This window comes from TM7 phylum sp. oral taxon 349 (genome assembly GCA_018127705.1).
GTDB lineage: Bacteria > Patescibacteriota > Saccharimonadia > Saccharimonadales > Saccharimonadaceae > Saccharimonas.
Genome location: CP072328.1, coordinates 403,699 through 460,782, shown reverse-complemented (window position 1 = coordinate 460,782; position 57,084 = coordinate 403,699). Strand labels below are relative to the sequence as shown.

General features: G+C 49.5%; 63 protein-coding genes (2 of these 63 cut by a window edge). 10 read left to right on the top strand and 53 right to left on the bottom strand.

Going from position 1 to position 57,084, the window contains the following annotated elements; genetic code table 11:
- From J5A52_02450 to secY, 13 genes are all read right to left on the bottom strand, one after another.
- Positions 1-771, bottom strand: the 5' portion of a protein-coding gene (locus J5A52_02450) for an AAA family ATPase (protein ID QUB37925.1). Its footprint begins 63 nt before the window's first position; 771 of the gene's 834 nt are visible here — the first part of the coding sequence; the start codon lies at positions 769-771; the stop codon falls past the left edge of the window.
- Positions 749-1,927: an RluA family pseudouridine synthase gene (locus J5A52_02445; protein ID QUB37924.1), complete on the bottom strand. Its 1,179-nt coding sequence runs from the start codon at positions 1,925-1,927 to the stop codon at positions 749-751. Before J5A52_02445 ends, J5A52_02450 begins: the two co-directional genes overlap by 23 nt.
- Complete coding sequence (gene trpS, locus J5A52_02440; protein QUB37923.1) at positions 1,927-2,973, bottom strand: tryptophan--tRNA ligase; 1,047 nt, start codon at positions 2,971-2,973, stop codon at positions 1,927-1,929. The genes J5A52_02445 and trpS overlap by 1 nt, the downstream gene beginning before the upstream one ends.
- A 315-nt stretch (positions 2,974-3,288) precedes the next feature.
- A complete protein-coding gene (gene rpsI / locus J5A52_02435; GenBank protein ID QUB37922.1) occupies positions 3,289-3,693 on the bottom strand; it encodes a 30S ribosomal protein S9 in 405 nt (134 codons plus the stop codon).
- Positions 3,693-4,130, bottom strand: coding sequence for a 50S ribosomal protein L13 (gene rplM, locus J5A52_02430; protein QUB37921.1), 438 nt, complete (start codon positions 4,128-4,130; stop codon positions 3,693-3,695). Before rplM ends, rpsI begins: the two co-directional genes overlap by 1 nt.
- Entirely contained in the window at positions 4,130-4,525 is a 396-nt protein-coding gene (rplQ, locus tag J5A52_02425; protein QUB37920.1) for a 50S ribosomal protein L17, read from the bottom strand. Before rplQ ends, rplM begins: the two co-directional genes overlap by 1 nt.
- On the bottom strand, positions 4,526-5,449 hold the full coding sequence (locus J5A52_02420; GenBank protein QUB37919.1) for a DNA-directed RNA polymerase subunit alpha: 924 nt from the start codon (positions 5,447-5,449) through the stop codon (positions 4,526-4,528).
- A 20-nt stretch (positions 5,450-5,469) separates the two neighbouring features.
- Complete coding sequence (gene rpsD, locus J5A52_02415) at positions 5,470-6,087, bottom strand: 30S ribosomal protein S4 (protein ID QUB37918.1); 618 nt, start codon at positions 6,085-6,087, stop codon at positions 5,470-5,472.
- Positions 6,087-6,476, bottom strand: a complete 390-nt coding sequence (gene rpsK, locus J5A52_02410; protein ID QUB37917.1) for a 30S ribosomal protein S11 — start codon at positions 6,474-6,476, stop codon at positions 6,087-6,089. Before rpsK ends, rpsD begins: the two co-directional genes overlap by 1 nt.
- 17 nt (positions 6,477-6,493) lie before the next feature.
- A complete protein-coding gene (rpsM, locus tag J5A52_02405) occupies positions 6,494-6,880 on the bottom strand; it encodes a 30S ribosomal protein S13 (GenBank protein QUB37916.1) in 387 nt (128 codons plus the stop codon).
- A gap of 2 nt (positions 6,881-6,882) precedes the next feature.
- Positions 6,883-6,999: a 50S ribosomal protein L36 gene (gene rpmJ / locus J5A52_02400; protein QUB37915.1), complete on the bottom strand. Its 117-nt coding sequence runs from the start codon at positions 6,997-6,999 to the stop codon at positions 6,883-6,885.
- Positions 7,000-7,070: 71 nt separating this feature from the next.
- Positions 7,071-7,295 (bottom strand): translation initiation factor IF-1, encoded by a 225-nt coding sequence (infA, locus tag J5A52_02395; protein QUB37914.1) that lies wholly within the window; start codon positions 7,293-7,295, stop codon positions 7,071-7,073.
- 111 nt (positions 7,296-7,406) lie between these two features.
- A complete protein-coding gene (gene secY, locus J5A52_02390) occupies positions 7,407-8,894 on the bottom strand; it encodes a preprotein translocase subunit SecY (GenBank protein QUB37913.1) in 1,488 nt (495 codons plus the stop codon).
- 120 nt (positions 8,895-9,014) lie between these two features.
- Here secY and J5A52_02385 point away from each other — a divergent pair, with 120 nt between their 5' ends.
- Positions 9,015-9,536 carry a GrpB family protein gene (locus J5A52_02385; GenBank protein QUB37912.1) on the top strand — a complete coding sequence of 174 codons (522 nt, stop codon included), beginning with the start codon at positions 9,015-9,017 and terminating at the stop codon, positions 9,534-9,536.
- 60 nt (positions 9,537-9,596) lie between these two features.
- On the opposite strand, the gene rplO is transcribed toward J5A52_02385, so the two are convergent.
- The 6 genes from rplO to J5A52_02355 all read right to left on the bottom strand — a co-directional run bounded on the left by rplO (position 9,597) and on the right by J5A52_02355 (position 12,540).
- Positions 9,597-10,082 carry a 50S ribosomal protein L15 gene (gene rplO, locus J5A52_02380; GenBank protein ID QUB37911.1) on the bottom strand — a complete coding sequence of 162 codons (486 nt, stop codon included), beginning with the start codon at positions 10,080-10,082 and terminating at the stop codon, positions 9,597-9,599.
- A 1-nt stretch (position 10,083) separates the two neighbouring features.
- On the bottom strand, positions 10,084-10,689 hold the full coding sequence (gene rpsE / locus J5A52_02375; GenBank protein ID QUB37910.1) for a 30S ribosomal protein S5: 606 nt from the start codon (positions 10,687-10,689) through the stop codon (positions 10,084-10,086).
- Positions 10,690-11,043, bottom strand: a complete 354-nt coding sequence (locus tag J5A52_02370; protein QUB37909.1) for a 50S ribosomal protein L18 — start codon at positions 11,041-11,043, stop codon at positions 10,690-10,692. It abuts the gene before it with no gap.
- Positions 11,043-11,579 carry a 50S ribosomal protein L6 gene (gene rplF, locus J5A52_02365; protein QUB37993.1) on the bottom strand — a complete coding sequence of 179 codons (537 nt, stop codon included), beginning with the start codon at positions 11,577-11,579 and terminating at the stop codon, positions 11,043-11,045. Before rplF ends, J5A52_02370 begins: the two co-directional genes overlap by 1 nt.
- Before the next feature lie 70 nt (positions 11,580-11,649).
- Positions 11,650-11,823, bottom strand: coding sequence for a hypothetical protein (locus J5A52_02360; protein QUB37908.1), 174 nt, complete (start codon positions 11,821-11,823; stop codon positions 11,650-11,652).
- A gap of 345 nt (positions 11,824-12,168) precedes the next feature.
- On the bottom strand, positions 12,169-12,540 hold the full coding sequence (locus tag J5A52_02355; GenBank protein ID QUB37907.1) for a hypothetical protein: 372 nt from the start codon (positions 12,538-12,540) through the stop codon (positions 12,169-12,171).
- Positions 12,541-12,640: 100 nt separating this feature from the next.
- Here J5A52_02355 and tgt point away from each other — a divergent pair, with 100 nt between their 5' ends.
- A complete protein-coding gene (gene tgt, locus J5A52_02350) occupies positions 12,641-13,885 on the top strand; it encodes a tRNA guanosine(34) transglycosylase Tgt (GenBank protein QUB37906.1) in 1,245 nt (414 codons plus the stop codon).
- On the opposite strand, the gene J5A52_02345 is transcribed toward tgt, so the two are convergent.
- A complete protein-coding gene (locus J5A52_02345; protein QUB37905.1) occupies positions 13,886-14,572 on the bottom strand; it encodes a queuosine precursor transporter in 687 nt (228 codons plus the stop codon).
- Between the two features lie 69 nt (positions 14,573-14,641).
- On the opposite strand from J5A52_02345, the gene J5A52_02340 reads away from it, so the two are divergent.
- Positions 14,642-15,190, top strand: coding sequence for an NUDIX hydrolase (locus J5A52_02340; protein ID QUB37904.1), 549 nt, complete (start codon positions 14,642-14,644; stop codon positions 15,188-15,190).
- Between the two features lie 47 nt (positions 15,191-15,237).
- On the opposite strand, the gene J5A52_02335 is transcribed toward J5A52_02340, so the two are convergent.
- Positions 15,238-15,924, bottom strand: coding sequence for an HNH endonuclease (locus J5A52_02335; protein ID QUB37903.1), 687 nt, complete (start codon positions 15,922-15,924; stop codon positions 15,238-15,240).
- Between the two features lie 36 nt (positions 15,925-15,960).
- Between J5A52_02335 and J5A52_02330 the strand changes: the two genes are divergently transcribed.
- On the top strand, positions 15,961-18,459 hold the full coding sequence (locus J5A52_02330; protein ID QUB37902.1) for a M1 family metallopeptidase: 2,499 nt from the start codon (positions 15,961-15,963) through the stop codon (positions 18,457-18,459).
- Positions 18,460-18,679: 220 nt separating this feature from the next.
- Here the strand turns inward: J5A52_02330 and J5A52_02325 are convergent, their stop codons facing one another.
- From J5A52_02325 to J5A52_02310, 4 genes are all read right to left on the bottom strand, one after another.
- Positions 18,680-18,904: a YraN family protein gene (locus J5A52_02325; GenBank protein ID QUB37901.1), complete on the bottom strand. Its 225-nt coding sequence runs from the start codon at positions 18,902-18,904 to the stop codon at positions 18,680-18,682.
- An 11-nt stretch (positions 18,905-18,915) separates the two neighbouring features.
- Entirely contained in the window at positions 18,916-19,503 is a 588-nt protein-coding gene (locus tag J5A52_02320; GenBank protein QUB37900.1) for a ribonuclease HII, read from the bottom strand.
- A gap of 106 nt (positions 19,504-19,609) precedes the next feature.
- Positions 19,610-20,131, bottom strand: coding sequence for a 50S ribosomal protein L19 (gene rplS, locus J5A52_02315; GenBank protein QUB37899.1), 522 nt, complete (start codon positions 20,129-20,131; stop codon positions 19,610-19,612).
- 225 nt (positions 20,132-20,356) lie between these two features.
- A complete protein-coding gene (locus tag J5A52_02310; protein QUB37898.1) occupies positions 20,357-21,979 on the bottom strand; it encodes a type II/IV secretion system protein in 1,623 nt (540 codons plus the stop codon).
- A 53-nt stretch (positions 21,980-22,032) separates the two neighbouring features.
- On the opposite strand from J5A52_02310, the gene J5A52_02305 reads away from it, so the two are divergent.
- Positions 22,033-22,569, top strand: coding sequence for a TrmH family RNA methyltransferase (locus J5A52_02305; protein QUB37897.1), 537 nt, complete (start codon positions 22,033-22,035; stop codon positions 22,567-22,569).
- 64 nt (positions 22,570-22,633) lie between these two features.
- Here J5A52_02305 and dnaE read toward each other — a convergent pair whose 3' ends face one another.
- From dnaE to gatC, 9 genes are all read right to left on the bottom strand, one after another.
- Positions 22,634-26,332, bottom strand: coding sequence for a DNA polymerase III subunit alpha (gene dnaE, locus J5A52_02300; GenBank protein ID QUB37896.1), 3,699 nt, complete (start codon positions 26,330-26,332; stop codon positions 22,634-22,636).
- A gap of 71 nt (positions 26,333-26,403) precedes the next feature.
- Positions 26,404-26,697 carry a hypothetical protein gene (locus J5A52_02295; protein QUB37895.1) on the bottom strand — a complete coding sequence of 98 codons (294 nt, stop codon included), beginning with the start codon at positions 26,695-26,697 and terminating at the stop codon, positions 26,404-26,406.
- 92 nt (positions 26,698-26,789) lie between these two features.
- On the bottom strand, positions 26,790-27,116 hold the full coding sequence (locus tag J5A52_02290; GenBank protein ID QUB37894.1) for a YtxH domain-containing protein: 327 nt from the start codon (positions 27,114-27,116) through the stop codon (positions 26,790-26,792).
- Between the two features lie 10 nt (positions 27,117-27,126).
- Positions 27,127-27,366 carry a hypothetical protein gene (locus tag J5A52_02285; protein QUB37893.1) on the bottom strand — a complete coding sequence of 80 codons (240 nt, stop codon included), beginning with the start codon at positions 27,364-27,366 and terminating at the stop codon, positions 27,127-27,129.
- A gap of 86 nt (positions 27,367-27,452) precedes the next feature.
- Complete coding sequence (locus J5A52_02280) at positions 27,453-28,367, bottom strand: NTP transferase domain-containing protein (protein QUB37892.1); 915 nt, start codon at positions 28,365-28,367, stop codon at positions 27,453-27,455.
- Positions 28,368-29,879 (bottom strand): Asp-tRNA(Asn)/Glu-tRNA(Gln) amidotransferase subunit GatB, encoded by a 1,512-nt coding sequence (gene gatB / locus J5A52_02275; GenBank protein QUB37891.1) that lies wholly within the window; start codon positions 29,877-29,879, stop codon positions 28,368-28,370.
- Positions 29,879-30,298, bottom strand: a complete 420-nt coding sequence (locus J5A52_02270) for a hypothetical protein (GenBank protein QUB37890.1) — start codon at positions 30,296-30,298, stop codon at positions 29,879-29,881. Before J5A52_02270 ends, gatB begins: the two co-directional genes overlap by 1 nt.
- Complete coding sequence (gene gatA / locus J5A52_02265; protein QUB37889.1) at positions 30,295-31,698, bottom strand: Asp-tRNA(Asn)/Glu-tRNA(Gln) amidotransferase subunit GatA; 1,404 nt, start codon at positions 31,696-31,698, stop codon at positions 30,295-30,297. The genes J5A52_02270 and gatA overlap by 4 nt, the downstream gene beginning before the upstream one ends.
- Before the next feature lies 1 nt (position 31,699).
- Positions 31,700-31,990, bottom strand: a complete 291-nt coding sequence (gatC, locus tag J5A52_02260) for an Asp-tRNA(Asn)/Glu-tRNA(Gln) amidotransferase subunit GatC (protein ID QUB37888.1) — start codon at positions 31,988-31,990, stop codon at positions 31,700-31,702.
- 81 nt (positions 31,991-32,071) lie between these two features.
- Here gatC and J5A52_02255 point away from each other — a divergent pair, with 81 nt between their 5' ends.
- Positions 32,072-33,838, top strand: a complete 1,767-nt coding sequence (locus tag J5A52_02255) for an alpha amylase C-terminal domain-containing protein (GenBank protein ID QUB37887.1) — start codon at positions 32,072-32,074, stop codon at positions 33,836-33,838.
- A gap of 78 nt (positions 33,839-33,916) precedes the next feature.
- Here J5A52_02255 and J5A52_02250 read toward each other — a convergent pair whose 3' ends face one another.
- The 12 genes from J5A52_02250 to J5A52_02195 all read right to left on the bottom strand — a co-directional run bounded on the left by J5A52_02250 (position 33,917) and on the right by J5A52_02195 (position 43,667).
- Positions 33,917-34,162, bottom strand: a complete 246-nt coding sequence (locus J5A52_02250) for a hypothetical protein (protein ID QUB37886.1) — start codon at positions 34,160-34,162, stop codon at positions 33,917-33,919.
- Between the two features lie 105 nt (positions 34,163-34,267).
- Positions 34,268-36,235 (bottom strand): excinuclease ABC subunit UvrB, encoded by a 1,968-nt coding sequence (gene uvrB / locus J5A52_02245; GenBank protein ID QUB37885.1) that lies wholly within the window; start codon positions 36,233-36,235, stop codon positions 34,268-34,270.
- 55 nt (positions 36,236-36,290) lie between these two features.
- A complete protein-coding gene (locus J5A52_02240; protein ID QUB37884.1) occupies positions 36,291-36,713 on the bottom strand; it encodes a hypothetical protein in 423 nt (140 codons plus the stop codon).
- Positions 36,710-36,892, bottom strand: coding sequence for a hypothetical protein (locus J5A52_02235; GenBank protein ID QUB37883.1), 183 nt, complete (start codon positions 36,890-36,892; stop codon positions 36,710-36,712). Before J5A52_02235 ends, J5A52_02240 begins: the two co-directional genes overlap by 4 nt.
- Positions 36,893-37,066: 174 nt before the next feature.
- Positions 37,067-37,675, bottom strand: a complete 609-nt coding sequence (locus J5A52_02230; GenBank protein QUB37882.1) for a hypothetical protein — start codon at positions 37,673-37,675, stop codon at positions 37,067-37,069.
- 9 nt (positions 37,676-37,684) lie between these two features.
- Positions 37,685-38,656: a carbohydrate kinase family protein gene (locus tag J5A52_02225; GenBank protein ID QUB37881.1), complete on the bottom strand. Its 972-nt coding sequence runs from the start codon at positions 38,654-38,656 to the stop codon at positions 37,685-37,687.
- Positions 38,657-39,514, bottom strand: a complete 858-nt coding sequence (locus J5A52_02220) for a class II fructose-bisphosphate aldolase (GenBank protein ID QUB37992.1) — start codon at positions 39,512-39,514, stop codon at positions 38,657-38,659.
- Positions 39,515-39,701: 187 nt separating this feature from the next.
- Positions 39,702-40,694: a transketolase family protein gene (locus tag J5A52_02215; protein QUB37880.1), complete on the bottom strand. Its 993-nt coding sequence runs from the start codon at positions 40,692-40,694 to the stop codon at positions 39,702-39,704.
- Positions 40,695-41,492, bottom strand: coding sequence for a transketolase (locus J5A52_02210; protein ID QUB37991.1), 798 nt, complete (start codon positions 41,490-41,492; stop codon positions 40,695-40,697).
- Between the two features lie 41 nt (positions 41,493-41,533).
- On the bottom strand, positions 41,534-42,178 hold the full coding sequence (locus J5A52_02205) for a hypothetical protein (protein QUB37879.1): 645 nt from the start codon (positions 42,176-42,178) through the stop codon (positions 41,534-41,536).
- A complete protein-coding gene (locus tag J5A52_02200) occupies positions 42,178-42,639 on the bottom strand; it encodes an RpiB/LacA/LacB family sugar-phosphate isomerase (protein ID QUB37878.1) in 462 nt (153 codons plus the stop codon). The genes J5A52_02205 and J5A52_02200 overlap by 1 nt, the downstream gene beginning before the upstream one ends.
- 44 nt (positions 42,640-42,683) lie before the next feature.
- Complete coding sequence (locus J5A52_02195) at positions 42,684-43,667, bottom strand: glyceraldehyde-3-phosphate dehydrogenase (GenBank protein ID QUB37877.1); 984 nt, start codon at positions 43,665-43,667, stop codon at positions 42,684-42,686.
- A gap of 86 nt (positions 43,668-43,753) precedes the next feature.
- On the opposite strand from J5A52_02195, the gene J5A52_02190 reads away from it, so the two are divergent.
- Entirely contained in the window at positions 43,754-45,289 is a 1,536-nt protein-coding gene (locus J5A52_02190; GenBank protein QUB37876.1) for a bifunctional (p)ppGpp synthetase/guanosine-3',5'-bis(diphosphate) 3'-pyrophosphohydrolase, read from the top strand.
- A 45-nt stretch (positions 45,290-45,334) separates the two neighbouring features.
- Here J5A52_02190 and J5A52_02185 read toward each other — a convergent pair whose 3' ends face one another.
- Both J5A52_02185 and J5A52_02180 read right to left on the bottom strand, forming a co-directional pair.
- The gene (locus J5A52_02185; GenBank protein QUB37875.1) at positions 45,335-45,868 is read right to left on the bottom strand and encodes a hypothetical protein; all 534 of its coding nucleotides are present in this window, start codon (positions 45,866-45,868) and stop codon (positions 45,335-45,337) included.
- A gap of 32 nt (positions 45,869-45,900) precedes the next feature.
- The gene (locus J5A52_02180; GenBank protein QUB37874.1) at positions 45,901-46,431 is read right to left on the bottom strand and encodes an inorganic diphosphatase; all 531 of its coding nucleotides are present in this window, start codon (positions 46,429-46,431) and stop codon (positions 45,901-45,903) included.
- A gap of 69 nt (positions 46,432-46,500) precedes the next feature.
- Between J5A52_02180 and J5A52_02175 the strand changes: the two genes are divergently transcribed.
- Entirely contained in the window at positions 46,501-47,502 is a 1,002-nt protein-coding gene (locus J5A52_02175) for a phosphatidylserine/phosphatidylglycerophosphate/cardiolipin synthase family protein (GenBank protein ID QUB37873.1), read from the top strand.
- 26 nt (positions 47,503-47,528) lie between these two features.
- The gene (locus tag J5A52_02170; GenBank protein ID QUB37872.1) at positions 47,529-48,236 is read left to right on the top strand and encodes a glycerophosphodiester phosphodiesterase; all 708 of its coding nucleotides are present in this window, start codon (positions 47,529-47,531) and stop codon (positions 48,234-48,236) included.
- A 55-nt stretch (positions 48,237-48,291) separates the two neighbouring features.
- On the opposite strand, the gene J5A52_02165 is transcribed toward J5A52_02170, so the two are convergent.
- Both J5A52_02165 and J5A52_02160 read right to left on the bottom strand, forming a co-directional pair.
- The gene (locus tag J5A52_02165) at positions 48,292-49,194 is read right to left on the bottom strand and encodes an FAD-dependent oxidoreductase (protein ID QUB37990.1); all 903 of its coding nucleotides are present in this window, start codon (positions 49,192-49,194) and stop codon (positions 48,292-48,294) included.
- 36 nt (positions 49,195-49,230) lie between these two features.
- On the bottom strand, positions 49,231-49,827 hold the full coding sequence (locus J5A52_02160; protein QUB37989.1) for an FKBP-type peptidyl-prolyl cis-trans isomerase: 597 nt from the start codon (positions 49,825-49,827) through the stop codon (positions 49,231-49,233).
- A 221-nt stretch (positions 49,828-50,048) separates the two neighbouring features.
- Here J5A52_02160 and J5A52_02155 point away from each other — a divergent pair, with 221 nt between their 5' ends.
- Positions 50,049-51,458 (top strand): threonine/serine exporter family protein, encoded by a 1,410-nt coding sequence (locus J5A52_02155; protein QUB37871.1) that lies wholly within the window; start codon positions 50,049-50,051, stop codon positions 51,456-51,458.
- A gap of 18 nt (positions 51,459-51,476) precedes the next feature.
- Here J5A52_02155 and pheT read toward each other — a convergent pair whose 3' ends face one another.
- The 3 genes from pheT to J5A52_02140 all read right to left on the bottom strand — a co-directional run.
- Entirely contained in the window at positions 51,477-54,017 is a 2,541-nt protein-coding gene (gene pheT / locus J5A52_02150) for a phenylalanine--tRNA ligase subunit beta (GenBank protein ID QUB37870.1), read from the bottom strand.
- A 114-nt stretch (positions 54,018-54,131) separates the two neighbouring features.
- A complete protein-coding gene (locus tag J5A52_02145; GenBank protein ID QUB37869.1) occupies positions 54,132-54,329 on the bottom strand; it encodes a hypothetical protein in 198 nt (65 codons plus the stop codon).
- A gap of 203 nt (positions 54,330-54,532) precedes the next feature.
- On the bottom strand, positions 54,533-57,084 hold the 3' portion of the coding sequence (locus J5A52_02140) for a hypothetical protein (GenBank protein QUB37868.1). The gene runs 142 nt beyond the window's last position; only the last 2,552 of its 2,694 coding nucleotides appear in the window; its start codon lies beyond the right edge, outside the window — the gene reads right to left on this strand; it ends in the stop codon at positions 54,533-54,535.

Genomic DNA, 57,084 nt, shown 5'->3' with positions numbered 1-57,084 from the left:
TTCGTATGCGTCGGCGATATACTCGCTTTTATAAATAAGACTGCGCGACGGATTACGGTGCAACGTATGCGTAATGATTGCGAGACAGTACGATAATAGTTGCTGTGCCGCCCGTCGATCAGTGTAACGCATAGCAATCGCAGCACGTTGATAGTTTGATTCGCGAATGAACTGCTGCGCATCGCGCATGATATCACCAATTTTCTCTAGATTCACTGGGTCGCGTGCGAGCCGTGTAAGCGCAGCGGGCTTTCTAGATGCTAAAAACAAAAGCTGTTGCTCTGTACGCGGGTCATTGACGCCAAGCAGCTTAAGCAGTTGGCGTGTTTGATGTAACGAAATTGGTCTAATACTAAAACGTTCTACGCGCGACAAAATCGTAGCGAGCAGCAAATGCGGTTTGTGCGACGTTAGAATAAAGTGAACGTGCGACGTTGGTTCTTCAAGCAATTTCAAAAATGCATTCTGCGCCCGGTGATTCATACGGTCGGCATCATCAATGATAAAAATCGTTCGCACAGCAGCTCGTCCCCTCGCCTGCTGGCGTAGCTGGTGAATCGCATCAAGCTTAATCAAGCCCGCAGGAGCAACGGTGCCATCTTTATCGGTCGGTTGAATTATTGCGGCAATATTTGCACCAGCGACATACTTTGCAGCAGTGAGCAATCCAGCGCCGTCAGCGCCAGTTAGCAATGTTGATTGCGGCAAGTCAGCGGCGAGCGCGTCAAGCTGCTGTTTCGTTGTGCTTTCAAATAGCAAGGTCGACATCATTCGCCTCTGGAAATAGCTCAATGAACTCGCGCGGAATCGGCGCGGTGAATGTGCGGCGGTCGCCTGGCGCGATAGTGATTTCAAGGGAATACGCATGCAAAAATAGCCGCGCGGCTGGCACGCCGTACACGCGGTCGCCAGTGATCGGCGCGCCGACATGCCGCAAATGCACGCGCAGTTGGTGGGTGCGTCCAGTAAGCGGGCGAAGCAAAACGAGGCTTTTGCCGTCGCGGTGTGCAAGCGCCTTATATACCGTTTGCGCAGGCTTGCCATTTACGCCTGGACGCCAGATGCTCGGAGCAGCAGGATTGCGGCCGAGCGGAACGTCGATTTTTGCATGCGGCTGCTTCAGTATGCCGTCCACGATCGCTAGGTAATATTTTTTCGTTTTACGTTCGGCAAATTGTTTTTTAAGCCGCGCTGCCGATTCCGGCGTTCGCGCACCGATTAGTACGCCGCTCGTGTCGCGGTCAAGCCGGTGGACGATGCCGGGGCGGTTCGTATTCAGTCCAACAGTAGTATAACGCCGAAAAAAGTCAGCGACCGTAAATTCGTCGTTCAGTGCACCCTTACTGTGCGTCAAAATCCCTGCCGGCTTATTAATGACGATAACATTGTCATCTATGTACAAAATCGGAAGTGCCTGGTTGCTGTAATCTGCCGCACTCGGTAGATTAATTTCAATCCGATCTGCTTCGGTAACTTCTTGCTTCGGGCTTTTAGCGGGCGAATTATTAACAAAAATATTACCAGATTTAATATATTTTTGCCATGTACTACGGCTATATTCAGGATGGCGCTCAGCGAGCACGACATCAAGACGGCGTTTACTACTCGTTAACTGAAACAGATATAAATCTTTACCTTTGAACGGTAAGCCGTAAGTTGTCAGATCACTTGTCGGATTTTCATAAAGCACCCCTTCGGCGTCGCTCTTTGCAGTGAATATCTGCCGCATGATATACGACTCACGGTCCTCAGCGGTCTCATCAAATAGGACAAAAAAGCACTTGCGATCAAACCGAAACGAAACAAGCCAATTAATTGGGCTAGGATTCGTGACGTTAATCTGATCAATATGGCGCGGCACATTATCGTCAGTTGCCACGTTAAACCGGCGCAAAATCGCTAATAGGTCGCTTGCGGTGACTTTCATTAGCGCCTCAATCCGACAGCTTTTTGCACGCGCAAAAGTGTTTGGCTGGCGGTTTGGCTAGCGGTGATTTCAGATGATTTGAGTTTGCGCAAAATAACATCGTTGTCGACCTGCGCCAAGCGTGCTTGGAAGTCCGCGAGAAATTCCGCCATCTCATCTGCAACAATTTTTTTGAATTCGCCGTAACGTTCTAATCCGGTGAATTCGTCAACAGTCTGCCTTAATGAGACCACACGGCCGTTTGCCTGGCGTACAAGCGTCAAAATTTCTAACAAATTGCTGATACCAGGCTGCGCATCTTTATCGTAATGCACCCGCCCAAGCGAATCGGTTGCTGCCGACATGATTTTTTTACGCGCAGCATCCGGCGTATCGCTTAAGAAAATCACACCCTTGCCTGTTTCGTCCGATTTACTCATTTTTTTCGTAGGATTTTGCAAGTCTTTGATGCGCAAGCCCTGGTCTTTACCAAAAAATTGATGTTGTTTTGCAACCGGTTCTGGCACGGTAAACAATTCGCCAAACTTATGATTCATACGCTCAGCAATATCACGCGTAATCTCCAAATGCTGCGTTTGGTCATCGCCGACCGGAACATACATGGCATTATAAAGCAAAATATCGCTCGCCATTAACACAGGATAGTCAAACAAGCCGACCGACACGCGATCATTTGACAGCTTTGCTGACTTATCTTTGAACTGTGTCATACGCTCCATCTCGCCGAAACCGACAAAATTATTAAGAATAATCGTCAATTCGCTATGCGCTGGCACGTAGCTTTGGCGGTACAGCTGAATTGCATCGTCATCAAGCGGTAAGCCGGCCGCCGTGTAGACGCGAGCATTGTTCATAATGCTATCAAACAGTTGGCTGTGATCAATCGGCGTCGTAAAACTATGCAAATCGGGAATAAACAAATTAACAGTATACTCAGCCGAGCGGCGCCGCGCCATGTCAATAATCGGCAGTATCGCGCCAAAATAATTGCCGATGTGCAAATCATTGTTGGCGCGAACGCCAGTGAGAATAACGGGTTTAGTCATAAGTAACTCCTATTATAACAGGTATTTTTATTAGAAAAATAATCGGCTCCAGTAGTGCTGCGCGGCAACCTGATTAACCGCTGAACAATAAAACCAAAAAAGCCAAGCCCGCCGATTGTGTGGCGGGCTGATCAGTAATTTTTAGAAATCATCTACAAAGCACAGAGCAAACCGCCACATAACGTGCCGGTGCGCCAAGCGAATGTGATTTGTGATAATACCATGCACCTATTATATCATAGTTACGAAAAAACCACTCCTGCCTGCAGAAGCGGTTTTTTGTAAGTTCGCTGGACGGAGTAGTACGGAAAGCCTTTAGCGCTTTGAGTACTGCTCTCGCTTGCGGGCGCTGCGTAAACCGTATTTTTTGCGCTCCTTTTCGCGCGGGTCGCGCTTCATGAAACCGGCTTTTTTCAGCGGAGAACGCAAGTCTGGCGCGCTGACGGTAATCGCTTTAGCAATTGCCTGCTTGATTGCGTCAACCTGCCCACTTAGGCCACCGCCTTTTACGAGCACGCTGACATCAAATTCCTTTTGCTTGCCAACGAGCGCAAGCGGATCGGTGATCTCAGCAAGCAACGTTTTGTTGCCTGATAAGTAATCACTGGCGAGTTTACCATTAATCGTCACCTTGCCCTTACCGGCTATCAGACGGGCGCGTGCCGTTGCGCTTTTGCGCCGACCTAACCCATAGTCATATGGTACAGTGTTTGTAGCCATTAGTTAACCTCTACTTTCTCTGGTTTTTGCGCGGCGTGCGCATGCTCACTTCCAGCAAAGATCTTCAGTCGAGCTAAACGATCTGCAGCGAGCTTATTTTTCGGCAACATGCCTTTAACCGCAAGTTCAATAATACTCTCTGGACTCTTTTTGCGTAGCTCTTTAAGCTGCGCTTCTTTAAGCCCACCCGGAAATCCGCTGTGACGATAGTACATCTTATCGGTTTCTTTGTCACCCGTGACCGGCACTTCGGCGGCGTTAATAACAATAACATAGTCACCACCGTCAACGTGCGGCGTATAAGTTGGCTTATACTTACCAATCAGATATTTAGCGATTTCGGTTGACAAGCGTCCAAGCGTCGCGTCTTTAGCGTCAATTAAGATCCAACGCCGGCTGACATCAGCTGGTTTTTGACTATAGGTGCGATCTACCATTACCTTGCCTCCTTTTCCGACTTCGGCATATCTTCCAGCTCGTCAACAAACTCAATAACCGCCATCTGAGCGCCATCACCCACACGTAACCGTGTACGCTCAACACGAACATGTCCGCTGGTGCGACTAGTTAGCTGAGGCGCAATTTGATCAACTAGCTTAACAGCAGCAGCTTGTGTGCTAAGCCCAGCAATAACCGCGCGACGATTTGCAAGATCACCTTTTTTGGCCTTTGTAATCAACTTTTCAATGTAGCGCACGAGCTCTTTGGCTTTTGGCAGCGTCGTTTCGATCCGCTCCTCCATCACCAAGCTCGTCGCTAGACCTTTCAGAAGCGCTCTGCGCTGATCGCGTTCGCGACCAAACTTGCGCCCTTTATATCCGTGTCGATGCATTTAGAGCTCCAATTCTGCTAATTTATCTTTAACTTCGTCAAGTGCTTTGCTGCCAAAACCTCTAAGGTCACGCAGGTCTTGCTCGCTAAGCGTAACCAGGTCGCGAACCGTGCGAATACCATTGTTAATAAGCGCGTTTACCGTACGAGCACTCAAGCCTAGATCTTCAATTGACCGATCAAGCTCGTCTACGTCGTCTTTAGCTTTAGTGCCAAGCGCCGGAGCGGCTTCAACTTTCGTACTGCCTGCCAATGCACTATATTGATTTACTAAAATCGCAGCGGCCTCTTCAAACGCTTCGCGTGGCGTGAGTGAACCGTCGGTTTCGATCGTAAGCTCCAACTTGTCAAGGTTTGTCTCTTGACCAACGCGGGTCGGATCAACTTTAAACCGCACACGCGTTACCGGACTAAACATCGCGTCGACAGCGATCATGTCGCTGTGCAAACGCTTTTCGCTTGACTCTTCAATCGTTTGGTAACCACGCCCGGATTCAACCACGAGGTCAAAAACGGTCGTTCGGCTGTCATCGTCAACAGTACAGATGACGTGATCTGGGTTCATTACCTCAACGTCAGCATTCGCTTGAATATCAGCGGCAGTGATTTCACCCGCACCGTGTTTCTCAAGACGCAGCTCAATAGGCTCGTCGGTCGCAATACGAAAATTCACACCTTTGAGGTTTAGCATGATGTCGACGACATCTTCTTTGATGCCCGGAACAGTCGTAAACTCGTGCGTGGCACCCTCAATGCGAAACGCCACAACGGCACCACCGCGGATACTTGAAAGCAGCACGCGGCGCAAGCTATTACCGAGTGTGTTACCGTAGTTGACATGCAGAGGCTCAACGATAAACGTACTCGAAAATTCGCTATTATCAATAATCTGAGCGAGTGCTGGATTGTGAATTACTTTAGACATTTTATATCTCCTTACCCTTTTTAGCGTGAGTAGTACTCAACAATTAGCTGCTCATTAATATCCGCTTCAGCTTCCTCGCGCTTCGGCGTACCAGTGATCTCAATCTTCAGCTTTTTAACATCACCCGTCAACCAGCTAAGCGGTACTTGCGACGTATTGCTGTAGATATCGTTTATATTCGTGAAATAGCCTGATTTGACGCTCTTTGGACGAACGGTAATAATATCGCCAGCTTTAACGCGAATTGACGGAATATCAACACGGCGGCCATTGAGCTCAAAATGCCCGTGGCTCACGAGCTGACGTGCTTGGCGGCGGCTCGTTGCGAAACCAGCGCGATATACGGCGTTATCTAAGCGCAGCTCCAGGAATTTCAGCAGGTTTTCACCAGCAAGTCCCGGCTTGCGAACCGCTTCGTTCATCAACTTTGCAAATTGCTTTTCAAGCAAACCATACATGCGACGCACTTTCTGCTTTTCACGCAGCTGCGTAGCGTACATACTCTGCTTACCTTGGCGACCATGCGCGTGTTCGCCCGGAATACCACTTTTGCGCGCAAGAATCTTATGCGCTTTCGGATGAAGCGCAACGCCCTCGCGGCGACTCTGCTTCACTATTGGGCTTCTATCTCGTGCCATTATGCCCTCCTTGCCTTTCGTGGACGGACACCGCCATGCGGAACACCAGTCACGTCTTTGATACTGTTAACTGTGATATCAAACGTACCGAGCGCACGAATCGCCGCATCGCGACCCAAACCAACGCCTTTGACGAAAACGTCAACCGTGCGCAAGCCGTAGCTACTTTTGGCTGCTTCAGCCGCCTTCTCGGCAGCAATTTGTGCAGCATAAGCGGTACCTTTTTTACTGCCGCGAAAACCACATGCGCCAGCACTCGACGCAGTAAGAGCATTGCCCTTACTGTCCGCAAATGTCACAATTGTATTGTTAAATGTTGCTTGTACATGCAGCTGACCGTTCGGGACAGATCGGCGCTGCTTTTTCTTTGAAGATTTTGCTTCTGCCATAATCTAATCCTTCCTCATCAAGTCTTGCTTGCTGCTTTTGGTTGCGCGCCACCCACGGCGATTGCCTTACCCTTACGAGTCCGTGCATTCGTACGAGTACGCTGACCGCGAGTTGGAAGACCAGCCTTGTGGCGCAAGCCACGGTAGGCATTGATGTCTTTCAGACGCTTAATATTATTTGTCACCAGGCGTTGCAAATCGCCTTCGGTTACATAATCGTTGTCGATAATGTCGCGAAGCTTCTGCTCTTCAGCCTCGGTGAGATCTTTCACCCGAGTGGTCGGCTCAATCTTTGCCGCCGCAAGGATGTCTCGTGCAAACTTCGATCCGATCCCGTAGATATACGTGAGCGACACCTGCACTTGCTTATCGTCGGGGATGACAACCCCAGCAATTCGAGCCATGCTTAACCCTGCCTTTGCTTATTTTTAGGTTTTTTCTTGTTGATGACACGGAGACGGCCTTTGCGCCGAACCAGCTGATCATCAGGGCTGATTTTTTTGACACTCGCACGAACTTTCATGAGCGTACAAACTCCTTCAGGAAAAACCCTGCGTTAATGAAATCCGATGATATCAGGTCGGATTTCGGTTATTAATCACGTGCGCGGAATACGATTCTACCCTTAGTGAGATCATATGGGGTTAACTCGACTTCCACAGTATCGCCTGGGACTAAGCGGATGTAGTGCTTGCGCATTTTGCCGCTAATGTGAGCGATAATACTTAGGCCGTTCTCCAATTCTACCTTGAATTGCGTATTAGGCAGTGCTTCCACTACCTTGCCGCGCAATTTGATAACTTCCTTAGAACTCGCCATAGATATACAGCTTGGTATTATAGCCTAGGTTGTAGCAAAAGTAAATAGGCTACGAGAGAAAACGTCTGCACCACGCAATTCGCGTACATATGCCTATGTATAGCAAGAAATCTACCCTTTGGCACGGCGAAGTTTACTGAATTTCAGCTTCAGTAAGCGGCGCTTTTTTGTATTACTGCCGCCAAGTTCGTCAACATCAAAGTCGTCATACGTCACCATCAACGCCCGCGAGTTGACCTGGCGCAACGTCTCAAGCCCAACCGTCACAACGATAAGTAGTCCTGTACCGCCAATTGATAAATTCGAGATACTCAGCCCAAGCTGCGCAAAAATATAATCCATAATAAACGGCATAATCGCGATAACGCCAAGCGCAATTGAGCCGAACAATACTAAGCGATTGACAGTCGTACTCAAATACTTCTCAGTCGTCGCACCAGGGCGCACGCCCGCGATAAAACCGCCCTGCTTCTGCAAGTTTTCAGCGATTTCATTTGCATTAAACACTATACCGGTATAGAAATAAGTAAACGCAATGACGAGCAAAAAGTATAATACTGGATAAATCATCACCGTCCAGTCGCCATTAGCAAAGTTTTTAGCGGTTGGCGACTGAAACCATTTAACCAAGTTGTTCGCGACGGTTGCATTAGCACCCGGCATCACTTTCATGACCTGCCCGACGAACGCTGGCAGACTGAGAAATGCAACGGCGAAAATAACCGGAATTACGCCCGCAGCAATAAGTTTGACAGGCAAAATACTCTTGACTCCACCATAGCTCGTGTTGCCTGCCACGCGCTTAGCATAATTGATAGTGATAACGCGTTGCGCTTCGTTGATCTTCACGAGCATATACAACAGGAGCAACCCGATAATGCCGATCGCTAAAACGAGCCAAAATGTCGTCGGGTCTACTGGCACATTAAACCAGCCGAACACGCTAAGCTGTCCTTTTGCTGTCGAGAATAACGAGCTGATAAGTGTGCCAAACGTTGTCGGCAACTGACTAATAATACCAGCAAAGATCACAAGTGATATGCCGTTACCAATACCTTGCTCTGTCATTAATTCCCCGATCCACATCAAAAGCACTGAGCCGGCGGTCATTGACGTGACAGCTATCACCCATTGCCACGGTGTAGACTGCGCACTGCCGGTAGTTGATCCAGCGAGTACTGATTGCTGCAGAATGTATACGAACGCAATTGATTGCACAATAGCCAGCGGCACTGTCACGATACGCGTCCATTGCTGGATTTTGCGCCGTCCAGACTCACCGTCTTTATGTAGCTCTTCAAGTTTCGGAATCGCTTTCGTTAGCAACTGCGTAATAATACTTGCAGTAATAAACGGGCTCATGCCGACAAGTACAATTGAAATCTGGCTCAGCGCACCACCGCTCATTAGGTTCAAAAAGCCGCCAAAGTCACTGCTACTCACTACGCCTTCAATGATACTTTTTAATTCCGTTGGATTCGCAAGCGGCACTGGAACATGCGCTAAAAACCGAAACGCAACAATCAAGCCAAACACAATGCCCAGACGTTTTTGCATATCTCGATTCTTGAGCGAGCGGACAACAATTCTCCAATTCATACTACAACCCTCTATCTCTAATAAATAACTTCCCATAGTATACACGATAGCGTGCGGGATTGCTAGATAGCGTGAGCATCATTGACGATATGGTACTTCGATGATTTAATAAAGATAATTATGGTTGTCATAATTAGTTCGCCCGACGAAGTATATGTTAAATTATTTGATAAAATTGCATTTCACTTGCGTGCAATATTGCCCAAACGACAAATTCATCATGTCGGCAGCACGGCCGTTCCAGGACTCGCCGGTAAAAACATTGTTGACGTACTAGTTTCAGCGCGCAACATTCACGATATTGCAGCGATAAAACGTCGCCTACAAAAAGCCGGTTTTTTCCCTGGGTCACATAGCAACCCTGCGGATGGCTACGTATTTATGGCGTCACGGCGCGAAGAAACAGTCGCAGGCGACATTCATATTCACATTGCAGTTGCGGGCACAACGCGCCATGACGATTTTTTGCTACTGCGTGATTATTTGCGCACCCATCCTGAAGAAACTAAAGCATACGCCGCAGCAAAATCTGCAATCGTATGCGATACGAACGGCGACCGAAACCAATATAAATTACGTAAAAGTAAATATGTTACTGAATTGCTTGGGCGAGCGCAGCGCTGGAAATATAATTGTAATTAACAAGAAAAGCGCCCCCGAGAATACCAGGAGCGCTTCCGCGTATCGACAAACGGACTATCGCTATTTCGCTTCGTCTTCCGCCTCAGCTTCTTTGGCTGATTTTTGCAGCGGCGTGGCTACTTTTTCAAACGAGCCACCGACTTTTTCAAGTGCTGCGATTACGCTCTTTGATGCGCCCTGCGTTTTCAGTGTAATTTTTGTGGTTAATTCACCGCGCGAAATTACTTTCACGGTGTAGAACGGCGTCATGATTAAGTCCGCTTCATACAATGCAAAGTTATCTACCTCGCCTTTCAGCTCATTCAGGCGATCTGAGTACACAACCTGCGCCGGTACACGCAAGCTCTTGAATCCGCGCGCTTTTGGCACGGCGCTTACGATACCATTCTGTCCGCCCTGGAACATCGCACGAAGCTTCTTGCCGGTGCGAGCATTTTGACCTTTCGTACCGCGACCAGCAGTTTTACCACCGCCCGCTGAGATACCGCGCCCTACGCGCTTACGGCTCTTATGGCTGCTAACTTGGAGTTCGTTGTATTTCGTCATACTATTCCTCCTCTCCGGCTTTTGCTTTCGCGCTCGCTTTGACACCGAGCCACTGCTCGTGCGGCACCAGGCCATTGAGCGCTTCAATCGTCGCGTAAGCAATATTCACTTTATTTGTACTGCCAAGCGACTTCGAAAGCAAGTTGCGAATACCCGTAACGCCTATGATAGCGCGCACCACACCACCGGCAATGATACCCGTACCAGGCGCTGCTGGTTTAATTAGTACGCGAGCGCCGCTCAATTTGACTTCCATATCGTGCGGAATCGTCTCGTTAGCGACTGGAATCGTAATCAAGTGCTTCTTGGCAACATCCGTTGCTTTTGCAATTGCCGCTTGCACATCTGCACCCTTAGCAACACCGACGCCGACTTTATTTTTGTGATTACCTACGACGACGAGCGCCTTGAATCGGAAACGGCGACCGCCTTTCACGACGCGCGCTACGCGGTCAATATTGATTACCACTTCTTCAAATTCTTTTGGCGCGTCATCGCGCTTGTTGCGCCGGTCATCGCGGCGACCACCTCGTCCTTGCCGGCCGCTGCGCGAAGCGCGTCCGCGATCGGCGCGAGGTGTGGTTCGTTCTGTAGCTTGTTCTGCCATTTAGAACTCCAATCCTTCCTTGCGTGCAGCCTCAGCAAGCGCCTGTAGACGACCAGCATACTGGCGTCCGTTGCGGTCAAAGACAGCTGCGTTAATTTTAGCTTTCTTGGCTTTTTTAGCAATATCCGTTCCAATAGTCGTACATTTTTCAGTCATCGTGCCTGATATTTTTGTACCGACTGTAGTAGCGGAAGCAAGCGTCGTACCAGTCACGTCGTCAATCAGTTGTGCTGATACATGCATGTTACTAATAGTCACGCTCAAGCGCGGGCGTTCCGCTGTGCCATTTACTTTCGCACGCACGCGCGCCTTGCGCAGGCTTCGGTTCAACAGTCTCTTTGCAAGATCACTCATTATTTCTTACCAGCCTTTCCTGCTTTGCGCAAAATTTGCTCACCGAGATACATAATACCTTTGCCCTTGTATGGCTCCGGTTTCTTAAGTGCACGAATCTCTGCTGCTGTTTGTCCAACTTTTTGCTTATCAATACCACTGACGACAATTATCATCTTTTCATTGGATACGTTCACGCCTTCAGGCGCTTTATATTTGACTTCGTGGCTGAAACCAAGGCTCATTGTCAGCTCGTTGTTGCTAGACGATACGCGAAAACCGACGCCCTTTACTTCTAAACGCCGCTCGTAACCCTGGGTTACACCCACGACCATGTTATTGATCAATGCCCGCATCAACCCATGTTGAGCGCGCGCCTGTCTCGACTCATCTCTGGGATGAACCGTGACTTGTCCGTCTTCGACTTTCACATTGACAGCTGGAGTAATGAACTGGACGAGCTTACCCTTTGGGCCTTCGACTGTTACATCACCAGAGTCAACCGTGATTGTCACACCGGCCGGAATAACCACCGGCAGTTTTCCGATTCGACTCAGACTCATGTCTCACCTTTCGTTAGATTTTAAATAACTTGGCTATTGTATCATGTGCAGCAATAAAACGCAATTAAAAAAACCGCCAACTGGCGGATCGTCGCATTCCATCTGCCTGTAATCCAATTCGGCAAACGCCGCGAGTCCAACTATAGTACGCCCGCTCGCCCGTCCAACGCTCTGCAGCGCGCTTTCGGAGCAAACGGAGCGACACTATAGCCGAACCGAGCGTAAGAGAGTTTATCATAAACCACTTTATATAATTGTTCAACTCCCTCATTTCTATTATATCATATCATGCTATATATGAAGAGTGCCCAGGGATTGTACGCCCCCCTGGGCCTTAGCGTTGACCGCTTAGCGCTTGTACTAAACTCTCCGAGCGAGCCCAAGCAACGAGCGGTTCCATGACTTGAGAGTAGAATCAACCGGCGCAAGGATGACGAGCGCTAACTCTCGTCATCCTTGCGCCGGTCATGCCGGCGTGGCAGCATTAGCGCAATGAGCACCAGCATCGCCACCACGCCGGAGACAGCAGCAGTATAGATAGGAAGCATATGCACCTCCTCTCCTTTCACGCTTCAGAAACGTTTTACAGCCAGGTGGCGTACCTGACTGTGACAAAACGACGCAAGCGCGCGCCAAAGAACGCGCGTCGCGCGGCTATGATGTCATCATAGCCGGCACGAACGCCGGCGGCAACAATATGACCTGCTCGCCTGAGCGGGTCATATTGAATATTCCAATACCCGTCCTGGACGGTATACATGCCGTCCAGGCGAGTAGAGCATTTCACGCTATTAAAATTTATCCACGTTGTCCATTGCTCATAAATAATCTCTCTGTCCTCGCTGAGGGTGAGGCGAAGAGAAATCTCTTCGCTGCTATTCGCAGCAAGAGCGAGAGTAAATCGTGAAAGGCTCGGCCCCTCAATGATACGCGCAGAATACAGCGTAGTAGACATAAAGCCCCTTCTCTCAAAGTTCCTTGCTGCCAATTAGCAGCAACACGCCTTACTATATCGTATCCCATCTACCGGCGCAAATACGCTATACTATATGCTCATGGATATTGCGCTTACTTTTAATATTACTCACCGTCTGCCCAGCACGCTGGCGCGGGCGGGTGTCATTCATACGCCACATGGCGAAATTCGCACACCAGCGTTTATTGTAGGCGGTACCAAAGCAACAGTGAAAGCGATTACGCCTGAGCAAGTTCGCAACTACGGCGGACAGGCGGTACTAGCAAATACATATCATTTAATGCTGCGACCGGGCGCAGACATTGTACGAGCTGGCGGCGGGCTGGGTGCATTCATGAACTGGAGCGAACCAACATTTACTGATAGTGGCGGGTTTCAAGTATTTAGCTTGGGGATCGCATACAAAAAAGGTATCGACGCGGTAGCACACACGCAGAAAGGTAGCGCCAAGTTGGCAGTAGCATCACACAACCAGCTGGTAAGAGTAACAGACGAGGGCGCAGAATTTCGCTCGCATATCGACGGCGCGAAACTGCTAATGACACCAGAGTCTTCGATGGAGCTGCAACATGCAATCGGCGCGGACATTCACATGGCGTTCGATGAGTTGACTGCACCGCTCGCCTCACACGAAACGATTGTGACAGCAATGAATCGGACGCACGCCTGGGCGGAGCGCTGTTTGAAACGCCACTCAGATCTTAATGCTGAGCATACAGAGCGCGGCGAAAATTTACAGGCACTTTACGGCGTCGTACAAGGTGCGCGCGACGAAGCCTTGCGACGCAAGTCAGCCGCATTTTTAGGCGCACGCAAGTTCGACGGTTATGGCATCGGCGGCGTATTTGAGCCAGGCGAAATCTCAAGCGTCGTTCGCTGGGTGTGTGAGACGCTGCCAGCAGAGAAACCGCGCCATTTGCTCGGTATGGGGTCGCAGCCAGCGGATTTATTCCTGGGTGTGGAATATGGTATCGATACATTTGATTGCGTAGCGCCAACCCGCCAAGCGCGCAACGGCGCGCTCTACACGCTCAATGGTCGCATCAATATTAGCAACGCGCGCTTCAAAGCAGATTTTTCACCAATTGACGCCGCATGCGATTGCTATACCTGCCAGCATTACACTCGCGCTTATGTCAATCACTTATTCCGCGCCGATGAAATTCTAGGCGCGACGCTCGCAAGCATTCACAATGAGCGTTTCGTCGTGCGAACAGTCGACCAAATTCGCGAATCAATCATTGACGGCACATTTTTTGCGTTCAAACAACAATTCCTGGCACGCTACTACGGTGATAAACTACCGGCAGGCGTACCGTTATAGTTAGTCCAGCAAGTGCTTTGCGGGCAATTCGTACACATCGGTTTTTTCGTGCTGTTTAATGGCGTAGATAAAACGCATCGTCACGGGCGAAATGATAATCTCCACTGCCATTTTGATCGCGAACACCGTCGCAATCAACTGTACAAGCGATACGAATGGCATCGTACCAATAAATGCAATGACACTAAACAAAACTGTGTCGACTGAATCGCCCACCGCCGAGCTACCGATCAGCCGCAGCCACAAGCCACTCCCCTTGGTCTGTACTTTGGCGCGCGCCATCACGTATGCGTTCAAGATTTCACCGAAAAATAGCGCAACAAGCGACGCCGCAACGATACGCCATACCACACCAAGCGTTAAATCATACGCCGCTTGGTTCGTCCAATCAGCGCTCGCCGGCAACACCTGCACTAACCAAAAGGTCGCCGATGTCAGCAGCATCATCGCCACGCTAATGACAATTAGCCGGCGCATCCGCCGAAACCCGTACACTTCGGTGATGATATCACCCGCGATATACGCCAGCGGAAACAGCACTGTACCAGCGTCAAACACTAACGGACCAACGGCAATAATCTTCGTACTAGCAATATTGCTCACGATAAGCGTTGTGAGAAAAAGCGCCGCGAGTACATCATAAGCGGAGAATGATTTTTTGCGTTTGCGTGTAAGAAAATTAAACATGGTAGAAATTATACTGCATAGAGCATGCTTCAAGCAAAGTGTACCCATTCAGCGTGATACACTATTTACATGATCAAACCATGGAAATTCATCGCGCGAAAACATATTTTTCAACATCCGCGCCTACAGCTCGCCGAAGATACAGTCGCCCTGCCAAACGGTAAAGAAATATCCTATTTACGCGAAGCACCAGCAAAAACGCATAGTGTCGCCATCATCGCAATAAACGCCGACGGACACATTTTATTGCAAAAAGAGTATAGTTATCCGCCGAATACAGTACTCTGGCAACTTCCCGGCGGCGCGATAGAATCAGGCGAAAGTATTATTGACGCTGCCCGCCGTGAATTAGCGGAAGAATCAGGGTTTACTGCAAATAGCTGTACGGTAATCGGTAGCTACTATTTGAACAATCGCCGCTCCGACCGCAAACAGTTTGTTATAGTGTGCAGAGATCTGCGAGAGGAAACACTTCCATCAGACGATGAGGAATTTATCGAAAGCGTATGGACAGACCGCGCAGAAATCACACGCATGGTTGCGGCAGGTGAAATTGAGAATATCACACTGCTTGCAGCGCTGCAGTTATATGATTCGTTCAATAATTCCGCTTTATAATTTATCTATTAGTCAATTTACTTAACTGCATACCTAACCTCACAGCCTTACGCCGGCACAATCTGCTCTGGACACGACGATAATACGCGCGCCATGGCGGCTTTTTCCGGCTCGGTGACCCAGAGCGCGTACTTTCGCTTGACGGCAATTTGGCGCGCAATATATTGGCAGCGAAACGGCTTGTTGCTTGGCAACCACGTTGCAGCATCGCCATCGCCTTTTTGCTGATTCGCTGGACCGTCTACCGCCAGCAGCTCCAGCGGATCGTTTGCTAACTGCACGCGGCGCTCAGCAGAAAGCTGCTGCGCGCCCGTTTGCCACGCATTGCTTAGTGCTACCACATGGTCAATCTGCACCGCCGCGCTCGTCGATGCGCCGCGCGCAAACGCGATATCTTTGCCAGTATATGGATCGTTCAATGCGCCCGTACGAACCTTGCACTTATCATCTTCTAATATAACGTCTTTCAAATCACGCTGCAAAATCAAATTTCGCGTATCGCAATCACCAAGCTTCGCCCATCCATCGCCGAATTGCGCCCGCTTATAGCCGGTCTTTGGCGCGCGACCCTTCACCGGCAATGTCTCCAGTACCACACTCGCTAACTCGCCACCGCCGCTTCGTTGCTGTGGCGTCGCGATTAGCTGCGACTGCGGTATCGTTTGCACAATCCATGCCGCTAGTGCCGCCAAGAGTGCTATCACTGTTATTACTCGTCGCCGTCGTTGCCGCATATGCTTAGTATAACGCATCTCTGTTATACTAAGCATATGAACCGATTATTTTCTCAATTTATTCCCGAACATTATACAATTCAATGGAATCTGTCGCACGCACGCGACAAACGACGCATCACTGGTACAACGATTATCGTTGGGCAACAAGTTGTCGACGGTACGATTCGCCTGCATGCGAAAGATTTGAACATATCGCGCGTGCTTGTGAATCAGCAGGAAGTATCGGAGTTTTTTGCCAAAAACGACGAGTTGATTATTCCCCATCCAGGCGCAAATCAGGTGACGATTGCAATTGAATTTTCGCTGCGCCTGACAGATGCCATGCATGGTATTTATCCTTGTTATTTCAAAGTTGACGGCAAACAGCGCGAGCTTTATGCTACACAGTTCGAAAGTCATCACGCCCGTGAGGCCTTTCCATGCATCGACGAGCCGGAAGCCAAAGCAACATTTGATATTTCACTCGTATCAGATCAACCAATATTGCTCAGCAACATGCCAATCGTTTCGCAGCAATCAGACGTCACAACTTTTGCAACTACGCCTCGTATGAGCACATATCTTGTCGCATTCGTTGCAGGCGATTTACAGCGCGCTACCACGCGTACCGCAAGCGGCGTCGAAGTAAATGTATACGCCACGATGGCACAGCCCACCGCTAGTCTCTCATGGGCGCTTGATCACGCAGCGCGGACGATTGACTTTTTTAATGAATACTTCGGCGTACCATACCCATTGCCAAAATCCGACCATATCGCTCTGCCTGATTTTTCGAGCGGTGCGATGGAGAACTGGGGGCTTATCACATATCGCGAGATCGCACTGCTTGCCGACCCCGCCACTGCTAGCGTATCAAGCAAACAGTACATTGCTACAGTCATCGCGCACGAGCTCAGCCATCAGTGGTTCGGCAACCTCGTCACGATGAAGTGGTGGAATAATTTATGGCTCAACGAGAGCTTTGCCACGCTGATGGAATACTTAGCAACCGACGCACTCCACCCCGAATGGCGGCAGTGGGATGAATTTGCTAGTAACGAAGGCGTTGCTGCGCTACGCCGCGATTGCATTGACGGCGTGCAACCCGTACAAGTTGATGTGTCAAGTCCAGCAGAAATCAGCGCGCTGTTTGACGGCGCAATCGTTTACGCCAAAGGAGGGCGCTTGCTACGCATGGTACAAACTTGGATCGGAGACGACGCGTTCCGCCGCGGCTTAACTGATTATTTCACCAAATTCCAATACGACAATACAACTGGCGATGACTTGTGGCAATGCTTCAGTGCTGCCAGCGGCAAAGATGTTGGCGCGCTTATGAATACGTGGATTTCGCAGCCGGGCTACCCCGTCGTGCGGGCAACGCTTGCCGACGGCAAACTCACACTCTCGCAAGAGCAATTTTTCGTCGGACCGCACCAGCCGAACAACCGCCTGTGGCCGATTCCACTCGGCGCAAACGACTCGCGCATACCAGATATACTCGCCGACGCGTCCGTCGCCGTATCATACGCCGGCAGCGACATGCTACTACTAAACGCCGCGAACACCGGACACTTCATCACGCTGTACGACGATGAATTGCGTGGACGAATTATGCGCGAAATTTTGGCGGGCACACTTGAGTCATCGGTGCGTGCACAATATCTAAACGAGCAACTACTTCTGATGCGCGGCGGGCTGTTGCCAAGCAGTACGCTCGTCGATTTATTATCCGTCTACAAAAATGAGTCCGACCAAAAAGTTTGGGAAATCATATCGCTCGCATTGAGCGAACTTAAAAAATTCGTTGATCGTGATACGGCTGCCGAGCATATGCTGCGCACTTTTGCCGCAGACTTAGCACGAATGCAATATACGCGCCTAGGCTGGAGTATGGCGCAAGGCGAGCCTGAACAGGACACTAAGCTTCGCGCTATCGCCATCGGTTGCATGCTGTACGGTGAAGATGTCGACGCAATCCGCCAGGCGCGCGAGTTGTACCACGCTAACACGCTAGAGCAGCTTGATGCTGAGTTGCGACCGCTTATCATCGGCGCTGTTGTCCGCAATGACCAACAACCGCACAATATCGTCCGCACACTGCTTCAAGCATACGAAGACTCCACATCCGCCGAGCTACGCAGCGACATCGCATCGGGTGTCACCGCCACACGCGACTATAGCGAGTTAAAACATCTGACCCGTCTGCTCACCAACACGCGCGTTATTCGCAGCCAAGATACTATACATTGGTTTGTCGATTTATTGCGCAACCGCGAAGGGCGCGAACTCGCTTGGAAATGGCTGCGTGACAACTGGAAATGGATCGAGAAGACTTTCGCCAGCGACAAAAGCCACGATTACTTCCCGCGCTACGCCGCTAGCTTGTTAATGACGCGCCAACAGCTCGCCGAGTACCGCGAGTTTTTCACGCCGCTGCGCAACGACCAATCGCTCGTACGCGCCATTGACATGGGGCTATTAGATCTTGAAGGAAAACTTGATCTCATCGACCGCGACGCGCCAGGGGTGATTGCTGCGTTGTCACGGTGATTTTGCGAAAAACTAACACGGAATTTCTTTCTACCTCGCCACAACTTATCATATTCACTTCACAGGTGCGCGCCTATGCCAACAAACCCAAAAACTGATCCATCTCAACGATTTGCTGCACACATGGCGGCTCGCCAGATATATCCGCCGCGAGCAAATGAACTTCGCACTTGCCAAAATGTGGATTCTGCGCCGAGAACAGCTCCGCCGCAAACCGAATCTACCATTGCTTGCGTAAAGTAGTTGCCGCCAGACCATCACCATGAACAGTGTTTTTGCAGTACTTTACCTCAGTAAAATATAATTTACCGCCATCACGGCGCGATACGACGTCAACCTCACGCCACTTCATGCGCCAATTACACATCACATCACATCTCATGCCTATCAGCAGCGAGCTTTTCTGCGACGGTCGCTTCACCTGTATTGCCAATAATTGCGACACACGAGGTTCATTTAGAACGGCGTTCGCGCTTGATATTTCGCTAGCGGCGCGAAGCTCAACCGATGCAATGGCGTTACACCAAATTGCTCAATCGCAACCCGATGTTTTGCTACGCCGTAACCCGCATTACTGCCAAAACCATACGCAGGATAACGCGCACCTTGCTCAGCCATGTAGTTATCCCTTGCAACTTTCGCGATAATTGATGCCGCCGAGACACTCGGGACCAGCAAATCTGCCTTCTTTATCGTCGTCACGAACCGCCCTTTGCTCGTATCTCGCAGAAAGTTCACCGTCCCGTCAATGATAATTTCGTGATAACTCGCACCAGTTTTATCAACCGCTTCAACTGCCCGACGTGTTGCCAGACATAGTGCCATACTCAAACCAACATCGTCAATTTCCACCGCACTCACCCAGCCCAAACCATAGCCAGCCGCTCGTTTGCGAATCTCAATATATAATGCCTCACGCTGTTTTTTCGTCAGCTTTTTACTATCCGTTAAACCATCAATTTGCGCGCCACCAAGCGCCACCGCACCAACCACCAGTGGTCCCGCCCACGACCCGCGTCCGACTTCGTCGATGCCAAGAATCATAATATTATTGTAACAGGTCATCGTGACACACCACTGTTTATAATTGCGAAAAATCCCCATAGCTAACGCTCAGGGGATTTTTCGCTAAGAAAATCGTACGAAGAAACTATACTTCTTTATGCCGCGCTGCGACCTCCGCCGCCTTAGCATCAAGTTCGGCTTGCTTCGCATCTTCCGCGGCTTTCTTCTCGGCAGCCGCTTTAGCCTTCTCTTCTTTCAGACGCTCCGCCTCGGCTTCGGCATGCTCATCGCGAATTGCATTAACAGCCTCGCGATCAAACTGTACAGCAGTCAAGCGAGCCGATTTACCGCTACGCTGGCGCAAGTAGCTAAGGAAGTTACGGCGAACCTTTGCGCGACGCACAACCTCAACTTTTTCAACTAGTGGACTATGTAACAAAAACGATTTCTCCACACCAATACCGCTCGCGACCTTGCGTACGGTAATGCGACTCGTGTGTTGCCCCTTGTTATCAGTACGAATCACTACACCTTCAAACATTTGAATGCGCTCTTTGCTACCCTCTTTAATTTTTTGATGCACGCGCACCGTATCACCGCTACGCACATCAACGACTTGGGCTTTTTTCTGCTCGTCGTTCACCTTTTGAATCAGTGCAAAACTCATGTCTCTCTCGCTTATATCATTATTAGTACAATCAGTTATTAATTTTAGCACGAAATGTCGAGGAGAGCAAGCATTACACACCCTGGGTACATTAAACTAAAACGAAACACCCTAGTAAAATTAGATAGTAGTAACAACTAATCAAAGAAGGAGATGTCCCGTATGTCTACCATACCAAACTTTGCTAGCAATAAGAAATGTTAGGTTAATGTACCTAGGGTTTGATTATATAACTCGTCCAATCTCTTCTAATGTCGTGTCGCCGCGGAGCGCAGCCAGCACGCCGACTTGTTCCAATGTCAACATACCTTCAGCTTTGGCAGTTTGTTCAATTGATTCTGGATGGATATCTTCAACATCGCCGCGAATATATTTCTGGATTTCCTCGGTCACGATTAGCTGCTCCATAATCACAATACGCCCCCTATAACCAAACGGCGCGTCATTACTGGGCTTCGGCCGCCACAACTTAAACGTATCTAAATCCGGACACTCAACATTAGCTGGTATACCTGCCAACACGCGCTTCACATAATTACGCGTCGCCTCGTCCGGCTCGTATTCTTCTTTCGTCGTATCGACCAACCGACGCACTAAGCGCTGCGCGATCACCAAGCGAATCGCACTTGAGAAAATCGGATTCACGCCAATCATATCAATCATACGACTAAACGCCGCACTCGTTGAATTTGCGTGAAAGCTTGACAGCACCAAATGCCCCGTAATCGACGCCTGAATCGCGGTGCGCGCTGTGTCGGTGTCGCGAATCTCGCCAACCATCACGACGTCCGGGTCAAGACGAAGCACGCTGCGCAGCCCGTCCGCGAAACTCTGCCCATGCGTCGTGTCGATCGGAATCTGCGAAATGCCACTCAAACTGTACTCAACCGGATCTTCAAGCGTAATCAGCTTGCGGTCAGAAGTATTCAACGCATTCAACACACTATAGAGCGTTGTCGATTTACCGCTGCCTGTCGGTCCAACCATCAGCATAAGTCCGCGCGGATGACTCACCACTTCGTCGATTTCACGGCGCTGGCGCGGCGGTATGCCTAGCAAGTCTAAGTTCAGCAAACTCTCATCAAAGTTGAACAAACGCAACACCGCGTCTTGTCCATACACCGTCGGCACAGTCTCAACGCGGATGTTAAGCAAGTGCGTGCCCTGTTCGGTCGTAATTTCACGCTGCATGTGCCCCGACTGCGATTGATATGCCGCCGTACTAATACCGGCACGACTCGCAAGTTCGCCCATAATCACACGGTAACGATCGCGCTCCAAATGTGCTACCGGATGCAACGCACCATCCACACGCAGACGTACACGAATGTTATCGCGCTCATTTTCAATATGAATATCACTCGCACCTAATCGATCTGCCTGTTGAATAATAAAATCAAACAGGTCACTACTCGTCACTGTATTAAGCGTTTGGCTAACTTGCGCAATCGTATCGCTATCGCCCTCTTTGGCGATTTTAATATCCTGATACTCAGTAGGGCGCGGCGGGTCATAGCGCAACATAAGCGCGCGGTAGCCACTCAAACTGATCAGCGAAAATTGAATCTGATCACCGCGTTCTTCGTACTGGCGACGCATGACTTGCAGCACTGACTGCGGTGTCTGCGACGTCACGCCAAATTGATACATCACTTCGTTGCCGCCTCGCACCAGCGGTACAATTCGGTCCTGATGCATTTGCTGCACTGGAAGTATATCTTTGACGAGCGGAATTGCATGCTCTAACTCGCGCGTATCTAAGTATGGCAGCCCTAAAATCGCCGCACGGCGCTGCGTGGCGCGCTCGTCTTGTTCACGACGTCTACGCTGGATTTCTTCTTCGTTCACTAGTGCTAGTATAGCAAAAAACTTATGGTTTTGGCGAGTGCTACAATAAAAGCATGAGAGAGGTTATCGTAATCGCGCACAATATTCGTTCAACATACAACGTAGGAGCAATTTTTCGCACCTGCGAGGGACTAGGTATCCGCCAAATTATCATAAGCGGCTACACGCCATATCCCGACGTATCACTCACCACCGCCGCACCAGCCTGCGCATATAGCGACGGCGAGATTCACCAGACTGATCTGCGCTTACCGCACATCCGCGAAAAAGTTACAAAACAAATTCATAAAACAGCGCTTGGCGCCGAAACAATCGTGCCGTTTGAGCACTGCGATGCACCGGATTTTAGCGAGCTGCGGGCAAACGGCTATCGGATCGCAGCACTTGAGCAAGCAGAAAATTCGATCAATCTCGCAGACTACCAAGCACCCGAAAAACTTGCGCTATTACTCGGTGAAGAGGTCTACGGTGTACCAACAGAACTGCTATGCCAAGTTGACGATATTATTGAAATACCAATGTATGGACAAAAAGAGTCGTTCAATGTGTCGGTAGCAGCAGGAATTGCGCTATACGAATTAACAAAATAACAGTCCTAGTTCTTACTTATAGCTGATATCAGCACAAAAAATACAACGCACTGACCAAGCTCTATTACTTTATCGCCACACACTCGTCACCAAGGATTCGTACCAGACCATCATGCAACTCGTGCTGCGCATCAACGCGAAACGGCAATCGAATCGCGCGCGACTTATCGCCACCTAGCACCATAATAATATCGTTTTGTCCAGGGTATTTGCCACATAGCTGCTTGAGCGCCAACAGTGAATTGTGATCGTTCGGATTCGCTATTTTGACATAAACCGTTTTAAGAGCAGATGGCGTCACAGATGTGACTGCTTTTGGTGTTTTTGCCGCGACAGAACCACTTGTTACGCCCACATTCGCCTTTTTAGGATAACGCTTTTGTTTTACTGTCGCGCGACCTGTCGGTGTAACCATTTTACGACCATGGCTTTGGTATTCATTCAGTTCCTTGTCGGTTACGACACTAATTTCATCAGCAATCATTTTCGCTTCGTCAGTCATATTACCATCGCGATCGCGCGCGCTAATCTTTCCAGACACTTTCAGCACGGCATCTTGCTGCAGTTCATCACCAAATTGCTCGTACAGACGCGGAAACACAATCACTTCGCTCTCACCAGTTTTATCTTCCAGCCCGACAAACGCCATTTTCGTACCCGATTTCGTGACAATCGTGCGCACTGTCGACACCAATCCACCAATTGTCACTTGCTGTCCGTCAATGTTTGGCGTGCAGTTACGCAGCGGAATCGTTTGTTCCTCAAAAAACGAATCATAATTATCGAGTGGATGCGCCGAAATGTACAGCCCGAGTAGTTCGCGCTCCCACATCAGCTGTTCCTTTGGTGTATGCTTCACCGGCGCGGTTTTTAGTTCAATTGACGGCATCAGCTTGTCACCACCAAGCGCTGCAAACATATCAACCTGACCGCTCAAAGCTTCTTTTTGTAATTTACTCGCAAACGCTAAAATCGCGTCAAGATTGAACAGCAAGTCACTTCGGTCTCCCAGATCATCAAACGCGCCCGCCTTAATTAGCGACTCCCACGCTTTACGATTCACCTTACTCGTGTTTACGCGTTTTGCAAAATCCTCTACACTTTTGAATAAACCGCCAGCATCGCGCGCACGAATAATTTCTTCAACCGCACCAATGCCGACGCCCTTCACCGCAGCCATACCAAAGCGCACCTGTTTTGCTGCCGGTACGACCGCGAACTCAACGTATGATTGGTTAATATCCGGACTGAGCACTTCCATACCCATGTGCTTGCACTCGGTAATTTCTATTGCCAAGCGATCAATATCATCGTGGTCACTCGTCATCAATGCCGCCATAAATGCGTCGGGATAATGCGCCTTCAAGTATGCTGTCCAATATGCAATCAAACCATAACACGCCGCATGCGACTTATTGAAACAATAGTTCGCAAACTCCTCTAGCTGGCTCCAAAATGTCTCCGCCATTTCTCGCGTCGCTCCACCGACTTTTACTGCACCCTCCACAAACTCCGGCTTCACTTTCATCATCAAGTCAATTTTCTTTTTACCAACCGCTTTACGCAGCGTGTCCGCCTGTCCACCCGTAAATCCACACCACTCTTTAGAAATCTGCATAAATTGCTCCTGGTACACCAAAATGCCATACGTATTTTCGAGCGAATTGCGCATACCTTCATGCAAGTAGGTGATTTCCTCTTGTCCGTGCTTACGACGAATAAAACTATCAATAAATTGCATCGGCCCTGGACGATACAAAGCCACCATAGCGATAATATCCTCAAAATGTGTCGGCTTAAGTCCACGCAGATAGCGCTTCATACCAGCGGACTCAAGCTGGAACACGCCTGTCGTGTCACCGCGTTGGAACAACTCATACGTCTCTTTATCATCAAGCGGCAGTGATGCTAGGTCAATATTTTCTTTGTACACTTTGCGAATAATACGCATCGCATTGTTAATAATAGTTAAGTTTGATAACCCAAGAAAATCCATTTTTAATAGCCCCAGTTCCTCAACCTCGCCCATCGGAAACTGCGTTGCAACCACGCCTTTTTGCGCCATTTCTAGCGGAATATAATTAACCAGCGTATCCGGCGCAATCACCACGCCGCAAGCGTGCACGCCATGACTACGAATTGTCCCCTCTAGCTGAATCGCATAATCAAGAACTTTCTTAGCAGTCGGATTGTTTTCGTATTCATTTTTCAAATCAGCATCATCAACGATACTCTTACTCAAAGGTATGTGGCGACCCTGCGCCGGCGGTGGCACCAATTTTGCAAGTCGATCGCTTTCGGCATATGGTACTTCTAGTACACGTGCTACATCGCGCACCGCCATACGCCCAAACATCTTACCGAACGTCGCGATATTACTAACGTGATCTTCTCCGTATTTATTTGCACAATATTGAATTACTTCATCGCGACGCGTATCCTGAATGTCAACATCAATATCAGGCATCGAGATACGGTCAGGGTTGAGGAAACGCTCAAATAGCAGTCCGTATTTCAGCGGATCAAGATCAGTAATATTAAGTGCATATGCCACAATTGAGCCCGCTGCGCTTCCTCGCCCTGGACCAAATACAATCCCCTGAGACTTGCCCCAGTTGATAAAGTCTTGCACGATTAAAAAATAGCCCTCATATCCCATGTTCGCCATAACGCCAAGCTCCATCTCAACACGCTCGCGCACCTCAGGCGCGAGGATTGCTGCAATGTCGTCAACTGTCATCGACTCAACTTCGTCGGCAGTTTTGTCATTATAGCGGCGCGCCAAACCTTGATAGACGAGCTTGTGTAAATATGAATGCTCGCTTTCGCCATCGGGCAGCGGATATTTCGGAATTAAAATCCGCCCTAATTCAATTTCAACATTACATCGATCAGCAATTGCCTTAGTGTTTGTAATTACCTCAGGAAACTCATCGCCCCAATGATCAATGATGTCGCGCGGGTCAGTCAAATGCAACTCAAAATCTTTCAAGCTCATACGTTTTTCGTCGCTCAAATATGCGCCCGTGCCGACGCACAGCAGAATCTCATGCGCATCCTGGTAGGCATGCGTTAGATAGTGTCCATCGCAGGTCACGACCATTGGAATAGCAAGTTCTTTTGACAGCTTAATCAATCCTTCGTTAATTTTTGCCTGCACATCCCAATGCGTGTTTGATTTCGGATGACCGTGATCCTGCAACTCTAGGTAATAGCGGTCGCCAAGTACTGATTTATACCACGCAGCAATTTCTTTAGCGCGCGCGTAATCATCTTCCTTCAGCGCCACACCGATTTCACCGCTAGCACAGCCGCTCAGTACGATCAAGCCTTCGTTTAGCTCTTCAAGTAAATCGTGATCTATGCGAGGCTTGTAGTACATGCCCTCAAGGTTAGCACGCGTTGATAGCTTCATCAAATTATGAAAACCAGTGTTATTCATCGCAAGCACAGTCAAGTGAAAGCGCTGCTTATCTTTTGCAGGATCGCGGTCAAAACGCGAGCGCGCCGCCACGTACGTCTCAATCCCGAGAATCGGCTTGATGCCGGCAGCTTTAGCGGCTTTATAATATTCTAAGATTCCGCTCATCGTGCCATGATCAGTCACCGCCGCTGCTTCCATGCCGAACTCTTTCACCTTATCAACCAAATCGCCGATGCGCGTCAGTCCATCCAGCACCGAATGATACGTATGGTTGTGCAGGTGAACAAAATCGCTCGGCTGCAATGATTCCACCGCCTGTTTCGTCTGTGTACTCCCCATAGATTACTTTTCATTATACCGCTTTTGCCTGGCGGTTTCACGAGCTTCTTTGTAGTAAAATCAACGATACTTTAGTGGCGCGCCTGCACGATTCGTACGATTTCATCAACAAACCCTGCGATGCCCGGAATGAATTGTCCTGTTAGATTCAGCAGCCAAATAGCGCCCGCAATCAGCACTGTGCCGCCCAGCACCGATCCAAGCCCGAAAAATATGCCGCGTATAAAATTAAATTTATAAACCTGCGCCCGGTTCGTATTAAAGTCGTTAAACAAATCCTCAAGCACGCCCTTGCGCGCACCGACTTCGTTATCATGCGCGATTTTCTGGACGATCCGTTTCACGATATTTTGTTGTTTTGTCATAGCCCTAGTGTACGCGAAATGGATCGTTTTCACAATAAAATGCGCCGGAATTAACGCCGGCGCCTACAGTCAAAACGGCAAGAGTTCTGCTGCTACTTTTTTTGCGCTTCACGCGCGCTTTTGCTAAATTCTTCTTTTGCACTCGCAGCTGCACGCCCAGCACGCTCGCGGTAATCATCGACAGTTTTGCGCCCCTCTTCGACAGCCGTCTCGACATGTTTTTTCGTGTCTTTATAGACTTTTTCACCTTTTTTCTTGGCTTCGTCGACTGCCTTATCGGTATCTTTTTTCAATTCGTCCGCTTTTGCTTTTAGATTAGCACGCGTCTCTTTGCCTGATTTTGGCGCAGTCAGCACACCAGCGATCACGCCAGCGACCGCTCCAAACAATGCTCCAAGTGCAAACTTACCTTTTGACATAATTCCTCCTTTATTTTTTTACTCGTTTAACAAACCTTGAAATGATTTTTAATAGTGCCATCGGCGACGTAACTGCCGCAACATTTCCAGCGATAGTCTCGAATTTCACCGCCGTACGCTCCGCTACATCGGTGACGCGCTTAATTTGCCGGGTTAACTTAATAAGCTTTATTGCCAGCACAATCGCCAGCAACAAAAATACCGACAAAAATACCGACAAAATAATGACTAGTACTTGCGCCCATACCATGCGCACGCTCCTTTTTATTTTATTAATGACAAACCAAAACGGTTACGCCTATAACTATAGCGCATTTTGCAAAAATATGCAAAAGTCTACTCAGGTGTTTCAGATAATTCTGCCACGCGCCGCAGCAAATGTTCGCGAAGTGCTATGCCGAGTTTGGGATGATCAAGTCCGAAGTCAATCATCGTTTTCAGATATTCAAGCTTATCGCCGGTATCGTAAAATCTGCCGTCGATGATCTCACGCGCATACACACCCCATCCATCGTTAATCATTGCCTGCACCACTGGCTGAATCATAAACTCTCCGTGCCCGTCAAAGCTGGTATGTGCTTTTTCTAGATAATCAAAAATTTCCGGTGTAAACAGAAATTCGCTTACGCTGCCGAGTTCGCTCGGCGCATTCGCTTTACCAGGTTTTTCTATAATGCGATCGACTTTAACCTCACCTGTCTGTTCTGCCGTGCCGCTAACAAAACCGTACTTGTCATACTCATCGTCCTTCTCGGCACGTTTGCACGCAAGTACACTGCCGCCGTAGCGCTCGTACGTCTCAATCAGCTGTTTCGTAACGCCTGGCCGGCTGACAAAAAAATCGTCCGCCCAAGTGTAGATAAACGGTTCGCTGCCCATCAAATGCGCCGCACACTGAATCGGCGTCGCGTTGCCGTATGCGCCTTTCTGTCGCAAATAAACGAAGTTTGCTAGGTTTGCGATCGCCTCAACCTGATCAAGCAATGGTTTTTTCTTATCACCGCCAGCACGCAGATTTGCAAGCAGATCTTCGTTCGGTAAGTCAAAATGATCTTCAATTGCACGCTTGCTCGCGCTCCCCACAATAATGATATCTTTAATACCCGCATCAACCAGCTCCTCAACTACATACTGGATAATCGGCTTATCAATGAGCGGCATCATCTCTTTTGGCATTGCCTTAGTTTGTGGCAAAAAGCGCGTACCGAATCCGGCAGCAGCAATAATAGCTTTAGTTGGTCGTTTCATCATTTATAGCCTCTCTCGAATTAATTTCTGCGCCAAGCTTGGGTTCGCCTGTCCTCTTGATCGCTTCATAACTTGACCGACAAGATAGCCGATGGCTTTATCTTTACCAGCTTTAATATCGGCAATAGAAGCCGCGCTTGCAGGATCACTCATTACCTCGTCAACAATAACAGCAATAGCGCTTTCGTCCGAAACTTGCAATAAATTCTTTTCTTTAGCGATGTCGCGCGGCATCTTGCCGACAGACGATTTGTCAAACAAGAAGAGGAACACCTCTTTGGTATTACTTGAACTAATTTCGTTTTTTTCTGCCAACAGCGCCAACTGGACGAGACGGCGCGACTCAACCAAGCCAGACCGAATACGCGCAAGATCAATCATTTCATCAGGCATTGACGCAAACCAATTGAAGATCCGGCGCATCAGCGCCGCATAGACTTGTTTATCCACGCCCAACTCGCTCAGCACACCGCCTTGATCCGAATCTGCCAGGCGATACGTTTGCTGCAGCAAATCGGCAACTTCCTGGTGGCCTAAAATCGTATCGACTACCGATTTATCAAGAGATAGGTCAGCCCACGACTCGCGGTATTCGCCCGGCAGCATCGGCATGCCGGCTTGAATATCAGCAATTTCTTCATCAGTCAAAACGATCGGCGGAATATCGGGGTCGGGCATATAACGATAATCTTGCGCATCTTCCTTGCTACGCTGGCTCGTCGTTACTCCTCTGTCGTCGTTCCAACCGCGAGTTTCCTGCACAACCGGCTCGCCCGCTTCAACTAATGCAACCTGGCGCTCAAATTCATATTGCGCAGCGTGCTCAACACTCCGAAAACTATTCAGATTCTTCACCTCGGCGCGCTTGCCAAGCGTCGTTGAGCCTTTTGGCGCAATACTAATGTTTACGTCAAACCGCATATTACCATGGTATAAATCACCATATGTCACGCCTGCGTATGTCATTAAACGGTACAACTCTGTCGCATAGGCGCGCGCCTCTGCCGCCGAATGCATATCCGGCTCAGACACAATTTCGATAAGCGGCGTGCCAGCGCGGTTCAAATCAACGAGCGAATAGTTATCGTGGTGTGTTAACTTACCCGCATCTTCTTCCATGTGCGCGTGCTCAATACGCACGCGTTTTACCGCGCCATCCTCAAGCGGCGCATCAACGTAGCCGGCAAGAATAATCGGCTGGTACATTTGGCTTGTCTGATAACCTTTCGGCAGGTCAGGATAAAAATAGTGCTTACGATCAAAGCGCGACACGTTCGCAATCGGCGCGTTAAGAGCTTTTCCGGCGCGAATCGCTAAATCAACAGCACGCCGGTTCAACACCGGTAGCATGCCCGGCAGCCCAAAATCAATCGGATGAACTTTAGTATTCGGTGTTGCATCGCGCGCATCGTTGTCTGCTGGGCTAAATAATTTCGTATCAGTCGCAAGTTGGACGTGACACTCAATGCCGATTGTCATTTCATATTTCTGCAATATTTCTGCGGATGCTGCCATTAAATCGCTCCTAAATCTTTCAATGCTTGTTTATAGGCTGATAATGCGCGCAGGGCGAGATCGTGCGAAAGTTTTACCTCGGTGTCGTGCGCCAGGCGATTACGAATTTTGTGTGCGCCCCAAATATGATTCGGATGCGACCAAGCGTCTTGCGCCGATTTCATACGCTCGCCCATCGTCTCGCCTTTGTATCTGCTTTCGCGCAGAGCTTTGTCAACGAGTTTATCGGCATTGAAAATTGCAACGTGCCAGCTCGCCGGATTACTTTTTGAAAAACTATTCTCGATCGCTAACCACTGCGTGCGAAACCTCGTTACGTTAAGTTTTGGCGTGGCGCGCGCAAACGCCAAATACAAAATCCCAACGACCGCCAAAATCAAAATAGCAATCAGAATAAACCAAATCGCGAAGCTATTCATGCCCGAGCCTCCATACTGCCCGCAAGCGCGATCAGCGCCGCATCCGACTTAGCGCGGCCGACCAACTGTGCGCCAATCGGCAACCCTCGTGCATTCACACCCGCCGGCACACTCAACGCCGGCAAACCCGCCAGACTCGGCGGCACAGTCATGACGTCCGCCAAGTACATCTTCACCGGATCGTCCGCGTTCTCGCCAATACCAAACGCTGGCGTCGGCGCGGTCGGCATCAACAAGAAATCATACTGCTCAAACAATGCATTAAATTCATTGATAAGCACCGTGCGCGCTTTTTGCGCCTGCAAATAATAGGCGTCGAAGAATCCGCTGCTCAGCACGTAGCTGCCGATCATAATACGGCGCTTGTTTTCGGTAACAAAACCTTCGCCGCGCGAACGCCCATACAGTTCTGCTAGCGTTTTCACGCCTTCGGCACGGCGACCGTAGCGCACTCCGTCGTAGCGCGCTAAATTCGACGAAATCTCCGCCGGCACAACGATATAATAAATTGCAAGCGCATGCTTAATGCTCGGCATAGCAACCATTTCAACCGTGTGCCCCGCTGCGCGCAACGCATCAGCGTAGTTATTCACTGCCGCACGCACATCCGTATCGACGTCGTCAGTCATTGTTTCACGAATGATACCGATTTTCAGATTTTTTGGTGCATCATGCTGCACTTCAAAATAATCTGGCAGCGTCGTCATATCACGCGGATCGTGCCCCGCCATCACACTCGTAACTAGTGCAATGTCGTCGGCAGATTTAGCAAAACAGCCCATTGTGTCGGTGCTTGACGCCATCGCCACGACACCGTAGCGGCTACTCAATCCATAGGTTGGCTTAAATCCAAGTACGCCGTTGAAGCTAGCTGGCTGGCGAATTGAACCACCCGTGTCGGTGCCAAGCGCAAACGGCACGACATCAAGTGCCGTCACAACCGCCGATCCACCGCTTGAGCCGCCCGCAACCTTTGTTGTATCGACTGCATTGTGCGTCACACCGAACGCCGAATTCTCGGTACTGCCGCCGTGTGCAAACGCATCCATATTTGATTTACCAATACAAATTGCTCCTGCCGCTTCAAGCTTTTCAACGACCGTCGCCTGCAGCGGTGCGTTAAAGTGTTCAAGCATTTTGCTCGCCGCTGTCGTCGGCGCGCCGAACGCCAAGTAGTTGTCCTTTACCACAAATGGCGCACCCGCCAGCACGCCCGCGTCTTCGCCATTCGCAATTTTTGCATCAATCTCGTCAGCACGCGCCAACGCCCGCTCTTCGGTCAAACTCAACAACGCATGATATTCTTCAACGCTATGTGCTTTAGCAATAGACGCTTCGACTTGCTCGCGCGCCGTTGTTTTACGCGCCGCGATTTGCTGTACTAATTCCGCAATTTTCATACTACAACACCTTTGGTACTTTTACGCAATGACCGCTCTGTTCTGCCGCCAGATCAAGCAGCTGCTCCGGCGTTACGCTGCCAGCGTCAATTTCGTCGCCACGCCACACGTTTTCAAGCCCCGTCACTTGGTATGTCGGTTCGACGCCGCTCGTATCGACTTCGTTCAGCTGCTTGATATAGTTGATAATATTTTCGAGATCTGTGCGTAGATTTTCAACCTCGCTATCAGATAACTGCAGACTGCTTAACTGTGCCAGATGGTGCACATCATCGGTAGTAATTGTACTCATCAACCCTTAGTATAACGCAAAATTGCGCCAGATGGTAATCGTTTTTGCCTGAGATAACCGCTTATGGTATAATTTGAGAAAATGGTACATCAAATCAAAAAGAACCTGGGCGTCATCACGCACAGAGGCGGCGCGGAGTTTCGCGTGTGGGCGCCGTTCGCCAAACAAGTTTACATTGACGGCACATTTACGCCGAACGGCAAGCAGCCGCTTACCAGCGAGGACGACGGCTATTGGTTTGCGCTGATTCACGGCGCAGAACCAGGACACCAATACAAATATATCATTGAGACGCCAGACGGACGCTTGCTCGAAAAGAATGACCCGCGTGCTCGGGCTATTACGTCAAGCGATAAAGGATTTTCAGTAATTGTCGACAATGAATTCGACTGGCATGGCGACAATTTTATAATGCCGCCAAAGTGCGACCACGTTATTTACGAACTGCATGTTGGCACATTCAACCGTCCCGATGCCGCGACCTCAGGTACATTTGATTCTGCGATTGAAAAACTTGATTACTTGCGCGATCTCGGCATCAATATTATTGAACTTATGCCGGTCACGAGCATGGCGTTTAGCAACGGTTGGGGTTATGCGCCAAATCATATTTTTAGCGTCGAAAGTATGCTCGGCGGACGGCATGGACTGATGAAATTCGTGCGCGCCTGCCATCAGCACGGTATCGGCGTCATTCTCGACGTTGTATACAACCATTTTTACGGCGATACTGATTTGTGGCGCTTTGACGGCTGGAGTGAGAATGATCGCGGCGGCATCTATTTTTATAATGACGAGCGCGGCGATACGCCGTGGGGCGGACGACCCGACTACGGGCGGCCGGAAGTACGCCAATTCATCCTTGACAACGTCGCGATGTGGTTCGCTGAATATCATATAGACGGTTTGCGCGTTGATAGTACGATTTACATGCGCAATACCGCCGGGCGCGACAACGACCCCGACTACGACATCGGCGATGCCTGGAGCTTATTACAAGATATCGTATCGTTAGCACACAAAATTAAGCCCGACTCGCTCATCATCGCTGAAGATTCTGCAAGTAACCCGCAGATCGTCGCGCCGCGGCTTGATGGCGGCTGCGGGTTTGATAGCCAGTGGGAGCTAGGCTTTCCGCATGCTTTACGCGCCGCGCTCGGGCTATCAACCGACCAGCCAAATTTAGACGGCATCCAATATGAGTTCAACCATGCTTACGGCAGCGACGCCTTTGCGCGTACAATTTTCAGCGATTCGCACGATACTGCCGCTAACGGCTCAGTTCGGCTAAACGAAGCTGTCGCGCCCGCAGGCGGCGCCACGCTCTTCGCGCGCGAAAAAACATTACTCGCAAACGCTGTTACGCTGACGTCTCCCGGTATTCCAATGCTCCTGCAAGGCAGCGAGTTCTTGCAAGACGGCTCATTCAACGATTGGGCGGCGCTTGAATGGCAAAAAACCGAAAAATACGCCGGTATTGTGACAGCACACCGCCATTTGCTTGATTTGCGACACAACCGCTACGGACATACTGGCGGGCTACAAGGGCAATCAACCGCACTCTTTCACGTTAACACCGACGGGCTTGTCATTGGATACCACCGCTGGGTTAATGGCGGCACAGGCGACGATGTGATTGTTATCGCTAATTTCAGCAGCACCGATTACGACCATTACGCTATGCAATTTCCGCTCGGCGGCAAATGGCATATTCGATTTAACAGCAGCTGGCGCGGGTACAGCAAGGATTTTCGCGGCGGACATCAAAGTATCATTCACACAGACAAGGATTCCACCGCACATTTTTCGCTGCCGGCGTATACGCTGTACATTTTATCGCAGGAATAACTGCAAAATATATGAAAAGGGCGCCCCAAGCATAGAGGTTATTCTACACTTGGGACGCCGGAAAGCGGCTCTTACCGCTTAGTGTAAACCACGGTCGACTGTGGGATAGTCAAATGCATAGAGTACCTCGTCGCGCAAAACCTGCAGTCGTGCCTTAGCATAACCGCTACCGACGCGAGCAATCCAATGGTTAAACATGTCGAGCTGATTCTGTAGATCGCTCATATGCGATTCAATGCTAGCGATGTAGCTTCCGCATATATCAACTCTCTTTTGAACGATCTCATAACGTCGTCCGGTTTTTGCTGGATTAGTAATATCCACCACGACTCCTACCCCTTCTCTCGAACGGACACAACAGTAGTTAACACTATCATACATGCTATCATAGTCAACAAATGATCACTGTACCGACTAAGCTTTAGCGCATCACATCTTCTGTTTAACCTCCGCGATCAAATCGCGCAGTTCAGCGGCACGTTCAAATTCCAGGTTTGCGCTCGCTAGCTTCATTTGCCCTGTTAGGTCTTTAACTAAACTTGCGTATTCATCTTTTGGAATCTTTTTGAGGTCAAGCTTCGGCTTTTCATCCTCTTTTTGTGGAATAATCGCGCGTAATCCCTCGTCGATCGCTTTCGTAATTCCCCGCGGCGTAATGCCATGCTCCTGATTATATGCCTGCTGAATACTACGGCGACGTTTAGTTTCGTCAATTGCCAAACGCATGCTATCGGTAATCGTATCACCGTACATAATAACCGCGCCATCGACATGGCGAGCAGCACGCCCGATCGTCTGGATAAGAGAACGCTCGCTACGCAAAAAGCCTTCCTTATCGGCGTCCATAATTGCAACCAAACTTACTTCTGGCAAGTCAATTCCCTCGCGCAGTAAATTGATACCAACTAAAACATCGTACACGCCCATACGCAAGTCGCGTAAAATATCGCCGCGCTCCAACGTGTCAATTTCACTGTGAATATATGCTGTTTTTACGCCCATATCCGTCAGATAGCTCGACAGATCTTCTGCCATACGCTTTGTCAACGTCGTCACGAGTACGCGCTGCTTTTTATCAATGCGGTCTTTGATTTCGGCAACCAAATCATCAACCTGCCCGTCCGTCGGGCGCACGCTAATTTCAGGGTCAAGCAAACCTGTCGGGCGAATCACCTGCTGCGCCGGTGCAGGCGATCGCTCCAACTCATAGTCACCCGGTGTCGCCGAAACGTAAATCACTTGGTTGATATGGCGATTAAATTCATCAAAACGAAGCGGGCGGTTGTCAAGCGCACTCGGCAGCCGAAATCCGTATTGCACCAGCACCTCTTTGCGCGCACGGTCGCCATTATACATGCCGCGCACCTGCGGTACAGTCACATGGCTTTCGTCAATCATCATCAAAAAATCGTCCGGAAAATAGTCAAGCAGCGTCGCTGGCTGCTCGCCTGGTTCACGATTCGTTAGATAGCGACTATAGTTTTCAATACCTTTCACAAATCCAGTTTGTTCAAGCATTTCTAAATCATATTTTGTACGCTGTGTCAAACGTTGCGCCTCCAGCAACTTATCATTCGCCTCAAACCACGCCACACGCTCATCATATTCGCGGCGGATTCCCTCAATCGCCGCCTGAATCTTCTGCTTCGGCGTAGCATAATGACTGCTCGGAAATAGTGTGAATTGGCTTGGCTCATCAATAATCTCGCCCGTCAGCGGGTCAATATGAGTAATCCGATCAACGTCGTCACCAAAAAACTCCACGCGATATGCCGTCTCGCCGCTCGCCGGAAACACGTCAACTACATCACCGCGCACGCGAAATGTGCCACGCGCAAAATCAATGTCGTTGCGGTGATATTGAATGTCCATTAGCTGGCGCAGAAATTTATCCTGCAGGCGCCGCTCGCCCGTTTTCACTGTAATTGATAAATCGTAATAATCGCTCGGACTACCCAAACCATAAATACAACTGACACTCGCAACAATAATTACATCGCGGCGCGTCAACAACGCGTCAGTCGCAGCATGGCGCAGGCGGTCAATCTCTTCATTAATTGCCGAATCCTTTTCGATATATGTATCGCTCGACGCAATATACGCCTCTGGCTGATAATAATCAAAATAACTGACAAAATAGTGAACTTCGTTTTCGGGAAAGAATTGCTTAAACTCACTAAATAATTGCGCTGCAAGCGTCTTATTATGCGCTAGAATCAGCGTCGGCACATTGCGTTCAGCAATGATATTTGCCATTGTAAATGTCTTACCGCTTCCCGTTACACCAAGTAACGTTTGCTCACGCTCACCAGACCGCAACCCATTAACAAGCTGTTGAATAGCCTGCGGCTGATCGCCGGTCGGCTGATAATCGGAATGAAGAATGAATCGATTCATGCAGCTATTATAACAAGCTTACGCAACTACGCCGCCACAACCTACCAGCCTACCGCTATCGCAGGCGCGCCGTCAGTCCAGGCATGAGCATTGTCATTCTGCCGCCATACTTAGCTTCCGAAAAGTTGTTTGAACTCATCGTAATCGTATTCAGCCTGCCTTCACGATCATACCACGTCAATTGGTCGGTCTCTATCTTGCTGTTTCCGTTTTCTACCCGCGAGTCACACACGTAACGAAGACTCACCACAGGCGTACCGTCGGTAATTTCACCTGTGTTAACGGTAAGATCAGAAAAATCACTCGGCTCGTATTTTTTGCAGATAAGCTGCTCGTGGCGCAGTACATCAGTAAGACCGCTGCCACCGGACTGAGCCCGCTCGAACAACGAATTCATCTCGCTTTTCATCTGCGATTTAGACATGCCAGCCGGGTGCCCATCGTCTTTAATTTGCGTGTAGACGACGAAATAATTCATATCTTTATCGCCAAAAACGCGGCGATCGCTAACCGTCCCTTTGCATCTTTGACTGCGCGGTTCATGCTCCCGCTCAGCGCAATAGCTCCAACGATGATGACAACGATAGCGACAATAGCACCAGCAACCGCAATACTGACGATCTGCCAAGTTTTTATGCCGCGCGGACGAGGCGGCATCGCCGGCGGTTGGTATGGTGATGACGCATATGCAGCCGGCGGATTCTGCGAAGGACTATTATTGCCAGCTTTGTTTGTTTGTTTGTTTGTTTGTTTGTTTGTTGGTTATTCATATCCCCTGCCTCTAGGTTGTCGTCTTGTTATTTTATAATCAAACGCGTCATAGCACAATCGCTAGCCATTTCGTTTAGGAAGTACCTTTACCTGCGAGTCAGTGCCGTCATGCTCAAAATCGGCGTATTTTTTGTCGAGCGCTTCGACGACGCGCGCCACTAGGCGTTTTGGGTCGGAGTCATAAATTACATCTTTTGCGCCTGGCGCTTCAACGTTTTTAAGCAGCTGCGCCGCATAATCCGCCAGCCCGCCGCTGCCCACCAAGATACCGCACACTTTGCGGCTTTCAAGCGCCGTTGAAAACTCGTGCAAGCTGCCCATGCGCCCGCCGATCGTGATCACTGCATCAGCGCTGCGTACCAAATACACGTCGCGCCCGACATATTCCATGCTGGTGAAATTGATATAGTCAAACTCTACGGTCGGCAACCGGTAGGTTGATACATGCTCGCGAAAACTGCTCGCCGGCGAAAACCCCACCGACACGCCTTTAGTATTACTAACGCTCTTGAACCCGCGCGCAGCAGCATGCGGCAATCCGGTTGTCGCGCCCGTTAGCAATGTCTTACCGGCGCGCGCAATCTCCGCACCGAGCATAAACGCTAAATCGTTCGACGCCATCACAGTTTCGCCAGATGCCGCACCCGATACGCAAATTTGATACTTCATCGCCTCCTCCTATCTTGCAATTGGTTTTTCGCTAATTGGCATATCGTGCAAATGCACGCCGCGGCGCAAAATACCAGCCTTAGCACCAATTTTTGTCACGACACTTGTGCTGTTTGCACTTGCGAAAATAATTGAATCTTTCAAACTTTTACCACGCGCCCATTGGCTCAGAAAGCCGCTCGCGAACGCATCGCCCGCACCCGTCCGATCAACTACTGGCACATCCTCATACATACCGGCGCGCACAATCGTTTTACCGTCGGTCGCGACTACGCCGTTCGGACCATCGCTTACAATCGCAACTGGCACATAATTCAGCGCGTGCAGCGCCAGCTCCTCGCAAGTCTTACCGCTCACCAGTTGCTGCATCTCTTCCTTATTCGTAATGAGTACGTCAACCGTTTCAAGTAGCGGAATTAATTTGTCTTTTTCCGCCAACTCCGGACCAGCCGGATTAAGCATCACACTCGCGCCATATTTTTCTGCCGCATCAATAATTTCGCGTAGCAATTTCAAACCGCCATGGCCTAAACTCGTCGGATAAATCCAATCGTAACCCTCAATTGCTGTTAAATTAAAATTATGCCGCCCGCTGCGCCCAAACGCATTGCCGCGGTGGTTGAGAATCGTACGCTCCCCGTTCGTCGCAATCATAATCACCGAGTAACCTGACTGATAATGCGGATCTTGTACAACATGGCGCGTATCAACACCCTCGCGGTCAAGTTCGTGCAAAATCGACTGGCTCGCCGGATCTTCACCCAGCCCCCACATATACGCTGTCTCAATCCCCTGGCGCGCTAGCGTTGTTGCCACGTTCGTCGCATTACCGCCCGTACTAAACGTAACGTCGTCGACTTCCATTTTGAGTCCGAGTGGGATTTCAGTATAGACTTTTTTGCCGCGCGTGTGCGGGTCAAACTCGTCGCTGCGCAAAAATACGTCTTGTGTCCCCTTGCCGATCGCTAAAACTTTTACCACTTACGCCGCCTTACCCACGCTGCCAAACGCCTGAATTTTTTCTTCAACAACCGCCTGCACCGCCGCGCGCACCTGCGGCATCAATTTGTACACCGCGTACTCGTCAGGATTTTCGCGCAGCACTTTCTCAAGCGTCGTACGAAACGCATAGCGCAAATCACTATTGATATTGATCTTGCTGACACCGATTTTTGCCGCATCTTCAAAATAATGGAGCGGAGTGCCGCTGCCGCCATGTAAACTAATCTGACAGTCAATCGCCGCACGAATCTCCCGCAGCAAGTCTAAATCTAAAATTTTCGGCACGGGATACAATCCGTGCAGATTGCCGATTTGCACCGCCATCGTATCAATTCCCGTCGCCGCCACGAAATCGCGCGCTTCATTTGGCTTGGTGTTCCATTTTTTCACCTCTTCATAGTCAATCGCTTCCTTGTGCACATTTGAATCGCCGAAGAAATAGCGCTCTTCCGCCTCGACAAGCGCGCCGGTTGAACGCGCGTACGCTACGACATCTTTCGTCTTCGCGATAATTTCTTCAAGCGCCGCATCATGATTCGCCTGCGAAATATCAATATGAATAAATTCAAACCCAGCGTCAATCGCCTGCTGGCACAGTTCGACGGTCGGCGCATGGTCAAGATTGATATACATCTCTATATTATACGTACTGCGGTAATTACTCACCATATCGCGAATATTTTGGCAGCCGCCCATCGTCTTAACTTCGCCAGCGCTCACTTCAACCATTACCGGCGCTTGCAGCTTTTGCGCTGCTTGCGAAATCGCTTGCAATGTTTCTTGGTTATCAATATTAAACGCCCCGACCGCAAAGCCCTCCTGGCGGCTACGGTGCATTAGTTCGCGCGCGCGCGCGGTATTTTCATAGATCTGTTCGGCAATCAGACTCATAGGTTTCTCCTAAACGCTGTTATGGTTATCTAGCGTCTAGTATATCACTTATGGTTTATCGACGTAACTATATTGACTAATCATTCCACAATAGAAAGGCTATATTTACGCAGCTAATCAAATATTTTACCACTTAAAATCCAGCGCGATATTGCGGACAATGCGCAATAAATTCTTTTGTTTTGACAACAATCGTATCGTCTGCCAATCCAAGCTTTTGATGGACTTCAAGCGGTTTACCCGACTCGCCGTAGCGATCTTGCACGCCAATACGCAATAAAGGTGCCGGCATTTCATCGCACAGCAGTTCAGCGACCGCGCCGCCAAAACCGCCAGCAGCCTGCGCATCTTCGCACGTTACTGCGCGACCAGTTTTCTTAATACTTGCGGTAATCGTTGCACGGTCAAGCGGCTTCACTGTCGGTACGTGTACAACCTCAGCCTGCACACCATCACGCGCCAACACATCTGCTGCCCGCAGTGCGTACGGCGTTTCAATACCCGTACTCAGAATCGTCACATCACTGCCTTCGCGCAGTACATACGCTTTTCCAATATCAAACGGACTAGCGTTTGTACTGAAAATCGGCGTTTTTTCGCGAGCTACGCGCAAATAATTCGGACGGGAATCGCGCGCCATCGCGCGGGTTGCTTTGCCGGCTTCAATACTATCGCCCGGGCAAATCACCACCATGTTCGGCAATACGCGCATAAGCGCAATATCCTCAAACATCTGATGCGTTGCGCCGTCTGGGCCGACCGTACTACCACTATGGCCGCCGATGATTTTCACCGGCATATCATTCAGGCACGCTGTCGTTTTGATTTGTTCCCAGTTGCGCCCGGGGCTAAACGCCGCGTAGCTGGCTGCAAACGGTATTTTACCGGCGCGCGCTAATCCCGCTGCCACCGTCACGAGATTTTGCTCAGCAATACCAACTTCAATATAGCGCTCGGGAAATTCGCGCGCAAACGCATCCATTTTGACGCTTTCTACCAAATCAGCGCACAGCCCAACGATACGTTCGTCCGCTTGTCCAGCAGCCTTTAGTCCGCGTCCAAACCCAGTACGCGTTGGCTCAACATCAGGGTTATTGGTGTAGATATTATCGTTAAGCGGGTACATTTATACGTCCTCCTGATTAGCCGGTAACTCGGCAAGCGCCTGTTCTGCCTGCTCGCTATTCGGCGCGATACCGTGCCACGTGTAATCGTATTCCATGAAATCGACATCCTTGCCGGGAATTGTGTGCGTGATGATGCAGCACGGTTTATTTTCGACCGCTTTTGCAAAATTCACCGCGTCAATCACGGCACGCACGTTGTTGCCGTCAATTTCTTGCACATGCCAACCAAAGCTTTCCCATTTTTCACGAAGATTTTCAAGCGGCATAACATCTTCCGTCGGACCATCAATTTGGATATTATTACGATCAACAAAGACAATCAGCTGCGCTAATTTATACTTGCCGGCAAACATTGCCGACTCCCAAATATTGCCCTCGTCAAGCTCGCCGTCACCCGTAACAACATACACCCAGCGATGACGCTGCTTATCAAGGTACTGCAGCGCATACGCCATGCCCGCGCCTTGCGCAACACCGCAGCCAAGCGGACCGCTGGTCGTCTCAAGTCCTGGCAACATCATGCGCTCGGGATGCCCTTGCAAGCGCGAACCCCACTGGCGCAAGGTCATTAACTCGCTTTCGGGGAAAAATCCCGCTTCCGCCATCGCGGCATACTGCACTGGCACAGTATGCCCGTTGCTAAGCATGAACAAATCGCGCTCCGGATTTTCGGGATTTTTTGGATCAATATTCATAATACCGAAATACAGCGCTGCCACTAAATCCGCCATGCCAAGCGCGCCTGCCGAATGCCCGCTGCCAGCATGTTCAAGCATCCGAATAATATTTCGGCGCATACGTGTTGCTTTCTGCTTAATTTCTGCTTCGCTGTACACTATCAGATAACACTCTCTCTGTTAATTTCAGTCACGAGCTGCTGGTAGGCTTGTGCTGCGTCGGCCGCCTGCGAAATCGCACCGCCGCAATTAATGACGTCAACGCCACCCTGAGCCAAACTAAACGCATTTTCAAGATTCGCGCCGCCGTCCCAGCCGATTTCAACGTCGGGATGAATGTTGCGGATTAACCGCACTTTTTCGAGCTGCATCAGGCTAGCTTTGCCGCCATAGTATCCCAAATTACCGCAGAATACCAAGACATGATCTGCTATCTCAATATATTCCGTGACGGTATTTGGCACTGTCGGTTTGAGCAGTCCAACGCCTGCGTGAACGCCAACCGCTTTCAACTGCTGAATAACCGGCGTAAGATCCTCTTTCACCTCAGCATGGAAAATCACCGTTGCCGGACGCATTTGCATCAGCGCTTGAACGTATTGGCTCGGGTGCGCCACCATAGCGTGAATGTCAACCGTCCATTCCTGCGGCCACCAGATTTTATTAACCGGAATACTTTTAGTCGGCGCAAATTCGCCGTCCATAATGTCAATATGTACGCGCGTTGCAAACGGCGACAAACGCTCAACTGCCGCTTTGTAATCGTCTTCCGACTCTACGGTGATACAAGGAACGATGTGCGCCATTAAAACTTGTCCAGTTCTGCGTTTCGCCGTATATACCGCGCTGCGCCGGCAAACGGCGTATCAAGCCATTCGTCAACGATTTCTTTCCAATTATCATGCGCTTCGCCCGGCGGATCGACGACGCGCGCCGGCAGACACAATACATTCGCGTCGTTATCATGGCGGCATTCATGCGCTTCAAATTTATCCCAAATCACTGCGGCGCGAATACCGCTGAAGCGATTTGCCGCCATCGCCATGCCCTGACCGCCCGTGCAAATCAGAATCGCGCGCGGGTCGTTCGCGTCATCCTCGCCCAGCACTTTGGTTGCTGCCATTTGCGCAAACTGCGGGAAGTCATCGTTCGGATCAAGCTCTTTATCACCGACATCTTCCCATTCAAAACCACGCTTTGTCAAATAAGCCTGCAATTTTTCTTTTAGATAGTATCCGCCATGATCGGCGCCGAGAAATAATTTCATAATAGTAAGTATAAGCGCTATTGCTCTCCCTGTAAAGTTATTGATTATGCACGATTCCGCGCCACGCGCCCAGCGTCGACAGACAACTCAACGAGACGGTTCGCATAACCCCACTCGCTGTCAAACCATACCGCCAACTGCACTAAGTCGCCGCCAATTACGCGCGTCAGCTGCGTATCAACCGTCGCACTATAGCTGCTGCCACGCAAATCGAATGATACGAGCGGCTTATTAGTCGTATTGATAATTCCCTGATAAAACGGCTCTTTAGCAGCACGCTCAAATACTTGATTTACAATCGCTGTTGTTGTCGGTGCAGCAAGCACTGCCGTAATAACCGCCAGCCCGACATTTGCAACTGGCGTATGGATCGACAAGCCGTCAATTGCCTGCTGTCCAAGCGCCTGGCGCGACGGCGTTAACCCCGCGAACGGCGCCGGAATAATATTCTGTTGCTGCGTACGCTTCGTACGGAGCGTATCGTCAACCGGCGAGCCGCCGTCAATCACCGTAAGCGCTGATTTCTTCGGCGCAAACGCTTGCTCAAGTACAGCAAGTACAGGCGCAATTGCTACTGCACCCGGCTCGCCAGCGCTGACGACCGGCGAGATCGAGCCGATCGAGTCGTCGTTCACGCCCATAATAATCGTCTCAATCGTGTCCGCCGTCGACATCGCAACGACCTGCTTTGCGCCGGCTATAATATGCTCTTTCAACCGCACCGAATTGGTATTTGTCGTATCAATCACGACGTCAACCATGCGGTCTTGCCACGACTTTTTAACTGACTGCAAATTTGACACAATATCAACCCGCGATTCGCCGACAGCAATATAATTATCCTCAGGCTTCACGGCGCGTGCATAATTGCCGTACACGGAATCGTGCTTCAACAAATACGCCGTCGTATCAACGTCGTACTCGCTCCGAATTGCGACAACATGAACATCATTGCGCCCCTGCGCGATCTTGAACGCGCTGCGCCCGATTCTATCAAAACCATTGATTGCTATTTTTATCGCTGCCATCCCCACTCCTTGATTTAGCGCTAGCTCTTTAGCTTCTAGTGTAGCGCGAATCTGAATTTTTCGCAACTTTTCGCTATACTAAGAGTATGGATAAGCACGAGCTAATCAAACTTGCCGGAGAGCACTATACCGACGCGCAAGTCGAACTGCTCACGCATGCTATTGATTATGCTACCGAGCAGCACGCCGGGCAAATGCGCCAAAGCGGGGAGCCGTACATCTCGCATCCGCTGCAGGTAGCAGCGACACTCATTGACTGGGGTATGGATATTGATTCAGCCGTTGCAGGAGTCTTACACGACACGGTTGAAGACACCGACGCAACGCTTGAAGAAATTATTGAACTGTTTGGCAAAGATATTGCGTTTCTCGTCGACGGCGTCACAAAAGTTAGCCAAGCGCGCGCTGGCATGCGCGATCTAGCAAGTTACCTGCCGGCAACACGCGATAATCTAACAAAGCTGCTTATCGCCGTCGGGCAAGACGTTCGCGTTATCATTATCAAGTTATCCGACCGCCTGCATAATATGCAAACGCTGCAGTTCAAGAGCGAAGGAAAACAGAAAAAAATTGCCCGCGAAACGCTTAACGTCTTTGCGCCGCTTGCCGACCGCCTGAATATGGGGCGGCTGCGCGTGCAGCTTGAAGAACTCAGCTTCAAATATCTTATGCCCGAAAAGTACAACCAAACCGTCGCGCTCAAAGACAGCCGCATCAAGAAAAGCCAGCGCAAACTTGATACAGTGCGCCGCGCCGTCGACGCGCACCTCACCAAAGAAAATATTGCACACGACATCGACGGGCGCGTGAAAAGCACCTACAGCCTGTACAAAAAAATGCAGCGCGTGCCGAACATCGACGATATTTACGATTTGATAGCTTTGCGCATTATTGTCAACGATATTGACACATGCTATCTCGTACTAAGCGAACTGCATAGCATGTACGAGCCGATGGTCGGGCGCATCAAGGATTATATTTCCAAGCCAAAACCAAACGGCTACCAGAGCCTGCACACAACGGTCACGACAAAAAACGGCCAAGCGGTGGAATTTCAAATTCGCACGCACGAAATGCACGACTACGCCGAGCGCGGCTTGGCGGCAAGCTTTCACTACAACGAGCAAAAACTGACTGACGCCTATAAATCCGGCACGATGGCGTCGCTGCCGACAGATTTACATTGGATCCGACATCTACAATCGGCGGCAGCGCTGATTCGCGAAGGCAAAGAATTTGATACTGAAAATCTAAAAGTTGATTTGTTTGGCGACCGAATTTTTGTGTACTCGCCGAAGGGCGACATCTACGATTTACCAGACGGCTCGTTTCCGCTTGACTACGCCTACCGCGTACACTCTGATCTGGCGGCGAAAGCAAGCGGCTTTTTGGTAAACGGCAAGATGGAGCCGTTTAGTTATAAATTACAGCATGGCGATACGATTGAAATTCTTACCAACAAAAAAGCCAAGCCAAAACCAGGTTGGAGCAATCATATGATCACCGGACACGCGCGCATGAAATTCAAAGCGCAGCTGCGTAAAAATAGCTTACTTGGGCAACTCGGCCACGTCGGTGAAATTATTCACCGGACGGCGCGGCGGCGGAAAAATAAAAAATAGCCGGACAACTACCGTACCGGCTATTTTTATGCTCTATATTATGGATTATTTCGCTTGCGGCGGCTGTGGCTGTCCGCTATCGCCTTGAGCCGGAGCTTGCGCTGGTTGCGCTGGCGGCTGGGGTTGACCAGGCTGATAAGCTGGCGCGCCCGGATATGCCGGCTGCATCGCCGCGACCGGACCTGTATACGCCGACTTATCGAAACCGAGCATCATATAGCCGACAGGCGGCAGTAATATCAAGAGCGCCGCGAATCCGCCCGATTTACCAAACGCTTTCGCCAAATCAATCGCTACCATGATGACTACATAAAGGTTTGCGAACGGCACAAATGTCAAAAGCACCCACCATGCCGGACGGCCAACGATCTCAAATAGCGTAATCATATTATAAATCGGCACAATCGCCGCCCATCCTGGCTTACCGGCTTTGGTGAACACCTTCCACAAACCAATGATCATCAATACCGACGCGATCATTGCCACCAACGAGAAGATCAGTACCACACCTGCAACGGCGCTCGTCACTGTACTTGTCGTTGTGTAGCTATATGTGTCATAATTACTATAGTAATCCATTTTTCCTCCCTTACAGTTACTATTTCAGTGTGCTAACGATTATTCCAGCGTTCAATAGCGGCGCGGATAATTTCTTTGGCGCGCGCAGCATCGCCGAAGCCTTTCACAACGGTTGAGCCTGGCTTTTTCAAGTCTTTATAGTGGTTAAAATGGTGCTCAATTTGCTTGAGTAATTGCGGCGGCACGTCTTCTAGCGAATTAATCGCGTTGCCGGCGTTGCGGTCGTCTGCCGGCACAACAATAACCTTATCGTCGACTTCATCGTCATCCACAAACTCCAATACGCCGATCACTTTTGCCTCCAAAAATACGCCGGTTGCAAGCGGCTGGTCGGTGACAATGAGCGCATCTAGTTCATCACCGTCCTCATCAAGCGTTTGCGGAATAAATCCGTAATTCGTCGGTTTCGCAAAAATCGCCGGCTCAACGCGGTCAAGCTGCATCACTGCGAGGTCACGATTCCATTCGATTTTGTGGTTTGATCCCTGCGGAATCTCTACCACCACATTAACAACGCCGCCGTCAACATCGCCTGGCGCGAGTATTTGATTAAAATCTGCCATTATACCTCCTTCATAGTTAGCTATGTATCTAGTGTACCAGCTTTTAGCAGAGAGTAGTATACTAGACGAATGAACGCGTTACATTCACCGAAATTATTACCTGCAGCCGATTATGCGCGCGATGCAGCGAAAAAAATTGCCAAAGCCCGCTACCGCGTCGCGATGATTGCAACGACATTCCGAGCCAACGACGAGCGGTCGCAAGCAATCGTCGACGAACTCGTACGCGCTGCCGAACGCGGCGTTGACGTCTGCATTTGCGCCGACACCTTTACCTACATCGAACCGAAAGAATTTATTTTGCGCGCGCCGAAGCGCCAGCCGGCACGCGCCATGCAGGCGCTAAAATTAGAACGGCGCATCAAGAAAGCCGGCGGATCATTCCACTGGCTCGGGCGCAAAGCAAATACGCTGTTTGCCGGTCGAACGCACAGCAAATGGACAGTCATCGACGATACTGCTTACGTCGGCGGCGGCGTTAATATGGACGACGAAAGCTTTTCAAACGTCGATTATATGTTTCGCTTTTCCGACCAAGCGCTTGCCGATAGGCTCATACAGGAACAACAGCACATCTACCGTGCTGATCGCGGCGGCGGTGCGGCGCGCAACCACTCAGCTCCTGTGTCGAAGACCACGACAATTTTGTTTGACAACGGATTGCCGACAAATTCACTCATATACAAACGGGCGCGCGCCCTTGCAAAACAAGCAGAACACGTTGCACTCGTATCGCAATATTGTCCAACAGGCGCACTCAACCGCACGCTAAAACGAAAACAAGCGGTCCTTTATTTTAATCACTGGCGCACTGCTTCATCGCTCAATAAACTGCTCATTCGCCTCGGTATGATGACGGCGAGGCAAAAAACACTATATAATCATGATTGTTATCTGCATGCAAAATTTTTAATCGCAACAATGCCGGACGGCAGCAAAGCTGCGATTACCGGATCGCATAATTTTATGTACGGGTCGGGGCTAGTTGGCACGCGCGAAGTTGCCCTTGAAACCTACGACCCGCACTTGATACGGCAGCTTGAAACATTCCGCCGCCGGTACGTCGAATAACCCCGCAATGATATAATAGGAACGTTATGCTTGTCATTGGACATCGCGGCGCGGGCGGCTTAGCGCCTGAGAATACGCTGCCGGCGTTTCGCGCTGGCTACGAAGCTGGCGCCGATATGCTTGAACTTGACGTGCGTTTGACCGCTGATCATCGGCTTGTTGTTATCCATGACGCCTTGCTGCTACGTACGCATTATGCCGCAGATAGCGTCGCGTCGCTGACGTACAAAAAGCTGCAGGAATTAACGCGCGATAATCCCGTGCCGCTGCTTGAAGATGTGCTACGCGAGTTCTTTGGAAAAATCTTGCTTAATATTGAAATCAAAAGTCGCCACACAGGCGACGCGCTCGTACGGCTGCTTCGGCGACATTTCATCACTTGCGCCGATGATTGGGATCTGGTACTAATTTCATCATTCAAAGCACGCGAGCTCATGCGCGTTCGCCGACGGTCGAAACGCGCTAATCTTGCGCTTTTGCATCATCAAAATCCATTCGCGTTTATCGCATACCACCGCTATCTTAAGCTGACGGCAGTTGGTTTTCACCGCTTGTATTTACATCGGCTTGCGCTTGAAATTGCGCGGCGCGCTGGTATTTTTATTTACGCATATACCGTTGATCGTCCGAGCGCAATCCACCGCCTAGAGCATCAGGGTGTGCAGGCAATTGTTACTAATTACCCCGACAAGTGTATCGCGTACATAAATGCGCACGCCGAAACACGCGATTAGCTACCCCTAACCTATATCCAGCCGCGAGGATATTAGCACGAACAATACAACTATGCTATTTATGATCTAAATATTCGCGAATATTTAGCGCCGCTGTCGCGCCCTCGCCAACCGCGCTCGCGACTTGCATCGTCGCACCGCTGCGCACATCGCCGCTTGCAAACACGCCCGGCACATTCGTCGCCAAGTGCTCGTCGGTTTTGATGAGTCCGCGCGTGTCAAGCTCAACACCGCTGCCCGCCAAAAAATGCGTATTCGGCTTTAGCCCGATGAATACAAATACGCCGTCAACCGCAAATTCAACCGGCTTGCCGTCGCACTGCGCCCGAACTGCTCGCACTACGCCATTCTTTGCAACGATTTCTTGCGGCACTGTTTTTACATGCACCGTCACTTTGCCATCGTCAATATACGGCTGCAATTCGTCTTGCAGCACCTTGCTCGCTTTTACCGTACTACGCACCAGCAAATCAATATGGCTCGCAAACCGCGTCAAAAAAATCGCTTCTTGTACGCCGGAATTACCGCCGCCGACAACTGCCAAGCGCTTGCCTTTATAAAATGCGCCGTCGCACGTCGCGCAATAGTGTACGCCGCGCCCGTATAATTCCTTTTCGCCCGGAATGCCAAGTTTATTATAATCACTGCCCGTTGCGATCAGCACAGCGCGCGCCGCCACGTCCTTCCCGTCAACCGTCACAATATTCACGCCGCTTTCGTGCCGCAATGCCGACACATCGCCGTATTCAATTCTCGCACCGAAACGCTCTGCCTGCTTCTGCAATTGCTCCGCGAGCTGCATACCGGCAATGCCATCAGGAAAACCCGGGTAATTATCAACTTGATCGGTAATAGCTGCCAACCCGCCGACGACACCTTTTTCGTACAGCACCGTATCAATCGCTTCGCGCGTTGTGTAAATTGCTGCTGCGAGCGCGCTCGGTCCAGCACCAATCATCACGACTGGAATAATATCATTTTTCACTTGCACCTCCTATTGATTTCCATACACTTTCATATACGCTTCCATCAGTTTTGATGAGTCCGGCTGAGGAATAGTCGGCGGCTGCGGAATCGCCATGACGACAAATTTCAGCGGCATATTTGCAGGAATTGTCTGCTTGCCGTTTTTATCTTTTTGCCCCGCTTCGCCGTATGCTTTGTCAGACGGGATACTCAGCAAACGCACGCCGCCGATTTTCATACCTTTCAATCCCTCTTTCCAGCCAGCGATTAACCCAGCTTTGTCAAGTCCGTTTGCCACAGCAGTCGGCTCTTTCAATTTGCCGCTATCAATACTTTGGTCAAATACATTACCGTTCGCGTCCCAGCCGATATAATACGCCGCAAATTTCGTCGAGCCGTCAATCACCGCACCGTCGCCTTCAGCTAAATCTTCCGTTTTCAGCTCCTTGACGCTATTCACATCGTACGTGCCCGCCTGCGTACTGTACTGCTTAAACGTATCGTAATATTTTGCCGACAACTCATCTGCCTGCGCCTGCACTTTTGCCTTGTACGCTTTTAATTGCGTCTGGTATTCATTATTGACTTTTTCATAGTCGGCTTGTATTCGCTGCTGATTTTGCATTGACAAAACCATCACCGCAAACGACCCAAGCGTGCCGACTACCGTCACGATCAAAATCGTCATAATTCCCCAACGCTGCACTTTCGATGTTGCCATATTCCCCTCTCGTTATAATCAGCCTATAGTATAGCAAATTCTCTCTGCGCGCGCTAGGCGATTCCGGCGGCAAAAACAAAAAATCATAAGTAACTTTTCGCGTGCAGCTTGCTATAATGAACGGTATGAATTCATTTACGCAACTGGTTCGCCGTTCGTTCGGCAAAATTATTGCCGCGCAAGGTTCGGTAAAAATCGCAGATTTCGAAAAAATCGACAACACGCTCACGCCAAATATGCGTGCGTTGCGCCTCGTCATGACGATGGCAGACCAACTATCGTCAATGGGTATGCCGGCGCATAGCGTCACGAATTTAGCGCTCAATATTACCGATGTTTATTGCCGGCAGAAAGTCCATATTGATATCAGCTACACGCAAATTTTTGTTTCGCAAGACCGCGGTGTCGACCACGAACCGCTCACACTAATCCGCACAATCACGCCGCGCGAAACGAATTACCAGCTCATGCAGCAATTGCAAGACCTGAGCGCAAAAATCGCCAACCACACGCTCACGCTTGACGATGCCGAAAAATCTCTCGACAAAATATTATCGCACGTGCGCCGTTATCCGCGCTGGGTCATTTATATCGCAAGCGGCGGAATCAGCGCCGGCTCAGCGATTCTCTACTCAGCGACCTGGCCGCTTGTCTTAATTGCATTTTTCGTCGGCGCCGTTACAGCATGGCTGCTCGGAAGGCTCGGACGGCTGGCTTTACCGCCGTTTTTCACGCAAGTCGTCGCATCATTATTCATTACGCTATTCGCTTCCGCGCTTATGTGGTTCGTTAGCCATGGCTATGTCGACTTCATGGGAAGCGTCAACCCGACGCTCATTACGGTCGGCGGAATCGTCTTGCTCGTTGCCGGCATGGCGATTGTCGGCGCCTTTCAAGACGCGATCGACGAATATTATGTTACTGCCGGCGCACGACTATTGCGCGTAGCTATGATGACGACCGGCATCGTCGCCGGCGTTGGCATCGGCTTATACGCTAGCCGGAAACTCGGCATTTCGTTCATTCCAACGCCCGACCGCCTAACGTTTGCAAGCGCGAGTTATCAATATCTAGGCGCTGTCATTATTTCGGCATCATTTGCGCTTGGCAACCATACGCGGCTCGGCGGCATTATTTTGACCGGCGCAACCGGACTGCTCGGCTATTACACCTTTTTAGCAAGCAGCGGCGCGGGGCTTTCATCAATCCCTGCTAACGCGCTTGCCGGCATTACGATTGGATTTATCGCTACGCTTGTGTCGCGCGTTTGGCACATGCCAAGCCTTGCGATCGTCAATGCTAGCATCGTACCGCTCGTGCCGGGGCTAATTCTGTACAATGGGCTAATGGGGTTAATCGCACCGGAAAATGCGCCCGGCGGAGACGATTTGCTGCTGCGCGCTATTCTTATTTCCGTCGCTATTGCCGCAGGCGCGTCGTTTGGCGTGCTTGTCGGGCGCCCGACGCGCCGCAGCTTTGTTCTAATTCGCAACAGCTTGCCGCAATGGCCATTACGCAGCGAAGATCGAGAGTAATACTTTCTCTTATATTTATTACACGCACTCCGCGCCAAGTTTTGCGAGCGCCATCGTCGCCACGCGGTCGACAATCGGTTTCGCGTCCGCATCCGTCAGCGTGCGCTCATAATGCGTCATGCGCAATCGGAATGTCGTCGTCTTTATTGAGTGATCATTCGCCGGCTGAAAAATCGCGCGCGGCTCAATTGTCACGGTGATATCGCCTGCCGATTCGCCAACTGCCGCTTGCACCACATGGTAAAGCTCAGCATACGATACGTCGCGTGGCGCCCGCAGCGACACATCGCGACTCGTCGATGGAAAGCGGCTCAGCGGCCGATAGGTTTGCCCATCGCGCGGCTGTGCTAACAACTGATCGAAATCAATCGAAAATCCAGCAGCATATTCCGGCAGTTTGAAATTCCGGCGTACCGCTTGCTTAAATTCACCAACAATACCAAGCCGCTCCTTACCGCACAGTATCCACGCGCTTCGCTGCCGATCAAATGGCGCAGCGACTTCAAACTCAACGCCGCTTAGTCCTTCACCGTCATCGTTCTCAGTCGCCATTGGGGTTAATTCAAACTGTGCGCCCAATGAGCTGAGCAATCGCACCGCCATGCGCTGCACCTGATAATATGGCGCGCTAGCGCGTGCTTTCTTCGCCGCATACACCGCATCGACAAATGTCTGCTCGCTCGGCAAACCATCTTCGCTATGCGGCAACCGTACATCGTGTCCTTTGCCGATCTCAAATAAACAAAACTCATCATGCCCCGCCTTGATATTCGCATGGACTTTGTCAAGCAAACTTGGCAGCACGCTCAAACGGTAGTATTGTAAATCAGGACTCAGTGCATTGCTCAGCTTATACGCTTGATCTGCATGTTGCTCGGCGCGCTTCAGTATATGCTCGTGCACAAAACTATAGGTAAGCGCTTCGTTTGCGCCGGCGCGCGACAGCTGCTCGCGAATTTGCCGCTTCAATTCGCGCCGCGGATTTTTTGGCGCCGGCTTTGTCGAACGCTGCGGCAGCTCGCGCGGTAATTTGCCGAAGTCGTACAATCGCCCCACCTCCTCGACGACATCTTCTTTCAATTCAATATCAGTACGCCAAAACGGCACTTGTATACACGTATAGCCGAGCTTATCTTCTGGACCGTGGCTATGAACCTCAACGTTATTGAGCAACGTATATATGTCGCTATCTGTCAGTTGCAGCCCAAGCCGCTGATTGATGAACGAACTATTAATGTCAATGTTCGCCGGCGTATACTTACCCGCAAAATATTCATCAAATTCATCGCTAAATTGTTTCTTGTCGTGCACTTCACTTGCCTGCTCACCGCCGACCATACTCATCAACCGCTTCAATACGGGCGCATTTTGCAATGGCGACTGGCCTTTGTTAAACCGGCTTAGCGCGTCGGTAAACACGCCGTGGCGCATAGCAGTTTTTCGCACTGTATACATATCAAAATTCGCGCATTCTAGCACGATATTTTTCGTATCACTTGAAACTTCCGTGTCAGCACCACCCATAATACCGCCCAGCGCTACCGCTCGTTCGCTGTCTGCGATGACGATATCGTCCGTGCCGAGCGTGTACGTTTTACCGTTCAATAGTGCAATCGTTTCGCCTTCGCGCGCCATACGTGCACCTAACTTACCGCCGCGCAATTTATCATAATCGTAAGCGTGCGTCGGTTGCGCCGTCATGAGCATGATGTAATTCGTCGCGTCAACGATGCTATTGATCGGCTTGCCGCCCATTGCTACTAACTGACACTGTAGCCACAATGGACTCGGCTGCACCGTCACATTTTTCACCGCCACTGCCATAAACCGCGGCACTAAATCCGGTATATCGTTGTAGACGTCAAGCTTCAGCCCGCTGCCATCAGCAAATTTCTGCGCCACCGTATACCAATCCGGACTGGTAAACGCCTGCCCGAAAATTCCAGAAATTTCGCGCGCCACACCTAATTGTCCGAAACAATCCGGCCGGTGCGTAAACATCTTATTCTCAATATCAAGCACAACATCATCCAAGCCAAACACCTGCGCGAAACTATCGCCCGCTCGCAATACCGCGCCTTTTGGCATATCTCGTTCGCGGATTTCAACAATACCGTCATGATCTGTGCCAATCGCCAACTCATCTGCTGCCGCCAGCATCCCTTGGCTCAATACGCCGCGCAACTTGCGTGCGTTCAGTACAAACGGCTCCGCGTCGTCAAAACTCGCTGGCACCGTACTATTCGGCGGCAACCACACTGCCCACATGTCAGCATGGACATTCGGCGCACCGCAGACCACCTGCACATAGCCTTTATCATCGCGCGGCACATTAGCAACAGTGCCGCCATCATCTATTAAACACACGTGCAGCCGATCGGCATTCGGGTGCGGCTCGCACTGTACAACATGCACGATCCGCGCGTCTTTGTACTGAGCGCCCAGGTCAATGACCTTCTCGACGCTACCTAACTGCACATTCACCCGCGCCACCAATTCATCCACCGGTGGCAACTCAAAATTAACTAAACTTTTAACGATATTCAGACTGACTTTCATACTATCTCAATTATACGCCATATCTGGAGCATTTTAAAAGCCGGCAAGCCATTTGGAACCGTAATTGAGTGAAATAGTTAGTTACCCGCTCAATAATCTAGTTGTTCGCCGGCATTATAAGTTGTTCCTGAACGGTAAATATTTTGAATCAACATCACTTCTGGAGTAATCTGTCGCACACGGCGCAACGCCGAAACATGACGGTAGTTTTGTGCGGTCGGTGCGCCAACTACTCATTGCGTCAAGTACGATGACTTTAGTGGCATAATACTCTCCACTTCGCACCAGTCCGAGTCGGTGGCTTTCAACCACTGCTCGCTAGCGTAATCAAGTGTTTCGTTGATGTACGTAATTTATAGTCAACACCAGTGCATAATAATGCCACCGCTGTTTTCAACACCTCAATCGACAAAATACTCTGCTGTCAAACATAGTCAAATCAAGCAGCGTGGATTTGTAGGATTAGACATATACTAATCCTCATCTCTACCACAGCTGAGAGCTTTAGAATTAGACTATACATTCGCCATATCACACACAAAAACCTCTTCATCGCCTGACGAACTATAACGAAATATGCGATTCAAATAAAGCCATACTCTTGTATTTAAGTAACGACGCATTTCGTCATTGGTTGTGCTTTTTTCTTGCAGCCAGTCAGGCTTCTGTTCTATCAGATTATTCACTAGCTCTACATCATCGTAAAAAGATTTTATACTAAAATCAAGATTACCGCTGTCGCTGGCCTTATATTCAAGTGATCCGAGAGTCGACTTGCGAATAAAAATTATTCTTTTGTCGTTCATGTTATTGTCATACAGTTCAAATGCAGGTAGTCTCTGCTTGATACCCTTTATGTATACATTTGTACGATCGTTCCTCTTATCGCAAAGCTCTTCTAGGTTCCACGGTATCTCCCATATATCAATATTCTGCAATATTACAATCCACTCGTCCTTGACAGCACCTATTTTGTCGCCAATTTCCTCTATCTTTATTTGGTTTGATTTTTTTGTAAGCTTTTTTATTATCTCAGAATCTTCCGCCACGGCCGCCTGTCGACCAATGTCAGAGGCAACGTTATCAACCATTACGCTCACATGCCAATCCTTAATAAACGCTTCCTTGCCAAAAACTGTATTAATTCCATATTGACGATAGCCTTTTGCCCCTTCTTCGATTGACCTGTGTAGAACCAATTTACTTTTAGGTAAAATCTTTGTCATTATTGATTGCTGCCTAAAGCTATTTTCGGCTTTCTTGTGAAACTCATCAATTTTATTTTGGTCAAGCGGAGCTTTCGCGAGTTGGTTATTTTCCCAGTCCCATCGGATTTTGCAACATTCTTTAATAGCCTTTAGCAAATCCTCATTTATATTATTTTCATACTCGTGAAAGGGCGTATTCTTAAATTCTGTCATACCACCAGTAAAGAATAGGGTATTCTCCAGCCCCACTGTCTGAAAATTTTTTCGTACATATAAATCATCTATTTTATTTTTGACACCATCAAGCCATATTTCCCTCAATCCTCCATTCAAATCTGGTACATCGTGGACCTGCCCATCAGCCTCTAGATCAAATGTATTTATGTTCCACTTGTCTATCAAATTATTGTCGTAGCAAGTGAGCGTCCTTTCCGTTAAATATTCAGGACTCCATGTGTTGATCCTATTGAACAGAGCTGTACACTGTTCATCTTGATTTTTATACTTTGCATATACTGCAACCAATAGAAGAACATTGCCTAACTTCTGATCAATCTTATCTGGTAGAGAATATCGACGATAACCCAATCCTTGATGTGAATATCTTATTAGTACTTTACTGATTTTTTCAAAAAGTTTTTTGCTTCGTTCACTCTTGATTTTATTATCTGTAGTATTGCGATTTTTTATAGCGTAAAGTAGCATATTTCTTGTATCATCAAGATATATAGAAACAGTATCCAACGAATCGTGATCGTGCCCGTAGCCTTGCTCCTTAATCTCATATAAACTACCGCCTATGTATGTTGCATACGAATCAACCACTCTATCAAAAACCTCTTCCTCAATCTCACTAGTTTCAACGCTTAAATACACTGCAAGTCTAAGCCACCTACGGAAGCGAACGGTTGCCATTAGATATCGATTATTCAAAGCTTTTCTATACGCAAAATCATAAACAGCATTAAACCTATCTACGTTGCCCCTCTTAGACTCATTGCGTAGAGCCTCATCGATGATCTGGTGAGTTCTTCTAAAAACTTGGCTAACGCCATCAACTTGCCAAGGGCCCAAAATAGCTTCTGCATCTTCGATACTGAACTTAAGTTTTTCGCTAATATAACTGTCTAGCTCGTCTACAATCATTTCGTACCAGTCAAGAGCTTGATTGAGTGCAGCGACGCCGTCAATAGACCGCGTTTCATCAATTTTTCGCTCAATCTCATCAAGCCAATCCGTCACCAGTGCAATCGGCTTATCGCTCTCATTGCTAATTTTTACATTTTTAATGATACAGCTCTTTAATTGCTCAATCTTGCCATCACGCTTGCCACGATCTTTCAGAATGTAAATCGAACATATATCATCACCTACATCCACCAACCCGCGCCCCATAAGAAAGTTAAGCTCTATTATAACTTTCGGCTTATCTTGACTTAAATCACTAGACACATCTCCTACTATCTCGTTCGCCTTCACACCAAACAACTTATCCACCGCTTCGTCAATAGACACAACATTAATGCTTGCAATTCGCCCTTCCCTGGTGGACTTAACAGAAAATTTTGAGTACTCACTTTCATCTATTGTTACAAAAATATCTGTATAACTACTATTCTTTATGCTTCTGTATATGTCATCACGCTTATATCGATCCTGAATAGCCGCATCCAAACATGCAGCAACTACATTCCTTACGATAGGTTTTAATATTTCACCATTAGACTTTTCTTGAAGCAGCACTTGAAGCACCTTACGCAAGGCGTAAACTACCGTAACTAGACTGGCAATTATCAGTAGCACAGTAAAGTAATCTGTCTTTTTACCAACATCAGCAAAGAGCATTAGTGTTACCTGAG

What these genes read in the sequence shown, in the direction of transcription:
- J5A52_02360 (QUB37908.1), bottom strand. Translation starts at nt 11,823, where the DNA reads ATGATAAACTCTCTTACGCTCGGTTCGGCTATAGTGTCGCTCCGTTTG.
- J5A52_02330 (QUB37902.1), top strand. Translation starts at nt 15,961, where the DNA reads ATGAACCGATTATTTTCTCAATTTATTCCCGAACATTATACAATTCAA.
- uvrB (QUB37885.1), bottom strand. Translation starts at nt 36,235, where the DNA reads ATGAATCGATTCATTCTTCATTCCGATTATCAGCCGACCGGCGATCAG.
- J5A52_02230 (QUB37882.1), bottom strand. Translation starts at nt 37,675, where the DNA reads ATGAAGTATCAAATTTGCGTATCGGGTGCGGCATCTGGCGAAACTGTG.
- J5A52_02280 (QUB37892.1), bottom strand. Translation starts at nt 28,367, where the DNA reads ATGATGAAACGACCAACTAAAGCTATTATTGCTGCTGCCGGATTCGGT.
- rpsD (QUB37918.1), bottom strand. Translation starts at nt 6,087, where the DNA reads ATGGCACGAGATAGAAGCCCAATAGTGAAGCAGAGTCGCCGCGAGGGC.
- rpsI (QUB37922.1), bottom strand. Translation starts at nt 3,693, where the DNA reads ATGGCTACAAACACTGTACCATATGACTATGGGTTAGGTCGGCGCAAA.
- J5A52_02160 (QUB37989.1), bottom strand. Translation starts at nt 49,827, where the DNA reads ATGCAAAATCAGCAGCGAATACAAGCCGACTATGAAAAAGTCAATAAT.
- J5A52_02355 (QUB37907.1), bottom strand. Translation starts at nt 12,540, where the DNA reads ATGTCTACTACGCTGTATTCTGCGCGTATCATTGAGGGGCCGAGCCTT.
- J5A52_02340 (QUB37904.1), top strand. Translation starts at nt 14,642, where the DNA reads ATGATCAAACCATGGAAATTCATCGCGCGAAAACATATTTTTCAACAT.
- J5A52_02255 (QUB37887.1), top strand. Translation starts at nt 32,072, where the DNA reads ATGGTACATCAAATCAAAAAGAACCTGGGCGTCATCACGCACAGAGGC.
- J5A52_02235 (QUB37883.1), bottom strand. Translation starts at nt 36,892, where the DNA reads ATGCCGCCTCGTCCGCGCGGCATAAAAACTTGGCAGATCGTCAGTATT.
- J5A52_02175 (QUB37873.1), top strand. Translation starts at nt 46,501, where the DNA reads ATGAACGCGTTACATTCACCGAAATTATTACCTGCAGCCGATTATGCG.
- J5A52_02185 (QUB37875.1), bottom strand. Translation starts at nt 45,868, where the DNA reads ATGGATTACTATAGTAATTATGACACATATAGCTACACAACGACAAGT.
- J5A52_02180 (QUB37874.1), bottom strand. Translation starts at nt 46,431, where the DNA reads ATGGCAGATTTTAATCAAATACTCGCGCCAGGCGATGTTGACGGCGGC.
- gatC (QUB37888.1), bottom strand. Translation starts at nt 31,990, where the DNA reads ATGAGTACAATTACTACCGATGATGTGCACCATCTGGCACAGTTAAGC.
- rplQ (QUB37920.1), bottom strand. Translation starts at nt 4,525, where the DNA reads ATGCATCGACACGGATATAAAGGGCGCAAGTTTGGTCGCGAACGCGAT.
- rpsM (QUB37916.1), bottom strand. Translation starts at nt 6,880, where the DNA reads ATGGCTCGAATTGCTGGGGTTGTCATCCCCGACGATAAGCAAGTGCAG.
- trpS (QUB37923.1), bottom strand. Translation starts at nt 2,973, where the DNA reads ATGACTAAACCCGTTATTCTCACTGGCGTTCGCGCCAACAATGATTTG.
- J5A52_02200 (QUB37878.1), bottom strand. Translation starts at nt 42,639, where the DNA reads ATGAAATTATTTCTCGGCGCCGATCATGGCGGATACTATCTAAAAGAA.
- J5A52_02285 (QUB37893.1), bottom strand. Translation starts at nt 27,366, where the DNA reads ATGGTATGGGCGCAAGTACTAGTCATTATTTTGTCGGTATTTTTGTCG.
- gatB (QUB37891.1), bottom strand. Translation starts at nt 29,879, where the DNA reads ATGGCAGCATCCGCAGAAATATTGCAGAAATATGAAATGACAATCGGC.
- J5A52_02155 (QUB37871.1), top strand. Translation starts at nt 50,049, where the DNA reads ATGAATTCATTTACGCAACTGGTTCGCCGTTCGTTCGGCAAAATTATT.
- J5A52_02305 (QUB37897.1), top strand. Translation starts at nt 22,033, where the DNA reads ATGAGAGAGGTTATCGTAATCGCGCACAATATTCGTTCAACATACAAC.
- infA (QUB37914.1), bottom strand. Translation starts at nt 7,295, where the DNA reads ATGGCGAGTTCTAAGGAAGTTATCAAATTGCGCGGCAAGGTAGTGGAA.
- rpmJ (QUB37915.1), bottom strand. Translation starts at nt 6,999, where the DNA reads ATGAAAGTTCGTGCGAGTGTCAAAAAAATCAGCCCTGATGATCAGCTG.
- J5A52_02370 (QUB37909.1), bottom strand. Translation starts at nt 11,043, where the DNA reads ATGAGTGATCTTGCAAAGAGACTGTTGAACCGAAGCCTGCGCAAGGCG.
- J5A52_02240 (QUB37884.1), bottom strand. Translation starts at nt 36,713, where the DNA reads ATGAATTATTTCGTCGTCTACACGCAAATTAAAGACGATGGGCACCCG.
- tgt (QUB37906.1), top strand. Translation starts at nt 12,641, where the DNA reads ATGGATATTGCGCTTACTTTTAATATTACTCACCGTCTGCCCAGCACG.
- J5A52_02295 (QUB37895.1), bottom strand. Translation starts at nt 26,697, where the DNA reads ATGACAAAACAACAAAATATCGTGAAACGGATCGTCCAGAAAATCGCG.
- rpsE (QUB37910.1), bottom strand. Translation starts at nt 10,689, where the DNA reads ATGGCAGAACAAGCTACAGAACGAACCACACCTCGCGCCGATCGCGGA.
- rpsK (QUB37917.1), bottom strand. Translation starts at nt 6,476, where the DNA reads ATGGCAGAAGCAAAATCTTCAAAGAAAAAGCAGCGCCGATCTGTCCCG.
- J5A52_02205 (QUB37879.1), bottom strand. Translation starts at nt 42,178, where the DNA reads ATGGCGCACATCGTTCCTTGTATCACCGTAGAGTCGGAAGACGATTAC.
- gatA (QUB37889.1), bottom strand. Translation starts at nt 31,698, where the DNA reads ATGAAAATTGCGGAATTAGTACAGCAAATCGCGGCGCGTAAAACAACG.
- J5A52_02420 (QUB37919.1), bottom strand. Translation starts at nt 5,449, where the DNA reads ATGTCTAAAGTAATTCACAATCCAGCACTCGCTCAGATTATTGATAAT.
- J5A52_02270 (QUB37890.1), bottom strand. Translation starts at nt 30,298, where the DNA reads ATGAATAGCTTCGCGATTTGGTTTATTCTGATTGCTATTTTGATTTTG.
- J5A52_02320 (QUB37900.1), bottom strand. Translation starts at nt 19,503, where the DNA reads ATGATTCTTGGCATCGACGAAGTCGGACGCGGGTCGTGGGCGGGACCA.
- J5A52_02195 (QUB37877.1), bottom strand. Translation starts at nt 43,667, where the DNA reads ATGGCAGCGATAAAAATAGCAATCAATGGTTTTGATAGAATCGGGCGC.
- J5A52_02290 (QUB37894.1), bottom strand. Translation starts at nt 27,116, where the DNA reads ATGTCAAAAGGTAAGTTTGCACTTGGAGCATTGTTTGGAGCGGTCGCT.
- J5A52_02385 (QUB37912.1), top strand. Translation starts at nt 9,015, where the DNA reads ATGGTTGTCATAATTAGTTCGCCCGACGAAGTATATGTTAAATTATTT.
- J5A52_02210 (QUB37991.1), bottom strand. Translation starts at nt 41,492, where the DNA reads ATGCGCCGAAATATTATTCGGATGCTTGAACATGCTGGCAGCGGGCAT.
- secY (QUB37913.1), bottom strand. Translation starts at nt 8,894, where the DNA reads ATGAATTGGAGAATTGTTGTCCGCTCGCTCAAGAATCGAGATATGCAA.
- rplM (QUB37921.1), bottom strand. Translation starts at nt 4,130, where the DNA reads ATGGTAGATCGCACCTATAGTCAAAAACCAGCTGATGTCAGCCGGCGT.
- J5A52_02345 (QUB37905.1), bottom strand. Translation starts at nt 14,572, where the DNA reads ATGTTTAATTTTCTTACACGCAAACGCAAAAAATCATTCTCCGCTTAT.
- J5A52_02445 (QUB37924.1), bottom strand. Translation starts at nt 1,927, where the DNA reads ATGAAAGTCACCGCAAGCGACCTATTAGCGATTTTGCGCCGGTTTAAC.
- J5A52_02165 (QUB37990.1), bottom strand. Translation starts at nt 49,194, where the DNA reads ATGATTGGTGCTGGACCGAGCGCGCTCGCAGCAGCAATTTACACAACG.
- J5A52_02335 (QUB37903.1), bottom strand. Translation starts at nt 15,924, where the DNA reads ATGCGGCAACGACGGCGACGAGTAATAACAGTGATAGCACTCTTGGCG.
- J5A52_02170 (QUB37872.1), top strand. Translation starts at nt 47,529, where the DNA reads ATGCTTGTCATTGGACATCGCGGCGCGGGCGGCTTAGCGCCTGAGAAT.
- rplO (QUB37911.1), bottom strand. Translation starts at nt 10,082, where the DNA reads ATGACGAAATACAACGAACTCCAAGTTAGCAGCCATAAGAGCCGTAAG.
- pheT (QUB37870.1), bottom strand. Translation starts at nt 54,017, where the DNA reads ATGAAAGTCAGTCTGAATATCGTTAAAAGTTTAGTTAATTTTGAGTTG.
- rplS (QUB37899.1), bottom strand. Translation starts at nt 20,131, where the DNA reads ATGAGTTTTGCACTGATTCAAAAGGTGAACGACGAGCAGAAAAAAGCC.
- J5A52_02220 (QUB37992.1), bottom strand. Translation starts at nt 39,514, where the DNA reads ATGCACCGTAGCCGCCAGGAGGGCTTTGCGGTCGGGGCGTTTAATATT.
- J5A52_02215 (QUB37880.1), bottom strand. Translation starts at nt 40,694, where the DNA reads ATGTACCCGCTTAACGATAATATCTACACCAATAACCCTGATGTTGAG.
- dnaE (QUB37896.1), bottom strand. Translation starts at nt 26,332, where the DNA reads ATGGGGAGTACACAGACGAAACAGGCGGTGGAATCATTGCAGCCGAGC.
- J5A52_02190 (QUB37876.1), top strand. Translation starts at nt 43,754, where the DNA reads ATGGATAAGCACGAGCTAATCAAACTTGCCGGAGAGCACTATACCGAC.